This is a genomic window from Citrobacter sp. Cpo147 (genome assembly GCF_030332405.1).
Taxonomy (GTDB): Bacteria; Pseudomonadota; Gammaproteobacteria; order Enterobacterales; family Enterobacteriaceae; genus Citrobacter; species Citrobacter portucalensis.
This window is the reverse complement of the sequence record NZ_JAOWHX010000029.1, coordinates 229,946-284,303: the sequence shown is the minus strand read 5'-3', so window position 1 is coordinate 284,303 and position 54,358 is coordinate 229,946. Positions and strand designations below refer to the sequence as shown.

Here is a 54,358-nt window from a genome sequence, read left to right as displayed (position 1 = left end):
CGCGCTGTACATTGCCGGCTGAAAATCGTGATTGCCCGGTAGCCAAACGCAAGGCGCACGAAAACTTGCGATGCCCTCAGCAAAATGCTGATAAGCCGCAGCGGATTGATCCTGCGCCAAATCACCCGTCGCGACGATCAGATCGTACTCAGGCGACTCTGCATGTATTGCATCCAGTACGGATTGATAGCTGTCCCAGGTGTTCACACCCAGCAGCGTTTCATGCTTTTCGGCAAACAGGTGAGTGTCTGTAATTTGTAAGATCCTGACTCTGGCCTCACCAGCCAAAGGAAGGGTTAACAGGCTTTCCAAATGGTGTCCTTAGGTTTCACGACGCTAATAAACCGGAATCGCCATCGCTCCATGTGCTAAACAGTACCGTAACCAGTCGGCCAGAAACTGATTAATTTGATGCTTTTCGTCGCGTTGATGCAACTTTTTATTTGGATAATCATACCGCGCTTTGAAGCGAAAGATCTGCTGACTTGAACACACTTCAGCCACCCTGGCGTCATGATACAGGCGCACAGTCAATGACGGCAGGCTCCAGTATGTGACGGCCGGTGCCGTTTGTTCGATCGCGACAAGCGTAGTGTATCGGGTCGATTCAACGATCGTTAACCGATATTGTGCGTTTGCTACCTGATAGCTCACTGTTTCACCGGCTGCATCATTACGTGGCAGCAGGCGGCGCAATTGCGAATAGTTGGTTTCGCACAGACGCATCATTTCAGGGAAGTCAGGTGTGTAACGCTTCATTTTTTCCACTCAGTTTTTAACTCTTGATAGTGCAGCTGTAACCATTGCAAGGCGATGACAGACGCTGCGTTGTCGATTTTCCCCTCTTCTACCCATTGGTAAGCCTGTTCCCGGCTTACCACATGAACACGAATATCTTCGTTTTCATCAGCCAGACCGTGTATTCCGCTCGCGGTCGTGGCGTCCACTTCGCCGACTAAAATAGACAGACGCTCACTGGTGCCACCCGGGCTTGCCAGATAGCTCAGAACGGGTTTCGTCCTTTTAACTTCCAGCCCGGCCTCTTCCATTGCTTCACGACGGGCTACATCTTCAACGGTTTCGCCCTCTTCGATCATTCCGGCTACCATTTCCAGTAGCCACGGGCTTTCGCTGGTATCAAATGCCGCAATACGAATCTGCTCGACCAGCACAACTTCATCCCGCTCAGGGTCAAAGGGTAGCAAGACAGCCGCGTGTCCGCGCTCAAAAATTTCGCGCGTTACCTCACCGCTCATCCCCCCGTTAAACAGGCGGTGGCGAAACCGATAAAGATCCAGTGAAAAAAAACCGCGGTATAGCGTTTCTCGTGCAATAATTTCTACATCATTTTTAGTGAAAGTCATTGGCAAGTTGTCTGGTTTACGCATTGTGCTGTCCTGAAACCAATAGTGATTAAAATGTGAATTTCAAGGTCGTTTGACTGATGTTTGAACGCCCTTGTGTTAAATTGATGCAAATTAACGCCGTATGGCACGTAACGCCAACTTTTTGAAGTGGCGGATTCTGCTAGAATCAGCAAATATTTTTACAATTTGATCAGCGCTAAATACTGCTTCACAACAAGGAATGCAAATGAAGAAATTGCTCCCCATCCTTATCGGCCTGAGCCTGTCGGGGTTCAGTACTTTGAGCCAGGCAGAAAACCTGATGCAGGTTTATCAGCAAGCACGCCTGAGCAACCCGGAATTGCGTAAATCCGCCGCCGATCGCGATGCTGCATTCGAAAAAATTAACGAAGCGCGTAGTCCATTGCTGCCGCAACTGGGTTTAGGTGCCGATTACACCTACAGCAATGGCTACCGTGATGCAAATGGCGTCAACTCCAATGCAACCAGCGCATCTTTGCAGTTAACTCAGTCTATTTTTGACATGTCTAAATGGCGTGCCCTGACGCTGCAAGAAAAATCAGCGGGCATCCAGGACGTGACCTATCAGACCGATCAGCAAACGCTGATCCTGAATACCGCCACAGCCTATTTTAACGTATTGAACGCAATTGACGTGCTTTCTTATACCCAGGCACAGAAAGATGCGGTCTATCGTCAGTTAGATCAGACCACTCAGCGTTTTAACGTTGGCCTGGTTGCCATCACTGACGTACAGAACGCCCGTTCACAATACGATACTGTACTGGCGAACGAAGTTACCGCGCGTAACAATCTGGATAACGCGGTAGAACAGCTGCGCCAGGTAACCGGTAACTACTACCCGGAACTGGCTTCACTGAACGTTGATGGTTTTAAAACCAACAAACCGCAGGCGGTGAACGCGCTGCTGAAAGAAGCAGAAAACCGCAACCTGTCATTATTGCAGGCCCGTTTGAGCCAGGATCTGGCACGTGAGCAGATTCGTCTGGCGCAGGATGGTCATTTACCGACTCTGGACCTGACCGCCTCTACCGGGGTATCTGACACCTCCTACAGCGGGTCAAAAACCCACGGTGGCGCGACGGGTAATCAGTACGACGACAGCAACATGGGCCAGAACAAAATTGGTCTGAGCTTCTCGCTGCCGCTGTATCAGGGCGGAATGGTTAACTCGCAGGTGAAACAAGCGCAGTACAACTTTGTTGGCGCGAGCGAACAGCTGGAAAGCGCGCACCGCAGCGTGGTGCAGACCGTGCGTTCTTCGTTCAACAACATTAATGCTTCCATCAGTAGCATTAACGCGTACAAACAAGCGGTTGTCTCGGCCCAAAGCTCTTTGGATGCGATGGAAGCCGGCTATTCCGTAGGTACACGTACCATCGTGGATGTGTTGGATGCCACCACCACGCTGTACAACGCCAAGCAGCAACTGGCGAATGCGCGTTATACCTATCTTATTAACCAGTTAAACGTCAAATCTGCGCTCGGTACGCTGAACGAGCAGGATCTGGTAGCACTGAACAATACGCTGGGTAAACCCGTATCCACGACTCCGGATACGATCGCGCCGGAAAACGCGCAGCAAGATGCCGCGGCGGACGGTTATACGTCCAACAGCGCGACGCCTGCAGCTCAGCCAACGGCCGCGCGTTCAACCAGCAGCAACGGCAACAACCCGTTCCGTAACTGATGCTGATGACGGGGCTTCGGCCCCGTCTGAACGTAAGACAACGTAAAGATCCGCCTCTTCTTCCGCATTCTCGCCTCTTCCCGCTTCAATTTCGACCAGTCATCCTCTATTCTGAGCAGAGTTACCACTGGGTACTGGAAGACATAAATGAAACGGACAAAATCTATACATCACGCCTCGTTCCGCAAAAGCTGGAGCGCGCGCCATCTGACTCCTGTCGCCCTGGCAGTTACCGCTGTGTTTATGCTCGCGGGCTGTGAAAAGAGCGACGAAACGGTTTCGCTTTATCAGAACGCTGACGACTGCTCTGCAGCTAACCCGGGTAAAAGCGCCGAATGTACTACTGCGTTTAACAATGCGCTGAAAGAAGCTGAACGTACCGCGCCAAAATACGCCACTCGTGAAGACTGTATCGCTGAATTCGGCGAAGGCCAGTGCCAGCAGGCTCCTGCGCAAGCAGGTATGGCGCCGACCGGTGAAGGCCAGGCTCAGGCGCAGAATCAAAGCAGCGGCAGCTTCTGGATGCCGCTGATGGCGGGCTACATGATGGGCCGACTGATGGGCGGCGGAATGGGCGCTCAGCAACCGCTGTTCAGCTCGAAAAACCCAGCCAGCCCGGCTTACGGCAAATACACGGATGCCAGCGGTAAAAACTACGGTGCAGCAACGCCGGGTCGCACCATGACCGTACCGAAAACCGCTATGGCACCGAAACCTGCCACCACCTCTACCGTAACCCGCGGCGGATTTGGTGAGTCTGTGGCCAAACAGAGCACCATGCAGCGTAGCGCAAGCGGCACCACCGCACGTTCAATGGGTGGCTGATCGTCATGGAAAGAGTCAGTATTGTTGAGCGCCCGGACTGGCGCGACAAAGCCACCGAATACGGTTTCAATTTTCACACGATGTACGGCGAGCCGTACTGGTGTGAAGACGCGTACTATAAGCTCACCCTTGCTCAGGTCGAAAAGCTGGAAGAGGTCACCGCAGAGCTGCATCAAATGTGCCTCAAGGTGGTGGAAAAGGTCATCGCCAGCGATGAGTTGATGACCAAGTTTCGCATTCCGAAGCATACCTGGGGCTTTGTCCGCCAGTCCTGGCAGACGCAGCAACCGTCGCTCTATTCACGTCTCGATCTGGCATGGGACGGCACGGGTGAACCCAAGCTTTTAGAAAACAACGCCGATACGCCAACCTCGCTGTACGAAGCCGCGTTTTTCCAGTGGATCTGGCTGGAAGATCAGCTCAATGCGGGCAACCTGCCGGAAGGCAGCGATCAGTTCAACAGTCTGCAGGAAAAACTGATCGAGCGTTTCACCGAGCTGCGTGAGCAGTATGGTTTTCAACTGCTTCATCTGACCTGCTGTCGTGATACGGTGGAAGATCGCGGTACGATCCAGTATCTACAGGATTGCGCGGCCGAAGCTGAGATCGCTACAGAATTCCTCTATGTAGAAGATATTGGTCTTGGTGAAAAAGGTCAGTTCACCGACATGCAGGATCAGGTAATCGCTAACCTGTTCAAGCTCTATCCATGGGAATTCATGCTGCGTGAAATGTTCTCCACCAAGCTGGAAGATGCTGGCGTTCGCTGGCTGGAACCGGCCTGGAAGAGCATTATCTCCAATAAAGCACTGTTGCCGCTGTTATGGGAAATGTTCCCGGACCATCCGAACCTGCTGCCAGCGTACTTCGCCGAAGACGATCATCCGCAGATGGATAAATTCGTCGTCAAACCGATCTTCTCACGCGAGGGGGCTAACGTCTCCATTGTTGAGAACGGTAAAACGATCGAAGCAGTGGAAGGGCCGTACGGTGAAGAAGGTATGATCGTGCAGCAGTTCCATCAGCTACCGAAGTTTGGCGACAGCTATATGCTGATTGGCAGCTGGCTGATCAACGATCAACCAGCCGGGATCGGCATTCGTGAAGACCGCGCGTTGATCACACAGGATCTGTCACGTTTCTATCCGCATATTTTTGTCGAATAATTGAGAGTGCCGGGTGGCGGCTCCGCCTTACCCGGCCTTCAGCATGAACTTATTGCCCGATAAGCGCAGTGCCATCGGGCATTCATCATCCAACCTGCACCGACAACATACTTAAACTTCCCATCTCAATACCATCTACCGGGATCGTGACAGACTCTTTACCGTCCCATGCCCCGAGTACATACAGCAGCGGCAGATAGTGATCCGGCGTCGGGTTTGATAACGATCCACCTTCATGATCGAGATAGTTCACCAATGGGTGCTGCTCAACCGGTCCCTGCCATGTCAGGTTTGCCTTAACATAATCATTGAATGAAGTCGCCCACGGATAAGGCGTGTTCTCACCGTGCCAGCGCGCAGTGCGCAGGTTATGCACCACGTTACCACTGGCCACCAGCATAATGCCCTCATCACGCAGCGCCGCCAGCTTACGGCCCATCTCAAAATGCCATGCCGCGGGTTTGGTGCTATCAATGCTCAGTTGCACCATCGGAATATCCGCATTCGGGTACATCTTGATCAGCACGCCCCAGGAACCGTGGTCAAAACCCCACGCTTCTTTGTCCAGGGTAACAGGCACTGGAGCAAGCAAGTTAACCAGATGCTGTGCCAGTTCAGGCGAACCAGGAGCCGGGTAATGGGTGTCATATAATGCTTGCGGAAAACCGCCAAAATCGTGGATCGTTTTGGGGGCTTCCATCGCAGTCACACCCGTTCCACGGGTGAACCAGTGCGCCGAGACCACCACAATGGCTTTCGGACGCGGCAACGTTTCCCCCAGTTGCTGCCAGGCACGGGTATAAACGTTATCTTCCAGAACATTCATCGGGCTACCGTGGCCCAAAAACAATGCTGGCATACGAGTTGAAGACATGATGATATCCTTACTGAGGGAGTCATTTTGATACCACCACAATACGCTTATTCGGTTGATGAAGAACTCAGATAACCATGATGAAGATCATCAGTTATTTTGACGATCCAACCCGGACAGCAGATTGATAAGGAGTTTTATTTGTCGATGTCAGTACCTTTACTTCTGACTTTACTGGCAGGTGCCGCCACGTTTATCGGCGCATTTCTCGGCGTGTTAGGGCAAAAACCGTCTAACCGCGTTCTCGCCTTTTCTTTAGGCTTCGCCGCCGGGATTATGCTACTGATCTCCCTTATGGAGATGCTACCTGCTGCGCTGGCCGCTGAAGGTATGTCGCCAGTGCTGGGCTACGGAATGTTTATCGTCGGCTTACTGGGCTACTTTGGTCTGGACCGTCTATTGCCGCACGCGCACCCTCAGGATCTGGTACAAAAAACAACGCAGCCTCTACCCGGCTCTATTAAACGCACCGCGATTTTATTAACGCTCGGCATCAGCCTGCACAACTTTCCTGAAGGGATTGCGACGTTTGTTACCGCCAGTAGCAACCTTGAGCTGGGCTTTGGTATTGCCCTCGCCGTTGCATTACACAATATTCCTGAAGGATTAGCGGTGGCGGGTCCCGTCTATGCCGCCACAGGCTCCAAACGTACGGCGATATTCTGGGCAGGGATTTCAGGTATGGCAGAAATACTGGGCGGCGTACTGGCGTGGTTAATTCTCGGTAGCCTTATATCACCGGTGGTAATGGCGGCAATAATGGCGGCTGTCGCAGGTATTATGGTGGCGCTGTCCGTCGATGAATTGATGCCGTTGGCAAAAGAGATCGATCCCAATAATAATCCCAGCTATGGGGTGTTATGTGGAATGTCGGTGATGGGGTTAAGCCTCGTCATCCTCCAGTCGATGGGAATCGGATAATCCAGAGGGCGGATGCCACTCTGCAAATTTACAGCATCCGCTCATCCATAGCAGAATATGAAGGACTAATCCTGTTCCTTAATCGCGCTGTTATCTTCACCAGAACGGCGAAAGAGTTTGTTTCGCGCTTCAAGTAAGGCATCTCTGTCCTGGCGGAATGCCCGACAATAACGTTTCATATGACAATAATAACCCACCGCAACGAGTGCGATTAATACAATCCAATACCAGGCAATAAACATTCTTCTACCCTTAAAATTTAACATCATTAAACATTTAACATTAAAATTTTACACAACCTTATTCTGACATACTCATATAGTGGCATATTTCAGAAACAAATATATGATTTCGATCATATAAATCAGCGGCTAAGCTATTAGCCAAACTCGTTATAAACAATTAAAACAATGTCGACAAGATCACACTACGCAATAATAAATATTGTTCTTAAAATATCGCACTCATACTATCCAGAAAATAATAAAAATTAGCTCCTGCAGAATAATACATTTCATCAACATTAATTAATACATTGTGAAATGTAGCATTAGTAATACCATTTTATTTTATCAAAATAGTAAAAACATAATATATTCAGCAAAATTATATTTATAGGTAATATAAGGAGATATATCCATGTTTACACAATACCGAAAAACACTTCTGGCTGGGACTCTGGCACTGACATTTGGATTGGCAGCAGGAAACTCTCTTGCCGCTGGTTTTCAACCGGCCCAGCCTGCAGGAAAATTGGGCGCAATAGTAGTTGACCCTTATGGAAATGCCCCGCTTACTGCGCTGGTTGAATTAGATAGCCACGTTATTTCAGATGTTAAAGTTACCGTCCATGGTAAAGGTGAAAAAGGCGTTCCGGTGACTTATACCGTCGGCAAAGAGTCGCTCGCCACGTACGATGGCATTCCTATTTTTGGCCTTTATCAAAAGTTCGCAAATAAGGTAACCGTTGAATACAAAGAAAATGGCAAAACCATGAAAGATGATTACGTGGTGCAAACATCCGCCATCGTTAATCACTATATGGATAACCGCTCTATATCTGATTTACAGCAAACAAAAGTGATTAAAGTAGCACCGGGTTTTGAAGATCGCCTTTATCTGGTGAATACCCATACCTTTACCCCGCAGGGTGCAGAATTCCACTGGCATGGTGAAAAAGATAAAAATGCCGGCATCCTGGATGCGGGTCCGGCTGGCGGCGCACTCCCTTTTGATATCGCACCCTTTACCTTTGTCGTCGATACGGAAGGCGAATATCGGTGGTGGCTGGATCAGGACACCTTCTATGACGGCCACGACATGGATATCAACAAGCGCGGCTACCTGATGGGTATTCGTGAGACACCGCGCGGCACATTCACCGCCGTACAAGGCCAGCACTGGTATGAATTCGATATGCTGGGCCAGATTCTGGCCGACCATAAACTACCGCGCGGATTCATGGATGCATCACATGAATCGATCGAAACGGTCAATAACACTGTATTGCTGCGCGTAGGTAAACGCGACTATCGCAAAGAGGATGGTCTTCATGTGCATACCATCCGCGACCAGATTATTGAAGTCGATAAATCTGGACGTGTTGTTGACGTGTGGGATCTAACCAAAATTCTCGACCCGATGCGTGACGCGCTGCTGGGTTCGCTGGACGCAGGCGCGGTATGCGTCAACGTGGATCTCGCTCACGCAGGCCAACAGGCGAAACTGGAGCCAGATACCCCCTATGGTGACGCCCTCGGCGTTGGTGCGGGCCGTAACTGGGCTCACGTCAACTCCATTGCCTATGACGCTAAAGATGACTCCATCATTCTTTCTTCCCGCCATCAGGGTGTCGTCAAAATCGGTCGAGATAAACAGGTGAAATGGATTCTGGCACCGTCTAAAGGCTGGAATAAGTCGCTGGCAAGCAAATTGTTAAAACCGGTTGATGATAAGGGCAATGCGCTGAAGTGTGATGAAAACGGTAAGTGCGAGAATACTGATTTCGATTTTACCTACACCCAACACACCGCCTGGCTCTCCAGCAAAGGAACGCTAACCATCTTTGACAATGGCGATGGGCGTGGACTCGAACAACCGGCGCTACCAACAATGAAATATTCCCGGTTCGTCGAATATAAAATTGACGAGAAAAAAGGAACCGTTCAGCAAATTTGGGAGTACGGGAAAGAGCGCGGTTATGATTTCTACAGTCCTATCACGTCGGTAATTGAATATCAAAAAGACCGCGACACCATGTTTGGATTTGGTGGTTCTATTAATTTATTTGACGTTGGACAGCCAACCACCGGCAAAATCAACGAAATTGACTACAAAACAAAAGAAGTCAAAGTCGAAATTGATGTCCTTTCCGATAAACCAAACCAAACGCACTACCGCGCATTACTGGTTCGCCCACAACAAATGTTTAAATAGTATCGTTAGATTAAGGATTAATTATGTCATCTAAATGGATTACTTCATTATTTAAAAGCGTGGTATTAACGGCGGCGCTGGTAACACCATTTGCAGCATCGGCTTTTACTGAAGGTACTGACTATATGGTGCTGGAGAAACCGATTCCCAATGCTGATAAAACGTTGATCAAAGTATTCAGCTATGCCTGCCCATTCTGCTACAAATATGATAAAGCCGTGACCGGCCCGGTGTCAGAAAAAGTTGCCGATCTTGTCGCCTTCACACCTTTTCATCTCGAGACCAAAGGAGAATACGGTAAACAGGCCAGTGAAGTATTTGCAGTAATGATTGCGAAGGATCAGGCCGCAGGGGTCTCATTGTTTGACGCCAAATCACAGTTCAAAAAAGCCAAGTTTGCTTACTACACTGCCTACCACGACAAGAAGGAACGCTGGTCTGACGGTAAAGATCCCGCTTCATTCATCAAAACAGGGCTGGATGCTGCGGGTATGAGTCAAGCAGACTTCGAGAACGCCTTAAAAGAACCCGTAGTTCAGGAGACCTTGGAAAAATGGAAAGCGGCCTATGATGTTGCCAAAATCCAGGGGGTTCCGGCTTACGTCGTCAATGGTAAGTACCTGATCTACACCAAAAGCATCAAATCGATTGATTCCATGGCTGAGCTTGTCAGAGAGCTGGCGACAAAATAAACAGGGAACCGGCTATGGATTTTATCAAAGGATTGTGGCGAGACTTATGTACCGCACCGGTTGATACCCTGGTGAGATGGCAGGAGCGACGCTTTTTGTGGTTGCTAATGGCTTGTGCCATGGGTGGGTTAATTATTCTGGCGCACTCGTTCTTCCAAATCTATCTCTACATGGCCCCTTGCGAGCAATGTGTATACATCCGCTTTGCCATGTTTGTGATGGTTTTCGGTGGGCTGATCGCGGCAATAAACCCTAAAAACCTCATCCTAAAACTGGTCGGCTGCATTGCGGCATTTTATGGCAGCATTATGGGAATTAAGTTTTCAATCAAACTTAATGGCATCCATTATGCAGTACATAACCCGGACCCGGATTCACTCTTTGGTGTACAGGGATGTTCCACCGATCCGACATTCCCTTTCAATTTGCCGCTGGCAAACTGGGCTCCAGAATGGTTTAAGCCCACTGGAGATTGCGGCTATGACGCACCTGTCGTTCCCGATGGCGTAGCGCTCAGCAGTACGCAAAAGTGGTTTGTCGATCTGTACCAGCAGTCCGAAGGCTGGTATCTGCTCCCGCCATGGCATTTTATGAATATGGCGCAGGCCTGCCTGCTCGCCTTTGGTTTGTGTTTAGTGCTGTTGCTGGTAATGAGCGGAGCCTGGGCACTTAAACTGGCCAGAAAAAAATAGCCAGGCCGCAATAACAAAAAACCGAAGCCAGAAAACTGACTTCGGTTTTTTTATCCCTACCACGGTTGTCGCGGTAGTCAGCAATTAGCTGGCTTTGCGCTCATGCGCCTGACGGTAAGCCACCAGGTCTTCGATAGTAACCACAGCCATATTATGCTTACCGGCAAATTCGATGCATTCTGGCGCACGCGCCATGGTGCCATCGTCATTGGTCAGTTCGCACAGCACACCCGCCGGTTTAAACCCTGCCAGCGTCATCAGGTCGATGGTTGCTTCAGTATGACCACCGCGGGTCAACACGCCACCTGCCTGAGCACGCAGCGGGAAAACGTGCCCCGGACGGTTAAGATCGGAAGGTTTAGCGCCATCCTTAATTGCCGCACGTACCGTAGTAACACGGTCTGCAGCGGAAACGCCGGTGGTCACGCCTTCTGCGGCTTCAATGGTCACGGTAAAACCGGTACCGTAAGCGCTGGTGTTGTTTTCCACCATCATTGGCAGATCGAGCTGTTTGCGTCGGTCTTCAGTGATGCACAGGCATACAATACCGCTACCGTGACGGATGGTCAGCGCCATCTGTTCAACAGTCATGGTTTCTGCCGGGAAAATCATATCGCCTTCGTTTTCACGGTCTTCGTCGTCAAGCACCATTACACCGCGTCCTTCACGCAGCGCAGACAGCGCATGTTCAACACGTTCGAAAGGCGTACCAAAAGAGGAAAGTAGCGTCTGATTCATGGTAAAAAAACCTCACTAAAATTATGGTTACCAGAATCAGGGCAGTCTTAGGAGTACCGTCTAAGCGGCAAAAAAATAACGTGAGCGGGTCCATGCCCGACTGGATCGTTACTCTCTCCCATCCGGACTCTAACCGTCGGCCCCGGAATTACACCGGATCTGCTGACCTTTTTGCCGTAACAAAAAGCGCTCGCGGGCTTTCAACATCAGTTGATTTACCGCCGGTGGGGAATTTCGCCCCGCCCTGAGAATAAGCGGGTTAACTATAACGCTATTGATTACCTTCATCAACGCCTTTACTCGTCTTAGCTTCACACAATTCTGGTTTATGCCTGTGCCAGTTCGCACTACAATAGGCAGCAACACGTACCAGTTCAGGGAAACCACAATGATTGACCCGAAAAAAATTGAGCAGATTGCTCGTCAGGTTCACGAGTCGATGCCGAAAGGGATCCGCGAGTTTGGCGAAGACGTCGAGAAGAAAATTCGTCAAACGCTGCAGTCACAGCTGACCCGTCTGGATCTGGTAAGCCGCGAAGAATTCGATGTACAGACTCAGGTTTTATTGCGCACGCGCGAAAAGCTGGCGATGCTTGAGCAACGTCTGACTGAGCTTGAATCACGTGATAAAACGGCAGAAATTAAACCTGCCCCCGCGATCCCGTCAGTCGATCCGCAAGAGTAAAAACGACAACGGGCCGCAAGGCCCGTTTTTCTGTTAGTGTTCCAGTTCTAGCTTCCTGGCTTCCGTCGCCTGCTGGCAGTACAGCGCATAGCGTTTGCAAAACCAGCTACGATGTTCTTCATCCATATTCCCGGTTATCGCCTGGATATCAATGGGATGGCCCTCAGCCTGCATCCTGGCAAAACTACGGGCCAGGAAATCGAAATTGTTTAGTGAATACATATTGCTGTTCATGAGCATACCCTCCAGTTATTGAATATCTGCTAAGGCCATATGCTTTTTCTAATTTCAGTATTTCCCTGGATACGAAGTTATTCTGTACATATTGTGCGCAAAACTACTGCGCGGGTTCACAGTTTCCTATGAAATCTAAGAAGGCTTGAAGTATGGCGGGTATATCAGGGAAAGAGGCGCAGCGGCTGAAGAATAAAGCGAAAAAAAGCCGGATTGTGACGCGCAAACGTCTTATCCGGCCTGTAATCGGTACATCCTGTAAGCCTGAAGAAACTTCGCTTATCCGGCTATCAGGTCAGGGTTCACTTATCGCTGTCTTTCTGGATCTTCTTGATGATATTAGTCGTGGAGCAGCCATCTTCGAAGTTCAGCACCAGCACTTCACCGCCGTTCGCCCACACCTCTTCACTGCCCGCAATCTGCTCCGGCTTATAGTCGCCGCCTTTGACCAGCAGATCCGGCAGAATGCCAGCAATCAGACGCTGCGGCGTATCTTCTTCAAAAGAGACCACCCAGTCGACAGATTCCAGCGCGCCCAGTACGATCATACGCTGTTCCAGCGGGTTGACCGGACGCGTTTCACCTTTCAGACGTTTGGTCGAAGCATCGCTGTTGACCGCCACGATCAGGCGATCGCCCAGCTTGCGCGCATTCGCCAGATAGGAAACATGGCCCGCATGCAGGATGTCGAACACACCGTTGGTCATTACCACTTTCTCGCCGCGCTTGCGGGCGCTGGCAACGGCCTGTTTCAGCTCAGATTCGCTCATCACGCCAAAGCCAGTATCAGCCCGACCGCGCACGGCGTTTTCCAGCTCGATCGGTGAAACGGTAGAGGTCCCCAGCTTACCAACGACAACACCGGCTGCGGCGTTAGCAAAATAGCACGCCTCTTCCAGTGAGTTACCCGCCGCCAGCGTCGCCGCCAGCACGCCAATAACCGTATCGCCTGCACCGGTCACGTCATACACTTCCTGCGCCTGCGTCGGCATATGCAGCGGCGATTTGCCCGGTTGCAATAACGTCATCCCCTGCTCGGATCGCGTGATCAGCAGTGCGGAAAGGTCGAAATCAGCAATCACTTTCATGCCGCGTTCAACCAGTTCATCTTCGCTTTTGCACTTGCCCGCCACCGCTTCAAACTCAGACAGGTTCGGCGTCAGCAGCGTTGCGCCACGGTAGCGTTCAAAATCGGTTCCTTTCGGATCGATAAGCACCGGCACCCCAGCCTTACGCGCCAGAGCAATCATCTGCTGCACGCTTGCCAACGCGCCTTTGGCGTAGTCGGAGAGCACCAGAGCACCGATAGAACCCAGCGCCTGGTTAATACGCTCGTGCAGCGGCTGCGGATCCACACCTTCAAAACCTTCTTCGAAATCCAGGCGAATCAGCTGCTGATTGCGGGAAAGCACGCGCAGTTTGGTGATCGTCGGATGGGTCGGCACGGATACGAAATCGCATTTTACGTTTACATCCGTCAGCGTTTTGCTCAGCGCACGCGCCGCGTCGTCAATACCGGTCAGGCCCACCAGGCGCGAATTCGCTCCCAGAGAGGCAATGTTCATCGCCACGTTTGCTGCGCCACCGGGACGTTCTTCGATGGTATCCACTTTTACCACCGGAACAGGCGCTTCAGGTGAAATACGGCTGGTAGGACCGTACCAGTAGCGATCCAGCATCACATCACCGACAACCATGACTCCTGCACGTTCAAACTCTGGCAGAGTTACTTTCATTCCTGTCTCCTGAGAGATTCTCTGAGTGTCTTAAAATTTGCGCGCGATAATAGCACACTTCACTCGGCACCCAGCCACTTCTGCCAGCTGTCACGCACCAGTGTACGTTCAGCGTCGAAGTGCTCCGGCGCCACATGGCCCGGAAGTTCCTGCAATGCAAGATGGTGAAGTTCATCACGCAACGTCGTATAAGCACGGGTAAGCGCCAGCGCTTCCTGCTCGTCCATAATGTCGTTTTGCGCCAGTAATTCCAGAATGCGCACGTTATCCGACCAGCGCGTCAGCTTCGGTTTTTCATGCGCATAGCGCAGCACCAGATACTGCGTAATAAACTCAATATCTGTGATGCCGCCTTCATCCGCTTTGATATCAAAACGATCGCGATGCTTATTACCCAAATGGGCACGCATTTTCTCACGCATTTCGCGCACCTCGGTCTGCAAGGTTTTCCCATCACGGACGAGGGTCATGATATCGCGACGAATCGCATCAAACTGAGAGGTCAACTGCGGGTCGCCGTACACTACGCGAGCACGCACCAGCGCCTGATGCTCCCATGTCCAGGCTTCGTTACGCTGATAATCGGCGAAAGCGTCAGCTGATGTCACCAGCATCCCCGCCGCCCCTGACGGACGCAAACGCGCATCCACTTCGTATAAAATACCGGACGAAGTACGGGTACTAAAGAGGTGCATAATGCGCTGCGCCAGACGCAGATAGAACTGTCGCCCGTCAATCTCACGCTCACCGTCCGTCATCACGTCCATCGGACAGTCATGCAGGAAGATCAAATCGAGATCCGAGCTGTACCCCAGTTCCCAGCCGCCCAGCTTGCCATAACCGACGACGGCAAAACCACGCCCCTCGCGTTCGCTAAGATGAGTGGGTTGACCGTAGCGCGCGACCATCTGCGTCCACGCCTGCTGGACTACCGCATCAATAATAGCTTCCGCCAGCCAGGTTAAATGGTCGCTCACCTTCATCACCGGCAGTGTACCGGCGATATCAGCCGCGGCAATACGCAGTAGCTGCGTTTGCTTAAACTGGCGCAGAGCCTCCAGTTGCTGCTCTTCATCATCTTCAGGCACGCGCAGCAAATACTGGCGCAGCTCATCACGGTAGGCGTCCGTCGCGGTGGGTTGATACAGGGTGTTCGGATCCAGCAGTTCATCGAGCAACAGCGGATACCGCGCCAGCTGGCTGGCCACCATCGGCGAGGCCGCACAGAGCGAAATCAGATGCTTCAGCGCCCCGGGGAATTCGCTTAGTAGTTCCAGATAGGTCGTACGGGTAACAATCCCCACCAGCAGAGGGGTAATGCGCGACAGCGGGACTGAGGCGTCGTCACGCGTACAGACATCGCTCAGCAGATGCGGCATTAAATGGTCCAGCACCTGGCGTCCGCGTGGGCCAATAGTGCGTTTATCCAGCTCTTTGCGGAAATCGGCTATCAGAGACAGCACGCGCCGACGATCGTCATCCGCCAGATGCGTCAGCACCGGCGTGGTGTCATCTTCCTGTAATGCATCCTGCCACAGTTCGCGCCACTGTTCTGAGAGCGACTCTTCCTGAGTTTCGGCCTCGTCATCGCCAATCAGCTCGTTAAATACCCGGCGTACGTTGTCCATATGATTGGCCAGCACATCAGTTAATTGCTGCCAGTCATCAACGTTCATCCCCCACGCCAGCCGCGCGCGATTCAGCTCATCGCCTGGCAGCGTTTGGGTCTGTTCATCATTGATGCTTTGCAGCAGGTTTTCCAGGCGGCGTAAATAGAGATAGGCTGCTCGCAGTTGTTCCGTATCGGTATCAGACAGCAGGTGCAGCGCATTGATGGCGCTAAGCGTCGGTAACAGCGAGCGGGATTGCAGCGACGGCTCGCGCCCACCGCGAATAAGCTGGAATACCTGCACGATAAATTCAATTTCGCGAATACCGCCCGCCCCCAGCTTGATGTTGTCTTTCAGACCACGGCGGCGCACTTCACGCGCAATCATCCCTTTCATGTTACGCAACGACTGGATCACGCTGAAATCAATATAGCGACGGAAAACAAAAGGCCGCAGCATGGCACGAAGCTCGCTGACGTAAGTGCCGTCGGCATCGCCCATAATGCGGGCTTTGACCATCGCATAGCGTTCCCAGTCGCGCCCTTGCTCCTGGTAATAATCCTCCAGCGCAGAGAAGCTCAGTACCAACGGACCGCTGTCGCCAAACGGGCGTAAACGCATATCCACCCGATAGACAAACCCATCCATTGTGGGCTGATCTAATACCTTGATGAGCCGCTGGCCCATACGGGTAAAGAACTGGGCGTTATCCAGCTCGCGGCGCCCGCCCTGTGTGCTGCCATGTTCTGGCCAGGCAAAAATCAGATCGATATCGGAGGAAAAATTCAGCTCGCCGCCACCCAGTTTCCCCATGCCTAAAATCAGCAGCGGCTGCGCCACACCTTCAGGATTACAGGGCGTACCCCATTCGCGACAGCAGGCGGCGTATAACCAGTCACGCGCGGCGACGATCAACGTTTCAGCCAGATGGCTTAGCTGCTGCAAAATACTCTCTTCGGTCACCAGCGACAGCGTCTGTGCCCAGGCGATACGCACCATAATGCGACGGCGAAACAGGCGTAACTCACGCATCAGCGTGTTTTCGTCACTAACGTCAGCCAATGCTTGCTGTAACCAGTCGGCATAGTGTTGCCATTCATCCGCCAGGGGTGGGGTGCTTTCCAGCTCAGCCAGCCATTCGGGATGGGCAATAATGCTGTCACGGACAAAATCACTGAATGTAAGTACTGACTTCGCCTGAACGCTAAGCGAGGACTCAGATATTGCTGCTGGCAGCCGCTCAACAACGGTCGGCCAGTACTGCTGTAACGGTGAAGAGAGCTGCTTCATTTACGGGTTATCCTTTGAATGGTGCCGGATGCGTCTTTTCGCCTTATCCGGCCTACATGACAGTTACACACATCGCGTAGGCCTGATAAGCGCAGCGCCATCAGGCATCCCGGCCTCGGCCCTGATTATCGTTTTCCGCTGTGCAGCCAGAACGGTTCCAGTGCAATTGCCTCGTTACGGAAGTGTTCAATTTCAATATATTGGTTGGCCGCAATGGCGTGGCGCAAACCCTGCCAGTTGGCGATCCATTCTGATGCGATATTTTCATCGTAGTATCCCGCCAGCATCAGCATGCTATCAATGTTGCGCGTCAAACGAGGAAGCTGATCGGCGTACTGATCGCCCAGCGGCTGCGCAAAAGCGGTCTTCAGCTCAGCGGCATGGCGTGAAAGATGGGTATCCGAGAAACGCTTAAAGGAGTCGGCAATTTTTCCCTGCGCCTTCGCATCAAGGAACGGCTGCCATCCTTTGGTCACCAGCCATTCGGTCAGCGCCAGCTTGGCCATTGCCGTTTGCGTGCTGTAAACCGCCGAAACAGCAGAAACGTCCGACGAAATGATCGCTTCCGACTGGGTCAACAAATCACGTAAGTGAGCGCTCGCTTTTCGCGGCACATTACCGCCAAAAAGCATCAGAATGTGACGCACCAGGCCCATAGCCGCCAGCACCTCGGCTTTCGCCCCTTTAACGCCGCGCACCCACAGCTCTTCATGGTACTGCCACTGTGATAGTGCCAGCTCCAGCGCCGCTTCCAGCCCCTGCTCAATACTCGCTTTCGCCGGAACTTTCAAAATGCGTGTCGGTTTGAGTTCGCGCGGCGCATTCCCCTGAGCCAGGTGATAACCGCGCGCTGCTTTGCTCAAGCTACCCTGGCGTAAACCGGTTTGCGAAACCAGCTGGTTTGCCAGCTTCAGTACCGCACGGGTATCGCCGCTTAGCAGTTCAAGTTCAAGCTCACAGATAGGTTCTGCAAACTCGCCCGCTTTCACCTCCCCCAGATCGAGGGCCATTTCAATCCGGCTGCCATCAACATCAACCAACCATTTCTCACGGTAAAAATCGGTGCTGAACAACGGCTGCACTTGAGAAGCAAGTTCAGCAGGCAGCTCGCCATCAGGCCAGACTTCCGTTGGGAACAAGGTGAGGTCCAGCTCAGGCGCGTTTAGCGCAACGTTATATTCTGGCCGCTGGTGCAGTCCGCCCGTCACGCGTCCGGCAATTTTCATGGTCATTTCGTAATGACCATTTTCACCGCGAATACGCAGCCCCATATCGTGACCACGCAACCACGCATCCGGTGTTTCGTAGTAGATATTCAGCAACTGACTGGGCGCATGATGCTCTCCCCCCAGCGTATTCAGACGTTCACGTAGCGCATCTACAGCGTCACTATTGACGATAAATTTTAATTCGATTTCCTGGGCCATGGTCTTGTACTTATGGGTTATGTCACAGTTGAGAAAACTGACTGCGAACTAAGTTCGTTCTTTATGGTCAGTAGATAGTATTTTGCGCCAAATTGCCATGCAACGAGCAATTTGACGGGCGTAAAAGTTTCGAGTGGTGGCAAAAAGGACACAGATGATTCCGATTGATGTCGAATGCTTTGCGTAGAGACACTGATGCCACTACTATCGTTCCACTTTCTATGACAATAACGACAGCCTGATGCCAAAATTACGCCTGATTGGATTAACTTTACTCGCACTTAGCGCCACTGCAGTCTCTCATGCCGAAGAAAAGCGCTATGTCTCTGATGAACTGAACACCTGGGTCCGCAGCGGTCCGGGAGATAATTATCGCCTCGTGGGTACGGTTAACGCCGGCGAGGAAGTCACGCTATTACAGACTGATGCCAACACTAACTACGGTCAGGTGAAAGACAGCACCGGACGTACCGCCTGGATCCCGCTGAAAGAGCTGAACAGTACGCCGAGCCTGCGTACCCGCGTTCCCGACCTGGAAAACCAGGTTAAGACCTTGACCGATAAGCTCAATAATATCGATACCACGTGGAACCAGCGCACCGCCGATATGCAGCAAAAGGTAGCGCAAAGCGACAGCGTGATCGACGGGCTGAAACAAGAAAACCAGAAGCTGAAAAACGAGCTTATCGTGGCGCAAAAGAAGGTCAGCGCAGCCAACCTTCAGCTTGATGACAAACAGCGCACCATCATCATGCAGTGGTTTATGTACGGTGGCGGCGTGTTGGGTCTTGGTCTGCTGCTCGGCCTGGTTCTGCCACACATGATCCCAAGCCGTAAACGCAAAGATCGCTGGATGAACTGAATCGCCTTCTCCGCCACACTGACATATGATTAAGGGATCATAGTTTTCAAAAGGAAAGTGGCGTGAAGATTTATCTGGTCGGTGGTGCTGTTCGGGATGCGTTATTAGGGCTACCGATTAAAGATAAAGATTGGGTTGTTGTTGGCGCCACGCCGCAAGAAATGCTCGACGCGGGCTACCAGCAGGTAGGCCGCGATTTTCCCGTGTTTCTGCATCCGCAAACCCGCGAAGAGTATGCGCTGGCGCGTACCGAACGTAAGTCAGGCTCGGGGTACACCGGATTCACCTGCTATGCCGCCGCAGATGTCACGCTGGAGGCCGATCTTCAGCGTCGTGACCTGACCATCAACGCAATGGCCCGCGATGACAACGGGGAGATTATCGACCCGTATAACGGACGCGACGATCTGGAAAACCGTCTGCTGCGCCATGTTTCATCTGCCTTTAGCGAAGATCCGCTGCGCGTGCTGCGCGTGGCGCGTTTTGCTGCCCGCTATGCGCACCTCGGTTTTCGTATCGCTGAAGAAACCATGACGCTGATGCGTGACATGACCATCGCTGGTGAACTGGAGCATCTGACACCAGAGCGGGTGTGGAAAGAAACCGAAGGCGCATTAACCACCCGTAACCCACAGATATTTTTTCAGGTCCTGCGCGACTGCGACGCACTGCGCGTCCTGTTTCCGGAAGTGGATGCTTTGTTTGGCGTTCCTGCCCCCGCGCAGTGGCATCCGGAAATCGACACCGGTATTCATACGCTGATGACGCTGTCGATGGCAGCCATGTTAAGTCCGGAAGTCGACGTGCGTTTTGCTACGCTGTGCCACGATCTTGGCAAAGCATTGACGCCTAAAGCGCTGTGGCCGCGCCATCACGGCCACGGTCCGGCGGGTGTTAAGCTTGTCGAACAACTGTGCCAGCGCCTGCGCGTACCGAATGACATCCGTGATTTAGCCAAACTGGTTTCCGAGTTCCACGACCTCATTCATACCTTCCCGATCCTGCAGCCAAAAACCATCGTTAAGCTGTTTGATTCCATCGATGCCTGGCGCAAACCGCAGCGCGTGGAGCAAATCGCCCTCACCAGCGAGGCTGATGTGCGTGGGCGAACCGGTTTTGAAGCGGCAGATTATCCGCAAGGCAGGCTGTTGCGCGAAGCCTGGCAGGTTGCGCAGGCGGTGCCAACGAAAGACGTGGTTGAAGCTGGATTCAAAGGTCAGGCAATTCGTGAAGAACTGACCCGGCGTCGCATCGCGGCGGTAGCCAGTTGGAAGGAGCAGCGTTGCCCGAAAGCGTAGACACTGCGTTGCCGAATGCGCTGTGCTTATCCGGCCTACAGGTTCGACACGGATATAACCCGTAGGCCGGATAAGGCAGAACGCCGCCATCCGGCACCACGGTAAGTCATCAGAAGAACACGACGTAAACGGCAGCCGCCACAATAAAGCGGTAAATCGCAAACGGAATGAACGAGATGCGTTTAATCAGTTGCAGGAAGGTTTTGATCGCCACCAGCGCCACGATAAACGCCGTCACAAATCCGACTGCAAACATCGGGATATCTGATGCGCTGAGGAAAGACCAGCTCTTGTAGAGATCCAGCGCCGTCGCGCCCATCATCATCGGCACAGCCAGTAGGAAGGAGAATTCCGAGGCCGCGTAACGACTCACGCCCATCAGCATGCCGCCAGAAATCGTCGCCCCGGAGCGAGAAAAACCCGGCCACAGCGCCAGACACTGGAAACAGCCAATCATAAACGCCTGGCGATAGGTCATATCATCCAGCCCCGGCGCACGCGGCTCCTTCGGCTTCAGGCATTCTGCGGCAATCAGCAGTACACCACCCACCACCAGCGCATACATCACGTTGATCGGGTTAAACAGCGATTTGATAGTGTCGTGGAAGATTAGCCCCAGTACCACGGCTGGAATCATCCCCAACAGGATATGTCCCAGCGTCAGTCGACCTTTGCCAGTGCCTTCATGCGGAGCCTTGCCGAAGTGAATACCGATCAGGCCAAACAGACGTCGCCAGAACATGACCACTACGGCCAGGATAGAACCTAACTGGATAACCACTTCGAATGTTTTTGCAGTGTCACCCTCAAAACCCAACAGGTGGCCAACAATAATCATATGGCCGGTACTGGAAACGGGTAAAAATTCCGTCAATCCTTCGACCACACCCAAAATTGCCGCTACCAGCAGCGAGTGCATATCACTCATTAATAAACCCCTAGATAGAGAAACCACGGCAAAAAAGAGCCGACGAAAGGACCCTTTTATACCCGTTTGTTTTAGAAATTATTAAATTAATTATTTTCTTTCAGATTATTGCCACGCTCAATGATAACCCCGACGTTCGCCGCACGGGCTACCGCGCCAGGTTTACTGAGTTTGATCCGTACCCAGGGAGAATTAAAGCGGCTAAGCAGCAGATCCGCCACCTCTTCCGCAACCCGTTCTACCAGCGCAAAGCGCCCACCTTCCACATGATTAACAACCGTTTGAGCAATATCAGCATAGCTCAGGCAATCAGCCACATCATCGCTTTTAGCCGATTTGCGGTTATCCCATGCCATTTCGATATCGAACACCAACCGTTGTTCGATCGTTTGTTCCCAGTCGTAAACACCAATAGTGGTGATTACAGAAAGTTGCTCTATAAATACAATATCCATCACGACCTGCCTGCTTTTTGGCTAACCCGGATACCACTTCCGGCGAAATATGCGTATTATCCACAGAAGTAGCGTTTTACACGACATTTTCAAAACGGAACAGCTTATGAGTGCAATCGCGCCTGGAATGATTATCTTCGCGTACCTCTGTGGCTCAATTTCCAGTGCTATTCTGGTATGCCGCCTTGCTGGATTGCCGGACCCGCGTGACAGCGGCTCTGGGAATCCGGGCGCGACAAACGTGCTGCGCATCGGTGGCAAGGGAGCCGCCGTCGCGGTGCTGATTTTCGACGTCCTGAAAGGTATGTTACCCGTCTGGGGGGCCTATGCGCTAGGCGTCAGCCCCTTCTGGCTGGGATTGATCGCAATCGCCGCCTGTCTGGGCCACATTTGGCCGGTATTCTTCGGCTTTAAAGGTGGGAAAGGCGTTGCCACCGCTTTTGGCGCGATTGCGCCGATTGGTTGGGACTTAACCGGCGTGATGGCCGGGACCTGGCTGCTGACCGTCTTATTAAGCGGCTACTCGTCGTTAGGCGCTATCGTCAGCGCGCTAATCGCCCCTTTTTACGTCTGGTGGTTCAATCCCCAGTTCACTTTTCCGGTGTCCATGCTGTCGTGCTTAATACTGCTTCGTCACCATGACAACATTCAGCGTCTGTGGCGTCGTCAGGAGCCGAAGATCTGGACCAAGCTGAAGAAAAAACGCGAACGAGACCCCGAGTGATTTTATTGTCGGATAGCGACGCAACGGCGTCTTATCCGGCGTGGGGGATGTGATACCCCTCCACTGGCTTGCCTAATCGGTTCTGACACCACATCGCCAGAAATTCCACGCACACGCGCAGCTTCACGCTGCGATACAGCGGCTCCTGATAAACCGCCCAGATATTAGCGCTCTGCGCATAGTCCGGCAGCACACGCACCAGTTCACCGCTGGCCAGAAAAGGCTGCACATCCCATTCGGAACGCAACATAATCCCTTTTCCCTGTAGCGCCCACTGCAACACAATCTCACCGCTGTTAGAGGAAAGATGTCCCGCCACCTTGACCGACTTTTTCTCCTGACCATTGTCCAGTTCCCACACCCCGTGAGTCATATCTCGTTCTTTAGTGACCAGACAATCATGACGACTTAATTCCTGTAACGTCGTCGGCTCACCGTATTTTTGTAAATACGGTGGGGCCGCACACAATATTCTTTTGTTTTTCGTTAACAAATGCGCAATATAATAATCCGGAATCTCATCATTAATACGAATATCCAAATCTATATTATCCTGTGCCAAATCAATTTGCCGATCGTAAAGCTCAAAATGCACCTGTAATTCAGGGTAGCTATGCATCAATTCGGTAATTGCCGGTGCAATATAACTGCGCCCAAAGCCAAAACTACAGCCAATACGAATCATCCCTGCCGGGCGCGTTTTGAGTTGCGTGACGTCATCGACCAGATGCTGATAACTCGCGAGGATCGCCTGCGCATGTTCATAGCAACGTTGACCACTCTCCGTGAGCGCTACGCCACGCGCTGAGCGGCTTAGCAGCGTCGTCCCCAGCGTGGACTCTAGGATCTGAATGCGTTTTGTCACAAACGCCGGCGTTTGTCCCAGCGTCGCGGCTGCGGCGCTGAAGCTGCCGCTATGCACAATTTCAACCAACACCTGCAGGTCTTTCGCCAGGGGATACGTGTTCAGCATGATCGGTCTATCCGTAATGTTGTTCACCGCAGTGTAATTCTCTCATGCGTCTTAAACCCTGCCTTTGCGCAATTTTTATTGCCTTATCCGGACATCATTCACGAACTGTTAATTGGATATTCACAGTGGCAAATAATATTAATCCACATTTTTAGTGGTAGTTTGTGGCGGAGAATTTATTTCCAGATAAATAAAAGAACTGGAGTTAACAAGATGAGCAATCAAAATAACCAAAATGCGATAAATACGCTGACGAACATTGTCGCTGATTTTACCGCCATGATTTCTACCCGCATGCCCGATGACGTCGTGGATAAATTAAAACAGCTGCGTGAAGGCGAAACCTCGCCGATGGGTAAAATCATCTACCACACCATGTTTGACAACATGCAGAAAGCTATCGACCTGAACCGCCCAGCCTGTCAGGACACCGGGGAGATTATGTTCTTCGTGAAGGTCGGTTCCCGTTTTCCACTCCTCGGCGAACTGCAAAGCATCCTGAAGCAGGCCGTTGAAGACGCCACGGTAAAAGCGCCGCTGCGCCATAACGCGGTCGAGATTTTTGACGAAGTGAATACCGGCAAAAATACCGGTACCGGTGTGCCGTGGGTCACCTGGGACATCATCCCTGATAACGATGACGCGGAAATCGAAGTCTACATGGCAGGCGGCGGCTGTACGCTGCCGGGACGCTCAAAAGTGTTAATGCCTTCTGAGGGCTACGAAGGCGTCGTGAAATTTGTTTTTGAAAATATCTCCACGCTGGCAGTCAACGCCTGTCCGCCAGTGCTGGTGGGCGTAGGTATTGCCACCTCCGTAGAAACCGCCGCCGTTCTTTCTCGTAAAGCGGTGCTGCGCCCTATCGGCTCACGTCATCCGAATCCGAAAGCGGCCGAACTGGAACTGCGTCTGGAAGAAGGACTTAACCGTCTGGGCATTGGTCCGCAAGGATTGACCGGTAATAGCTCGGTGATGGGCGTGCATATCGAATCCGCCGCGCGCCACCCGTCGACTATCGGCGTTGCCGTCTCTACCGGCTGCTGGGCCCACCGTCGCGGTACGCTGTTGGTTCATGCTGACCTCTCCTTCGAAAACCTGTCTCACACCCGGAGCGCGTTATGAAAAAGATCCTCACAACCCCGATCAAAGCCGAAGATCTGGCAGACATTCGCGTTGGCGATGTCATTTACCTGACCGGTACGCTGGTGACCTGCCGTGACGTTTGCCACCGCCGCCTGATCGAACTGAAGCGCCCGATTCCTTATGACCTGAACGGCAAAGCCATTTTCCACGCGGGCCCGATCGTACGTAAGAACGGTGAAAAATGGGAAATGGTTTCCGTCGGCCCAACCACCAGCATGCGTATGGAAGCGTTTGAGAAAGACTTTATCGAACAGACTGGCGTCAAACTGGTGGTCGGCAAGGGCGGCATGGGACCGCTGACGGAAGAAGGCTGCAAGCAGTTTAAAGCACTGCACGTCATCTTCCCGGCAGGCTGCGCAGTCGTGGCGGCAACCCAGGTTGAGGAGATCGAAGAGGTGCACTGGACGGAACTCGGCATGCCGGAGTCCCTGTGGGTGTGTCGGGTAAAAGAGTTCGGCCCGCTGATCGTTTCCATCGATACCCACGGCAATAACCTGATCGCTGAAAACAAAAAGCTGTTCGCTGAACGTCGCGACCCTATCGTCGATGAAATCTGCGAGCACGTGCATTACATCAAATAACCCTCCCGGAGAGGCGCTACGCCTCTCCCCTTTCGCAGGGATACAACAATGGCACCTTTAGCTGGTTGGTGGCGATACCTGGCTCCGCTGGTGGTCATCGCCATTATTGCTGTTCTGCCCGTTCCCACCGGTCTTGAGAGCCACACCTGGCTCTATTTTGCCGTCTTTACCGGTGTGATTGTCGGACTTATTCTGGAACCTGTACCGGGCGCGGTGGTGGCGATGATTGGTATTTCGATCATCGCCGTCCTTTCACCGTGGCTGCTGTTCAGCCCAGAGCAACTCGCGCAGGACGGTTTTAAATTTACCGCCAAATCGCTGTCGTGGGCGGTATCTGGCTTTTCAAACTCGGTCATCTGGCTGATCTTCGCGGCCTTTATGTTTGGTACTGGCTATGAGAAAACCGGACTCGGTCGGCGAATCGCGCTGATGCTGGTGAAAAAGATGGGGCACCGGACGCTGTTTCTCGGCTATGCGGTGATGTTCTCCGAACTTATCCTCGCTCCCGTCACGCCTTCCAACTCCGCCCGTGGGGCCGGAATAATCTACCCGATTATCCGCAACCTGCCGCCGCTGTATAACTCACAGCCCAATAGCGCCAGTTCACGCTCTATTGGCTCGTACATCATGTGGATGGGGATTGTCGCTGACTGCGTTACCAGCGCCATTTTCTTAACGGCAATGGCACCGAACCTGCTGTTGATCGGTCTGATGAAAGGCGCGTCCCACACCGCGCTGAGCTGGGGGGACTGGTTCTTAGGTATGCTGCCGCTGAGCATTTTACTGGTGCTGATCGTGCCGTGGCTGGCGTACGTGTTATATCCACCGGTGCTGAAATCCGGCGATCAGGTGCCACGCTGGGCGGATGCGGAGCTAAAAGCGATGGGACCGCTCTGCGCTCGCGAGAAAAAGATGCTGGTGCTGATGGTCGGCGCACTGGTGCTGTGGATCTTCGGCGGTGACTATATTGACGCCGCGATGGTCGGATACAGCGTGGTAGCGTTGATGCTGGTATTGCGCATCATTAGCTGGGATGACATCGTCAACAATAAAGCCGCGTGGAACGTCTTTTTCTGGCTGGCCTCACTGATCACGCTGGCCACCGGGCTCAATAACACCGGTTTTATTACCTGGTTCGGTAAGCTGCTGGCAAACGGGCTGAGCGGTTATTCGCCGATGATGGTGATGGTAGCACTCATCGTAGTGTTCTATCTGTTGCGTTACTTCTTTGCCAGCGCCACGGCCTATACCTCCGCCCTCGCGCCGATGATGATTGCCGCCGCGCTGGCGATGCCGGAAATCCCGCTACCGGTCTTCTGCCTGATGGTCGGCGCCGCCATTGGTCTGGGCAGCATTCTGACCCCGTACGCCACCGGCCCTAGCCCTATCTACTACGGCAGCGGCTATTTACCAACGGCGGATTACTGGCGACTCGGTGCTATTTTTGGCCTGATTTTCCTCGTGCTGCTGGTGACTACCGGTCTGGTCTGGATGCCCCTCGTTTTACTGTAAAACCCTGGTGGGGCGACGTATTGTCGCCCCTTTATCCATAAGCTTCTCGTATGATCGATTTCCCGATGCGCTGAGGCATACTTTTTTGTATGCAAACACCCTCATGCTGATAAGGGAAACGCTCTGGACACGGTTGCGCACGAGACACTCACACGGGGCTGGCAGGCCGAACTGGATCTGCATTTTACCTGCACCGGGCACAAAACGGTGCTCGCCTCGGCGCGTCATCATGGTCCACTGACGGTTCAGCGCCCATTTTACCCCGAAGAAAACGTCTGCCATCTTTATCTGCTTCATCCACCGGCGGGGATCGTCGGCGGAGATGAGCTCCATATCGCCGTAACGCTCGACGAAAACAGCCACGCGTTAATCACCCAACCTGGTGCGGGAAAGTTTTACCGCAGCCGCGGACCGCAGGCATTGCTGCGCCAGCATTTTACCCTCGCGCCTCGTGCGACGCTGGAGTGGCTGCCGCAGGATACGATCCTCTTTCCCGGTGCCAACGCCGCTATTCAGACCGTCTTTCATCTGACATCCGAAAGCCGCCTGCTGGCCTGGGATCTGCTGTGTCTTGGCCGACCGGTTATGCAGGAGACCTTCAGTTACGGCACGCTGCAAAACCGCCTGGAAGTGTGGCGAGATGGGCAGCCACTGCTGATAGAACGCTTGCAGTTGCAGGAGTGGAATCTGAGCAGCGTCGCACATCATCCCTGGGTCGGTACGTTACTGTGTTATCCGGCCAGCGAGCACATGCTCGAGGGCACGCGGGAGCGGCTTACGGCGCTTGGCGATTACGCCGGGGCAACGCTTAACGATTCGCTGCTGACAATCCGTTTTCTTGCTAACGACAACCTGGTTGTCCAGCGCGTTATGCGCGACATCTGGCAATTTCTGCGCCCGCTGCTGACACACAAAGCGCCCGTACTCCCGCGAATCTGGCAAACCTAAGAGAACCCTAATGGAACTGACTCCCAGAGAAAAAGACAAGCTGTTGCTGTTTACCGCCGCGCTGGTGGCGGAACGTCGCCTGGCCCGCGGGCTGAAGCTGAACTACCCGGAATCGGTGGCGCTGATTAGCACTTTCATCATGGAAGGGGCACGGGACGGGCAAACCGTGGCCGCGCTGATGGAAGACGGGCGTCACGTCCTGCGCCGCGATCAGGTGATGGAAGGCGTACCGGAGATGATCCCGGATATTCAGGTTGAAGCCACATTTCCGGACGGATCGAAGCTGGTCACTGTCCACAACCCGATCGTCTAAGGAGCAGCAATGATCCCAGGTGAATATCAGATCGCAAAAGGCAATATTGCGCTTAATCAAGGGCGAGAGATCTGCACGATCGTGGTGGAAAATCATGGCGACAGACCCATACAGGTGGGATCGCACTATCACTTTTACGAAGTGAACCCGGCGCTGCGCTTTGACAGGCTGGCCGCACGCGGCTTTCGTCTGAACATTGCTGCGGGCACGGCAGTACGTTTTGAGCCGGGACAAAAACGCGAAGTCGAACTGGTGCGCGTTGCTGGTGCACAAAGGATCGTGGGTTTTCGCAGCGAAGTGATGGGCGCACTGGAGGCAGATAATGAGTGACATTTCCCGGCAGGCGTACGCCGACATGTTTGGCCCAACCACCGGCGATAAAGTGCGCCTGGCGGATACCGACCTGTGGATCGAGGTGGAACAAGACTTCACCACCTACGGGGAAGAGGTCAAATTCGGCGGCGGAAAAGTGATCCGCGACGGCATGGGCCAGGGACAAATGCGCGCCGATACATGCGTGGATCTGGTGATCACCAACGCGCTGATCGTCGATCACTGGGGGATCGTGAAAGCGGATATCGGCATCAAAAACGGCAGGATCTTCGCCATCGGCAAAGCAGGTAATCCCGATATTCAACCCAACGTGACGATCCCGATAGGCGTAGGAACTGAAGTCATTGCCGGGGAAGGCAAGATCGTCACCGCGGGCGGCGTGGATACGCATATTCACTGGATCTGCCCACAGCAGGCGCAGGAGGCGCTGGTTTCTGGCGTGACGACGATGATCGGCGGCGGTACCGGTCCGGCGGCAGGCACTCACGCCACCACCTGTACGCCGGGTCCGTGGTACATCGCGCGTATGCTGCAGGCGGCAGACACGTTGCCGGTTAACATTGGTTTGCTGGGTAAAGGCAATGGCTCAAATCCAGACGCCCTGCGCGAGCAAATCAGCGCGGGCGCAATTGGCCTGAAAATCCATGAAGACTGGGGCGCCACGCCTGCCGCTATCGACTGCGCGCTGACCGTGGCCGACGAGATGGACATCCAGGTCGCGTTGCACAGCGATACGCTCAATGAGTCCGGTTTCGTTGAAGATACGCTGGCGGCAATTGGCGATCGCACCATTCATACCTTTCACACCGAAGGCGCGGGCGGCGGCCATGCGCCGGATATCATCACCGCCTGCGCGCATCCGAATATTCTGCCCTCCTCCACGAATCCGACGCTGCCCTATACCGTCAACACTATCGACGAGCATCTCGACATGCTGATGGTTTGCCACCACCTCGATCCGGATATCGCCGAAGACGTGGCCTTTGCCGAATCCCGTATTCGCCGGGAAACAATCGCTGCCGAAGATGTGCTGCATGACATTGGCGCGTTTTCCCTGACCTCGTCCGATTCACAGGCGATGGGGCGCGTTGGCGAAGTGATCCTGCGTACCTGGCAGGTGGCGCACCGCATGAAGGTTCAGCGTGGCCCGTTGGCAGAAGAAACCGGTGACAACGACAACCTGCGCGTTAAACGCTACGTCGCCAAATACACCATCAACCCGGCATTAACCCACGGTATCGCCCATGAAGTCGGCTCCGTTGAGCCTGGCAAACTGGCCGATCTGGTGCTGTGGTCGCCCGCCTTTTTTGGCGTAAAACCGGCGACGATCGTCAAGGGCGGGATGATTGCCTGCGCGCCAATGGGCGATATCAACGCCTCGATCCCCACCCCGCAGCCGGTGCATTACCGCATGATGTTCGGCGCGCTTGGCGCGGCGCGGCACCACACCCGGCTGACCTTTATTTCGCAGGCCGCTGACGCGCAAAACATCCCGCAGCAGCTCAATCTGCAAAGCGCTATCGCCGTCGTCAAAGGCTGTCGGACGGTGAAAAAGGTCGACATGATCCACAACGGCCTGCAACCCAATATCACCGTCGATGCTCAGACTTACGAGGTGCGTATTGATGGCGAACTGATCACCAGCGAACCGGCAGACGTTTTGCCGATGGCGCAACGCTATTTTCTGTTTTGAGGAGTGACGATGATCTACCTGACCCAACGCCTTGACCACGCTCACCGCGTTACTGCAAGCGTCACGCTGCCCATTGATGTTCGGGTAAAAAGTCGTGCCAGAGTGGCGCTGAATGACGGTCGCGAAGCCGGGCTGATGCTACCGCGTGGCTTGCTGTTACGCGGTGGCGATCTGCTGAGCACCGAAGATGGCAGCGAAGTGATCGAAGTGATCGCCGCACCGGAGTCGGTTTCCGTGGTGCGCTGCGCCGATCCTTTCCTGCTCGCCAAAGCCTGTTATCACCTCGGCAATCGTCACGTTCCGCTGCAAATTCTACCGGACGAACTGCGTTACCACCACGATCATGTGCTGGACGACATGCTGCGCCAGTTCAACCTTGAGGTGACCTTCGCCCAGTTGCCGTTTGAACCTGAAGCAGGCGCTTATGCCAGTGAATCACACGGGCATCACCACGGCCATGCGCACTGATGCATAACAGCCAACAGCTACGTCTGATGCAGCTCGCCAGCAGCGCGCTCCCGGTGGGGTCGTTTACCTGGTCCCAGGGTCTGGAGTGGGCGGTGGAAATCGGCTGGGTGAAAAGCGTCGATGACTTCTCTGCCTGGCAAATCCAGCAGATGGAGCAAAACTTTTTTACCGTTGACCTACCGCTGCTGGCGAGACTGTATCGCGCCTGCGAGCTGGACGATCTCGACGCAGCACGCCGCTGGAGCGCTTACCTGCTGGCCTGTCGAGAAACCCGCGAACTGCGGGATGAAGAACGCAGTCGGGGTGCGGCGTTTACGCGGCTGGTCACCGACTGGGAGTCGGATTGCTCGCGAGAATGGCGCACCCTCTTTGTCGACAGCCAACTCTGCGGCATGGCCTGGCTGGGCGTACGCTGGAAAATTCCGCTGACGGAGCTGGCGTTAAGCCTCGGCTACAGCTGGATTGAGAGCGCTGTCATGGCTGGCGTCAAGCTGGTTCCTTTTGGACAACAGGCGGCCCAGCGTTTGATTATTGCGCTCTGCGATCGCTATGCGCAGGGTTTGGCACAGGCGCTGACGTGTCCTGACACCAGCCTCGGCTCCGCAACGCCGTTGGCCGCTATCGCCTCTGCCCGGCATGAAACCCAATATTCCCGATTATTCCGCTCCTGAGGAGAAAAAATGAGTAACTACAAGCATCCCCTGCGTGTGGGCGTTGGCGGCCCGGTTGGCTCGGGCAAAACGGCGCTGCTGGAAGCGTTATGTAAAGCCATGCGCAGCAGCTATCAATTGGCGGTGGTGACCAACGATATCTACACCAAAGAAGATCAGCGCATTCTCACCGAGGCGGGCGCGCTGGAGCCAGAGAGGATCGTCGGCGTGGAAACCGGTGGCTGCCCGCATACCGCCATCCGCGAAGATGCGTCGATGAATCTGGCCGCCGTAGAAGCGCTGAGCGAGAAATTCGGTAATCTGGATCTGATTTTTGTGGAAAGCGGCGGCGATAACCTGAGCGCCACCTTCAGCCCGGAACTCGCGGATCTGACGATCTATGTGATCGATGTTGCTGAAGGCGAGAAGATCCCGCGTAAAGGTGGTCCGGGGATCACCAAATCCGATTTTCTGGTGATCAATAAAACCGATCTGGCCCCTTACGTCGGCGCATCGCTGGAGGTGATGGAGCGCGATACCTTGCGCATGCGCGGCGAGCGTCCATGGACGTTTAGTAATTTAAAATCTGGAGAAGGCCTGGAAAAAATTATCGCGTTTCTGGAAGAGAAAGGAATGTTGCGGATGTAGTGAGAGCTATCGCCGGGCGGCGGATTCGCCTGACCCGGCCTACGGTTTTGTAAGCCCGGTAAACGCAGCGCCACCGGGCAAAAAAACTTATGCTGCCGGTAATTCCGCCAGCGGCCAGCGTGGACGCACGGTCACGCCAAGATCCGCCGTTGCACCCGCTTTAAAGCGCACCATGCCCGCGTAGGCGATCATCGCCCCGTTATCGGTACAAAATTCCGGACGCGCGTAAAACACTTCGCCACGACGTTTTTGCATCATCTCGGCCAGTTTTGCGCGCAGCGTACGGTTCGCACTCACGCCCCCCGCCATCACCAGACGTTTAAAACCGGTTTGATCCAGCGCGCGTTTGCACTTGATCATCAGCGTATCAACTACCGCGTCTTCAAACGCACGGGCGATATCAGCGCGGGTCTGATCGTCATTTTCGTTATTACGAATGGTATTCGCAGCGAAGGTTTTCAGACCGGAGAAGCTGAAATCCAACCCCGGACGGTCAGTCATTGGACGCGGGAAAACAAAACGTTTTTCAACGCCTTGCGAAGCCAGCTTTGACAGCATTGGGCCGCCAGGATAATCCAGCCCCAACAGCTTGGCTGTTTTGTCGAACGCTTCGCCTGCGGCATCATCAATCGATTCGCCCAGCAATTCATACTGACCGATACCGGTGACGCTGATCAACTGAGTGTGACCGCCGGAAACCAGCAGCGCGACGAACGGGAACGCAGGGGGATTATCTTCCAGCATTGGCGCCAGCAGATGCCCTTCCATGTGGTGCACAGGAATTGCCGGTACGCCCCAGGCGAACGCCAGCGAACGTCCTACGGTAGCGCCAACCAGCAGCGCACCAACCAGACCAGGACCTGCGGTATACGCCACCGCATCGATCTCTTTTGCCGTCAGTCCCGCTTCTTTCAGCGCGGCCTGGATCAACGGTACGGTTTTACGTACGTGATCGCGCGAGGCCAGTTCTGGCACTACGCCGCCGTAGTCAGCATGTAATTTCACCTGACTATACAATTGGTTGGCTAAAAGACCTTTTTCATCGTCGTAAATGGCGATGCCGGTTTCATCGCAGGATGTTTCAATACCCAGTACACGCATGACTTGTTTTACCTCGCTTTATTACCGCGCAGTGTAGGACCAATGCGGGTTGATGTAAAACTTTGTTCGCCCCAGGAGTTTCGCTCGTGTATACTCCTTGTCCTTATAAAAGTCCCTTTCAAAATCGCGTCGGTGCTTTACAAAGCAGCAGCAATTGCAGTAAAATTCCGCACCATTTTGAAATAAGCTGGCGTTGATGCCAGCGGCAAACCGAATTTATTAAAGGTGAGAGTTACATGCCGGTAATTAAAGTACGTGAAAACGAGCCGTTCGACGTAGCACTGCGTCGCTTCAAGCGTTCATGCGAAAAAGCAGGTGTTCTGGCGGAAGTTCGTCGTCGTGAGTTCTATGAAAAACCGACTACCGAACGTAAGCGCGCTAAAGCTTCTGCTGTGAAACGTCACGCGAAGAAACTGGCTCGCGAAAACGCACGCCGTACTCGTCTGTACTAATCCATTGAGAGCCAAAGCTCTCAATTCAGACTGAGTTGTAGTTGTAAGGCCGTGCTTCCGGAAGGAATGCGCGGCTTATTTTCGTTTATACACGTCATCATTCAAGCTGCCTCAGTGTTGGCTGCAGTCGCTCACCCCAGTCACGTACTGCTGTACGCTCCTGAGGATTCGCTTCCTTGCCGCCTTGATGCATCCTGAATGATTTTGTGTATATGAGTCATCAAAAAACAGGGGCTTATGGCTGGACGAATTCCTCGCGTTTTTATCAATGACCTGCTGGCAAGAACCGACATCGTCGATCTCATCGACGCGCGGGTAAAGCTGAAAAAGCAGGGCAAAAATTATCACGCGTGCTGTCCGTTCCATAACGAAAAAACCCCCTCTTTCACCGTAAACGGTGAAAAACAGTTTTATCACTGCTTTGGGTGTGGCGCGCATGGCAACGCCGTCGACTTTCTGATGAACTACGACAAGCTCGAGTTTGTGGAAACCGTCGAAGAACTGGCCGCAATGCACAACCTTGAAGTGCCCTATGAAGCAGGCAGTGGCCCCAATCAGATAGAGCGCCATCAACGGCAAAGCCTTTATCAATTGATGGACGGCCTGAACACTTTTTATCAACAGTCTTTGATGCAGCCCGCCGCTACCCCTGCGCGCCAGTACCTGGAAAAGCGAGGATTAAGTAGCGACGTTATCACCCGTTTTGCTATTGGTTTTGCGCCCCCCGGCTGGGACAACGTCCTGAAACGGTTTGGCGGCAATGCTGAGAATCGCAAATCGCTGGTCGATGCGGGGATGTTGGTCACCAACGATCAGGGACGCAGTTACGATCGCTTCCGCGAACGGGTAATGTTCCCCATTCGCGACAAACGTGGTCGGGTCATTGGTTTTGGTGGACGCGTGCTGGGCGATGCCCTGCCGAAATATCTGAACTCCCCGGAAACCGATATTTTCCATAAAGGTCGCCAGCTGTATGGCCTTTATGAAGCCCAGCAGGATAACGCCGATCCACAGCGCCTGTTAGTGGTAGAAGGCTATATGGATGTGGTGGCGCTGGCGCAATACGGCATTAACTACGCCGTGGCATCCCTTGGGACGTCAACTACCGCCGATCACATCCAACTGTTGTTCCGCGCGACGAACAACGTAATTTGCTGTTACGACGGCGACCGTGCCGGACGTGACGCAGCATGGCGCGCGCTGGAAACCGCACTGCCCTATATGACAGACGGACGCCAGCTACGCTTTATGTTTTTACCTGACGGCGAAGACCCCGATACGCTGGTGCGTAAAGAAGGGAAAGAGGCCTTTGAAGCCCGGATGGAGCAGGCGCTGCCGCTCTCCGCGTTTTTATTTAACAGCCTGCTGCCGCAGGTTGATTTGAGTACCCCGGACGGACGCGCACAGCTCAGTACGCTGGCATTACCGTTGATTACTCAGGTACCAGGCGAAACGTTGCGCATTTACCTGCGACAGGAGTTGGGGAACAAGCTCGGCATTCTGGATGACAGCCAGCTTGAACGTTTAATGCCTAAACTGGCAGAAAATGGGGCTTCCCGCCCTGTTCCACAGCTAAAACGTACGACCATGCGTATACTTATAGGGTTGCTGGTACAGAACCCGGGCCTCGCCCCGCTGGTTCCACCGTTAGGCGCACTGGATAGTAATAAGCTGCCTGGACTTGGCTTATTCAGAGAACTGGTCAACACTTGTCTGGCTCAGCCAGGTCTGACCACCGGGCAACTTTTAGAACACTACCGTGGCACAAATGATGCTGCGACCCTTGAAAAACTGTCGATGTGGGACGATATAGCAGATAAAGATATCGCGGAAAAAACCTTCACCGACTCACTCAACCATATGTTTGATTCGATGCTTGAACTGCGCCAGGAAGAGTTGATAGCTCGTGAGCGCACACACGGTTTAAGCAGCGAAGAACGCCGGGAACTCTGGACACTGAACCAGGAACTGGCCAAGAAATAAAAGAAAGACAAAACAAAGACAAAATCATTCGCGTTGTATCAAGGCAGCAAGTGAACGAACGCCTGGGAGTGTACATAAGTACATGACCAGGATGACAAATCCGCCGGGAGCGGATTTGAACGCTGCTTGCGGCGGCCCCGTAAGGGGCGAGGCTCAGGATGAGCCGAGTAACGAACGCAGCTAACGCAGAGACAACGTGAAAGATGAAGTATTTAACGGCTTAACTGCCGAATATCGATCGGGAAGCCCCCGACAGCCGCACGGAGAGGCAGCGGCAAAATATAAGTATGCCCTCGTTTTGCCGTTGGCGGTTTTACCGCCCAACACCAATCAAACGAATTAAGTGTGGATACCGTCTTATGGAGCAAAACCCGCAGTCACAGCTGAAGCTTCTTGTCCAACGTGGTAAGGAGCAAGGCTATCTGACCTATGCCGAGGTCAATGACCATCTGCCGGAAGATATCGTCGATTCAGATCAAATCGAAGACATCATCCAAATGATCAATGACATGGGTATTCAGGTGATGGAAGAAGCACCTGATGCCGATGATCTGCTGCTTGCTGAAACCTCCAACAGCACCGATGAAGACGCGGAAGAAGCGGCTGCCCAGGTTCTGTCCAGCGTTGAGTCCGAAATCGGTCGTACGACTGACCCGGTCCGCATGTACATGCGTGAAATGGGTACCGTTGAACTGTTAACCCGCGAAGGCGAAATCGACATCGCTAAACGCATCGAAGACGGGATTAACCAGGTTCAATGCTCCGTTGCCGAATACCCGGAAGCTATCACCTACCTGCTTGAGCAGTACGATCGCGTAGAAGCTGAAGAAGCACGTCTTTCCGATCTGATCACTGGCTTTGTCGATCCAAACGCGGAAGAAGACATGGCGCCAACGGCGACCCACGTCGGTTCTGAACTCTCTCAGGAAGAGATGGATGACGATGAAGACGAAGATGAAGAAGATGGCGACGACGACAGCAGCGATGATGACAACAGCATCGACCCTGAGTTAGCGCGTGAAAAATTCGGTGAACTGCGTACTCAGTACGAAATCACTCGCGACACCATCAAAGCGAAAGGCCGCAGCCATGCTGCCGCGCAGGAAGAAATTCAGAAGCTGTCCGAAGTGTTCAAACAGTTCCGCCTGGTGCCGAAGCAGTTCGACTACCTGGTAAACAGCATGCGCGTCATGATGGACCGCGTGCGTACTCAGGAACGTCTGATCATGAAGCTCTGCGTTGAGCAGTGCAAAATGCCGAAGAAAAACTTCATCACCCTGTTCACTGGCAACGAAACCAGCGAAACCTGGTTCAACGCGGCAATCGCGATGAACAAACCGTGGTCTGAAAAACTGCACGACGTTGCAGATGACGTTCACCGCGGCCTGCAGAAACTGCAGCAGATTGAAGAAGAAACCGGCCTGACCATCGAGCAGGTTAAAGATATCAACCGTCGCATGTCCATCGGTGAAGCGAAAGCCCGCCGTGCGAAAAAAGAGATGGTTGAAGCGAACTTACGTCTGGTTATCTCTATCGCTAAAAAATACACCAACCGTGGCTTGCAGTTCCTGGATCTGATTCAGGAAGGTAACATTGGTCTGATGAAAGCGGTTGATAAGTTTGAATACCGTCGTGGTTACAAGTTCTCCACCTATGCAACCTGGTGGATCCGTCAGGCGATCACCCGTTCGATCGCGGATCAGGCGCGCACCATCCGTATTCCGGTGCATATGATTGAGACTATCAACAAGCTCAACCGTATCTCCCGTCAGATGCTGCAAGAGATGGGCCGCGAGCCGACGCCAGAAGAACTGGCTGAGCGCATGCTGATGCCGGAAGACAAGATCCGTAAAGTGCTGAAAATCGCTAAAGAACCTATCTCCATGGAAACGCCGATCGGCGACGATGAAGATTCGCATCTGGGTGATTTCATCGAGGATACCACCCTCGAGCTGCCGCTGGACTCTGCGACCACCGAGAGCCTGCGTGCCGCAACGCACGACGTTCTGGCTGGCCTGACCGCCCGTGAAGCGAAAGTTCTGCGTATGCGTTTCGGTATCGATATGAACACCGACCACACGCTGGAAGAAGTGGGTAAACAGTTCGACGTTACCCGCGAACGTATCCGTCAGATCGAAGCGAAGGCGCTGCGTAAACTGCGCCACCCGAGCCGCTCTGAAGTACTGCGTAGCTTCCTGGACGATTAATCTCGCCGCATAAGCATAAACGCCACCGCAAGGTGGCGTTTTTCTTTATAGTCCCCGCCTGACCAGGGCGTCATTCACTTCCCGATACGCCTCTACCAGTTTATCCAGCGTGATCCGGCTTAACCCGCTGGGATTCGGCAATACCCATATTTGCGTCGCGCCAATGGTCAGCGTCTGTTTTCCCCACTGCGCCCCACGCTGGCTAAGCCCCTGCTCAAATGCCTGCTTCCCAAGGATAGCGAGCGCGGCTGGCTGATACTCTTCTATTTTCTCAATGAGCAGACGACCACCGTTACGCATCTCCTGTAGCTTCACTTCATTAGCCTGCACCGTCGGCCTGTCGACAAACTTGGTCACGCCACAGCGGAAATCCAGCAGGTGTTGCGCCTCTTCTGGTTTCAGTTGGCGATCGGTAAATCCCGCCTGATGGATGACCTTCCAGAAGCGATTGGCGGGATGTGCAAAGGGGAACCCTGTACCTGCGGAAGATAGTCCCGGATTGATGCCGCAAAACACCACCCGCAGCCCTGGTGCCAGTATGTCCTTAACCATAATTACTCCGAACAATACATCAGAGTAACAGTATAACGGACTGAAAATACATTGTTTATAAAATCAGCATCCGTTCGCATATGTCTGGATTGCGACGCAGAGTTACTTTATAATCCACCGCCACGGCCCCTTAGCTCAGTGGTTAGAGCAGGCGACTCATAATCGCTTGGTCGCTGGTTCAAGTCCAGCAGGGGCCACCAAATTTTAGCTTTATAATCATATAATTAAGCCACTCTAGCGAGTGGCTTTTTTGTTATCTTGTTTTCGAGTGGCGATGAAATGGCGGTGGATTTTTTACCACCACTTTCATGAGCACATAAAAAAACCCGCGCGTGGCGGGTCTTTAGAGAAAATTTATCAGAGCCACAATGGCCGCTGACCACTCACCGACGGGTGAGGTGGCGCCGGAATTATTGTTCCCGGTGTAACGATAAAACGTTCTACAGACTCCATCGTTACGAATGTGCAACTGCAATTAATATTCGTACATTGATGGTAACGCTCTTTAGTATTCTCGCTAAGATAGCGACTGGTACGAGCATGCGCTGCATGCTGGCATTTTGGACAATGGAACATGCCACCCCCACGAATTCACAAAAAGTGAATTAATAATACTCAGTTATTCACCATTTGAGAACCATTTTCTTCCGACTCATATTCTATGCCAGAAAGCATAACCTCGAGCTCTACAGCCGTCGTGAAGCCATTCCCGCCTAGATTATGGGTCACCTTACTGATTATCCACGACTGGTCATCGATGACGCTCTTAAAGCCCGAGACCCTTACCGGCATTTCGGGATAAATATCTTCCCGACCGGTTGCCAGCATGATTGAGAACTCCGCAACGCCACGCTGCAATTTATCCCACTTCGCCTGAGCCGCTCGCATCGCTTGCGCCTTTGTCGCGTAAATGGTAGTCAGTGCGAAAACGTTGTCAGCCTCACCGGCCATATATTCACCCTCGCGGGCTTCCTGCTCTTTCTTCTTTTTCGTTGCGGTTTTACTGCTCACGACTTTTGCTTTCGGGTGCTGTAGAGCCCGGAGGTGTTGCTCTTTGGGCTTGCGCTTCAGCTTCACCGCTTGCTTTTGCTTCGCCGGTTTTGGGTCTTTGGTGTGCAGCCATTTAGCCGTTACGCCGGTGTAAGCACCACGGTCAGCAATAGCAAACTGATGCCGGTCGCCGTCACTGCGCTGGATAGTAATCTGAGGGATAGCTTTTCCGCTGGCCGTCGTACCACTTCCCGCTTTGAGCATCAGCAATTTACCCGCTTTGACCGATACCGTGCCGCCGTTACGTTCCGCGAGGCGAGTCAGAAATACTGCATCGGATTCCTGCGACTGGTCGATATGCGGAATTTTTATCCCGTTAAGAGAATCCGCGACGCTGGCCGTTAATTTATTCCGGGCGGCTATCGCGCTGACGATAGCGCCGAGTGTGGTGTCGTGCCATGATTCCTCGCGGCGTGAATTGAGTGTTCCGCGAAAATCAGCACTACGGGCGCGAATGGTCACCGTATCCGGTGCCCCCCGGTGCTCCACCTCATCGACGGTAAATCGCCCCTTACCAACGAGCGCGAAACCTTTCCAGCCGAGATACAGTGATAGCACCGCGCCGCAAATCGGCAGCGCGACAAGCCCGTCAGAATCATCGAGTTCAATGTCGAGCTGGTCAGCTTCAAAGCCCCGGTTATCCGTCATCGAGAGATTAATCAGCCGGTCGCTGATATTGCCGGTGATATCTTTGCTTTCCAGTGTCAGCATAAAATCGGGCGTCAGTGTGGCACCTGCGCCGGTGATAATATCCAGCATGATTAAGCCCCTACCTTAGACAGCAGATCGCCAGCTTTACCGACCAGACTCTCGGCCTGTTTTCCGATATCGCCATAGACCGCCGCGAGCGATTCATCGACACGGGTCAGTGACAGAGTGAAGCTGATTTTTCGTGGCGACCCGTCCTCAAAAAATACCGTGCCGGTCTCCGAGACATTGCTGACAATAAACATCCCGTAAATCCAGCCTGAGCCAGAAATAAGCGGCCATGCTCGCCCCTGCTCAGCCATCGTATAAAGCGTCAGCATCGAAAACTTGCCGCCGGTCAGCTCTGGATATAGGTCACCGCTCAGGGTGATTTTGTCCTCCCCTTCACCGAGATACTGAAAGGCGTCACGCTTCCCGATGCGGGAGTTTGACGCCCAGCTATAATCCGCGCTGCGCTGCATGCTCTGATAGGGCAACGTCTGACGCATAAAAACAAACATACCTAGTGCCAGCATCATAATCGGTCTCCTTAGTCATGCATCATGCTTGCGCGGGCTTTGGCGCGTTTCTCACGCTCATATTTTTCTAAGGCATCCTGTAAATCATTACCTAACCGACCGCCCGGCATACCGTTGCCCGGCACGTTAATTTGATAGGTTGGCCGACTCTGGTCGATGTAGGTTTTACCGGCGGGTGCCGTGACCGGCTGATAGCTGTTGTAAGAGCTGATAGCCGGGCTGTAACCGTTCTGCGTCGCCGCACTGGCTTTCGCCGCGGTCTGGTCAAGCGAGCTGGATTCTTTGTTGATAACCCCGAGCTTTTCGAGCACCCAGTCAATCCCGCTTCGCAGCTTGTTAAAGGCGTTAAGCGGCATCAACAAAGCATCAGCCAGCGCCTGACCGAACATGACACCAACATTACGGCAACTGTTTAATGTGTCCTGAGTCGCTTTTACCGGCGCTATCAGGTCTTTAAACCACTGCCAGACACCGCGAAGTTTCTCCCCAAGGCCGTCAAAGACGGGTGCCAGCGGCGCGAACATTTCCCCGACCGGCGCAAAGGCGCTCATCAGCCCCTCGATAACACCACCGAAAAAGGCGCTGATCGGCTCCCAGTATTTGCGAATAAGCAGCGCGCCAGCGACAACCGCCGCCGCAACGGCCACGACCGGCCATGTAATCGCACCGATAGCGGCGATAACCCCGCCACTGATTGTCGTAAAGACAGCACCAAGTGCGCCAGCAGCAGCGATGATGGCGTTAATACCGATAATAACCGGCCACGCAACAAGGCCGATTGCCCCTATAACCCCCACAACACCGATAGCCGCCGCTGAAATAACCCCAAGCGTCGTCGCCAGTGATTTATTTTTTTGTATCCAGCCATCAAGTTTTAAAACATACCCAGTCGCCGTTTGTACCAGCTTACGCAAGGATGACTCTTGCTGGTCAAACAGGTCTGTTCCGACCGCCTCATAAGCTGACTGGAACTCTTTAAAGTCGCCGCCAAGGTTGTCTTGCATGACCTTGACGAGCTCAGCCGTTTTACCGTCAGATGCTTTAAGCGTGGCGGTAAGCTGGTCCAGCTTTCCGCTTGAGGCGGCAGTCATTAATACAGCAGCAGTTGAGCTTGCCTCTTCACCGAATATGGTTTTCATGTATTCAGCGCGCTGACCGGTACCGAGATTGTTTTTCTCAAAGCTCCGCTGCATTTCTTTCAGGATTGTAAATATTGGGCGCGTGTTCCCCTTACCATCAGCCGTTTTTACGCCGAGCTCTTTAATAGCGTCATACGCTTTTCCCGTAGGAGCCTGTAGGCGACTTAACACGGCGCGGCTCCCCGTACCCGCCATCGAGCCTGTAATTTTGGCGTCATGCAGTGCGCCGACCATTGCGGCTGTTTCTTCGATACTGACCCCGGCATTTTTCGCCACCGGCGCGGCGTAGGTCAGCGCATCACTCAGGCCGTCAAAGTCGGCGGCGGTTTTGTTCATCGTCATCGACAGAACATCACCGATATGAGCGACCTTATCGTTTGAGAACTGGAATGCAGAGCGCATCCCCATCAATAACCCGGCGTTCTCTTCCATCGTTCGACGGTTTGCGAGCGCCATATCAAGCGTCACTGGCGTAGCCGCCTGAATAGCAGCGGTATCACCACCGGCTTTTGCAATAATAATCTGAGCACCGGCAGCATCATCAGCCGACGCGGCGGTGTTATCACCGAGCTGACGCGCCTGTTTGCGAAGAGCCACCATATCAGCTGAATCTTTTTCGACGCCGAGAACAGCCTGAAGCTCAGAGTTTTTCTGAGCAAAATCATAACCGGGTTTCATTAGTGCAACACCGGCGAGAGTACCTGTTGTTGCCATACCTACCCCGGCAGCGCCCATCGAGGCGGCATTCCCTGCCAGAGCCTTCCCTGCCTGATAGCGTTTTTGTACTGCACTCAGTTTCGCCTGTTGAGCGCTGACGCGCGCCAGTGCTTCACGCTGGCGGTTAAGCTGTGCGGTTGTTTCGCTGATATTATTTTTCAGGCGGTTTTCATCATTCGTCAGGTTGCGGGTATTTATCCCCGCTTTACCGAGCTCGGCCTGTTGCCGCTTAACTGACTGCGTGAGACTGTTATATTTCGTCTGTAACCCATCAGCCGCGCGTTTCGCTGACTCCAGCACTCTGGCCTGTGCCGCTGTTGGCCGTTCCGTATTTTTAAACTGCACCGCCAGCGCTTCAGCTTCCTGTTTTGCTTTTTCCAGCGACTTACCGGTTACCGCCAGTTGCGCACTGGTTTTACGAAAACCGTCGATTTTCGATGCCTGACCATTCAAATCACGCAGGGATTGCTGAGTCGTGCGGATATCACCAGACAGCGATTTACTCGCCGTCTGGATCGCTTTAAAGGGTCGGGTCGCCTGGTCGACAGCTTTCAGCAGCACTTCGAGTTTGAGGTTATTACTCATTCGTGTTTCCGCTTCGCTGTAGCGCTTTTTCGCGCCAGTTGACGAGCTCGGTCAGGCTCATGGGATAAAGGTCTGATGGCGACCAGTGGAAAATTACCGCTATGTCAGCCATCAGGTCATCGACCGAGAGTTTTTTCGGGAAGGTTACGCCGCCGAACTCGGTGACAAAAAACCGACCACCTTACCGGCAAACGACAACAGGTCGGGCAGCTCCAGCGCGGCGGCTTCCTGCTCGGTCAGCGACGGCATAGTCATGCGCGGCAGCACTTTAATCAGCGCATCGACGTCAGAGTTTGCGACAGATGCCAGGCTTACGCCGCGGAGGGTTCCGGCACACGGTTTTAACAGGGTGACGTCGGAAATAACCTGCTCACCGCGCTTGATGGGTTTAATCAGAGTGACGATATTTTCGTTAGTTTTTTCCATGATATATCTCGTTAAATTCAGGTTTCAGGATGCCCGGCCAGCCATGCTGACCGGGACAATAATTACAGGCCGATATTCTGTCGGTGCGCCTCGAGCATGTCGGTACCGTTCACCATTTCGACGAGGTTCACGGTGTCAATTTCGACCATATCTTTACCGTTGAGGGTCAGCTTGTAGTACGAGCACTCGAGCGAGATTTTCGACTCAGTGTCCTCGCCCTGCTTGGCTTCGCCGAGGTCGATTTCTTTCTGACGGCCACGGAGAACAACCTCAACCGGCACGGTCTCGCCGGTGTCATCACGCTGGTAAGACCCGGCAAAACGTAGCGGCACGGAGGCCGTACCGGTGGCGGCATATAACGACCAGACAGCATCATCAGGAAAACCGCCGAGCGAGATTTCAGCCGACAGCGCATCGTCATCGAGGCCAAGGTCAACCGAGGCTGAGCCATTCATCCCGCCGCCGCGATACTTCTCGAGCTTGCGGGTTAATTTCGGCAGCGTGACGGACTGCACGACGCCGAGATAACTCACCCCGTCGATAAACAGGTTCATGAGTTTGAGCTTGCGCGGTAATGCCATTTGTCAGGCTCCTTATTTGCTGTTGACGGACGAGATAAGATTCGCCAGATATTTATCGGTGATGCGCTGGCGTAAGGTCAGGTGCTCGAGTGGTGGCACCGGCGTATAGTCATAATCGATAAACAGTTTCCCGGCTTTCAGGGATTCTTTACTGTTGGCCTCTTCGTCAAACCAGCACGTCGCATCGATGATGTAACCGCCGCTTTTCAGCTCGCGGAATTTCGCGTTGATGCCGTCGATAATGTCGCGAATCAGCGTCGCGGTGATGGGCTTATCGTTCGCCCACATATGCCCCTCGGCCATTGTGTCGGCGATGACCTGTGCCGTGCGGGTGTAATTCTCAAACTGAAACAGCGAGTCATCAGAGCAATTACGGTTACCCCAGAAGCGGAAGCCATCAGCACGAATCAGCGTGGTAACACCGGCCTCATTCAGCAGGTCGGCATCGGTGCCTTTTTCCTGCAAATCCCAGAAGACGGACGCGCTGATACCGGTGACCTCATTGACGCCGACGTTTGACAGGGTTTTGTGCCAGCCGGTGTCATTGTCAATTTTGGCGCGCAAACCCAGCGCGATGGCGGTCGCGTAGCTGGTCGTTGTGGCGCTGGCCGTGGTATCCCATCCGAGGAATTCAGGCCAGATAATCATGAGTTCACGCGCGCTGAAATTCTCACGATAGGCAATGACGTCAGAAATGGTTTTACAGCCCCATGCACTGACATAGGCGAAAGCGCGCAGTTTCTGAGCCACGGAGACAAGCGCGGTCGCCACCTCCTGAGTATCGAGACCCGGCACACCGAGAATGCGGGGCTTCACGCCAGTGACCGCTTTCGCCGTCAACAGCGCTTTCAACCCGGTGTATTTGCCGTTCTCATCCGTGGTGCCGATGATGTTCGAAATGGTTTGCTTCTGAGCCTCTTCGTCATCGCCGGTACCCTCTGCGACACGCACGACAACAACAACCGGTTTTGACTGGTTAGCGATGAGCTGTAAGGATTTTGCCAGAGTACCTTTAGTACCGGCTTTTGCGATGGCGCTTTGTGGGTTGGTAATCAGCACCGGTTCATTGAGCGGAAATGCCCCGGCGTCAGCATCGCTGGCCGTGCAGACCATACCAACGACCGCTGTTGATACCGTCGAGATTGTGCGGGTGCCGTCGTTAATTTCGACGAGCTCGACACCGTGATGAAAATCACTCATCCGTTTAACTCCGTTAGTTGGGGTGAGTGATATTGTCGGGTGTACGTTTACAGGGGGCTATTTGTCAGGGTTCGCCGGTGGCTGACACAACGGGATTTGTCGCCGGAAATTTTTTATACAGCGTCGATATACCCACATCAAAAATCAGTGCGACACGCTGTCGTGACTCCCCGGCCGCAATCAACCGGCCAGCCTGAGCCCATTCATCAGGCGTCAGCTTCGGCCTACGACCTCCGATTCTGCCTTGTGCTCTGGCAGCATCCAGACCGGCGCGGGTTCGTTCGACAATGAGCTCGCGCTCCATTTCCGCAAGAGCCCCATGATATGGAAGAAAAAACGCCCCATTGGCGTTGAAGTGTCAATACTGTCGGTCAGGCTTCGGAAATTAACCCCGCGCTGGCGAAGCTCTTCAGTCATCGAGACAAGATGACGCATACTACGCCCGAGCCGGTCGAGCTTCCAGACAACGAGAGTATCACCGGCATTTAGTTGCCTGAGAGCGCGATTTAATCCTGGTCTGTTTGTCGATTTACCGCTGATTTTATCCTCGAATATTAGCTCACATCCCGACCGCTCCAGCGCGTCACGCTGTAGCGCGGTGTTTTGTTCATTTGTTGATACGCGCACATAACCAACCTGCATCCTTTTTCCCTCATGCAAAAGCCGGAATGATGCCAGTTGAGGCTTAAACCTGCATTTTCTTAAACGTTCCTATGTTGGTATTGCAGGCCATTGAAAACCATCTCTGATGGCGTCTTCTGCTATCACGGCCTTTACTGCTCTTTTATACGCCATCCACGCTGACAATTTAGCCCTGTCATCATCGCTGATATCACCTAATGCCAGTTCAGTTCGCCAGTCAGCAGTAACTGTATCTGCGTGCAACAAAAATGCGGTGCGCTGCCGTTCAACCTCCGCCAATACCTGATCATGAGTAGGAGGTGTAACATCGCCCCATACAGGCCCACTTTTTCCCGGACGCATAACCTGATTACCTCGTCCCTTAATAAACTCGATATAGGTTTCCTCTGTGACTTCGACCAGGTCATTTCCGGAATAGCTCTCTGCTGTCTGTTCCAGTAAAAATCCGTTCAATGATGGACTGTAAAAAGTTTTCATTAATAGCCTCGTACAAAATACATCAGTTGAATTGAATCATTGATGAGCGGCGCACCTGTTGTTGTTGCCCTTACCGCAAAAGATATAGACGATGTAGGTCCAGATGCAGGCTGATAGGAAGAAAATACAAACGGGGAATTATCACCAACGTAGCTGGAACCACACTGGTGCGCTTCGCAATATACAACTCCACCAAGAAAAGTATCAGGTAGAGTAATAAAAATATTACCGTTTGAATCAGTTGGTACTGTTATGTATCCACACATGAACCGCAACCCACCGGGTTGATTCCCTACGACAGACGTACTGGTTTTTGACGATGTAAAGTCTGACAAAGAAGCTTTTTGCCCCAGGGCGCTGTTTACAGTGGAGTAAAAATTAGCGTCATTATTAATTGCTGAAGCCAGTTTTTTTAGCGTGTTCAATATGGCCGGTGCTCCCCCATTAAGGTCAGCAATGGCCTGCGCAACAAATGCAGTATTCGCAATGCGAAAATCTATTTCTGCCTGGTCCGCTGTCGGTACAGAGGGCGTACCAGAAAACGACGGGCTTGCGAGTGGGGCTTTAAGTGCAAGCGCCTGCGTGATACCAAGGTTTTGAAGAAACTTCGCCACATCTGGAATATCCGCGCCGTTTTGGCTTTTCTGCATCGCGCCGGTGATACGTGCATCATCACCCGCCGCAACAGTATTGGCCGTTGTGCCGGTGTTTTTCGTCGAGCTGTCACCAAGTTGCAGATTCTGGCGAGCCAGTGCCGGATTAGGTAAATCGGCGAGATTGCGTTCTTTAGCTAGCCGTGCATTCGCGTTATCCATCGCAATTTTTACGGCTTTCGGGGTTGCCGATTGTGTCTCGCGGTCATCCGTCACACTGCTGTTAAGCTGCGTAAAACCTTTAGCGGTAGTGGTTGCATCGGGATGATTGCGCGACTGTTCGTGGTTGCGCATTAGTCCATCAGCGTAGCTCTTCACCTCGATGACAGCATCGTCAACATACTTGCGGGTTGCCAGCACGACCGACGGGTCGATTTTTAAGGTGATCGCCGACGTGCTCGAGACAACAAGAATCATGCGAATGGTCTGCGTTCGACCGCTCCCCTCGGCCAGTAACGGCTTGTAGGTTTCCGGGCAGTTGGCGACAGCAATCAAAATGCCATCGTCATCATAAAGACCGATTTCACGGATGAAAAAACCACCCTCATTTTCCGGGATAATTTGTTCGGCAATAATCTGACCGGCGTCGTTAGCATCCACTCTCAGTGAATTAATCGGCGCGATGCGGGTCTGGTTAATGAGTTTTGTCTGAGCCGGGTCAGGCGTCGGCAACGTGCCGTTACCATCACCGACAGCCATTTGTGTGATATTCAGTTTTGTACCGAGCATGGTCGCGTTTGCCAGTCGCGCCGCGCCCTGATTGGTCAGGATGGCAAAATATTTAGTCGTCATGCGCTTACTCGCAGGTTATCGATCAGATGAATGGCCGAAGCCGGATAAAACTCACCACCGACGACAATTTCCCCGGCGGCATAGGGATAAACGGTTAACAGGTCGCCGTCATAGCAGCTTGCGCCCACATAAGCGCGCCCGGTGGTGCTCAGGCTGATAGCGAGCCCGGTCAGGTGTCGGCTGGCCGGTTTTGCCCCTTCTATCAGGCGCTCGAGTTCGAGATACATCTCATCGGTGATGCCGGTCTCGAGTACGCCCACAACAAGCCGGAAAGTTCCGGGCTCTTCGTTGAGTTCCCACCACTCCTTAACCTCAATCAGATAGCCCAGCGGCTCCACCACGCGCCGTAAGGCGGCAATAGTGCCTTTGTGGGCATGGATGAAAAACGCCGAGGCGATGACGCTGCGTTTTGTCGACTCCGGCCAGTTCTCATCCCACCGGTCAACCGAAAACGCCCACGCCAGATAGGGCAGCAGCCGCACCGGGCAGGTGCGCCAGTTCCACAACGTGCGAAGCGGTACCGGCACACGCTCAATATCTGCGGCAGCGCGGGCGGCGGCGACCTCGAGCACCGATGAGCCAACAGGCAACAGCCGGTTATTACTCATCAGCCCCCCCGTCAGCGATGCGGTATTCGGTGCAACAGGATGCCTGGTATTTACTGAGCACAATGTCAGCCAGTGGCGCGGCCAGCTCGACACGCTGCACACCCTCGACATGCAGGGCGGCATAAATCGCCGACTGACGAATGTCGCGACCCAGTCGCTGTTGTGCGGTGATATACGCCTTGAGTTTTTCCTCTGCGGCCTGACGGATGGGCGCGGCCTCCGGCCCCGGATAAAAATACAGAGTTGCATCAATCTGATACGGCACGATTTCAGCACTCTGCACCGTCACCCTGTCGCCAACCGGACGCACCTCCTCAGCATTTAGTGCTTTTTCAACGATGGTCAGAAGTTCATCGGATGCGGTGCCGTCATCCTCGCGTGACAGCACGGTGATGGTCACACAGGCCGGTGACGGGCTGACAACAGAGATATCCGCGACCCGACCGTCTGCGCTGCGACCGTGGTATTCATATGCACCTACCGGGCCAGCCACGCTGAGCCCTTCATAAGCCTGTTGTGCGCGTAACCGTAAATCGGTATCAGATTCCATGACGGCGGGTGTCGGCGGGATAGTGCTGTTATCGGCGGGCGTCACAATCTGTCGCCCGGTGTTGTTGTTTCCGGCCATCACATCGAGGTCGTTATTACTCGCGTAAGCCAGTGTGCAGCCTTTCGCCGCATCGTTCACACGCTGACGCCAGATAACCTCCCGATAGGCGCTTTCCTCCAGATACTTCACCAGTGGCTCAGACTCAAGGGCGAGAGTACGCGCAACAGCGTCCTGTTGTTCTTCAGGGTAAAGCGAGACCAGCGTCGCTTTGCGTTCCGCGAGAATGGTTTCAAAATCCAGCGTTTCTACCACGTCAGGCGCGGGGAGCTGGCTCAGGTCGATGGTTGGCATAAATTCAACTCACAGGAATAGTCAGTGACAGGGTTTTGCCGGTGTCCCGGGTCTCGCCGGTCAGCTCAACAATCATCTGACCGTTAAACTGACGTTCGACCGTCAGCGAGCTGATGCTGATGCGCGGCTCCCACTTCAGCAGCGCCATATAACAGGCGCACATAATTTGCAGTCTCAGCGCGTCGGTCTGCGGCATATCAATCAGGGAGAACAGCAGCGAGCCGTAATCGCGACGCATCACGCGAGAGCCGACCGGCGTTCGCAAAATATCGCCACAGCTCTGACGGATATGATCGGCGTCAGTGATGGCGCGCCCGGTCTCCCTGTTCATACCGATATAACGGGTCGTCATTTCGTGCCCTCCGTCCAGGCTCCAGCTCTTTGCACACCACCGTGACCGTGGTCATCCACCACCACGCCATTTGATGAGAGCTTGCCGCCGGTGTGCTCGATATCGCCGCTCATCTTCCCGCCTTGCTGTACCTCAAGCGTCGCCGTCGTCAGTTTGTTGGTGCAGACCACTTCCGGGGTGTCGAGGGTGATGCGGGTCTCGGCTTTCACCGTCACCAGCGGTACCGTCGCGGTGATGGAATCCGACGCCGTAACATCTGCGGTTTTAATGCCGCTCACCATCAGTGCGCCGGTCTCCGGCTCGTACTCGATAACAGCCCCATCAGGAAAGGTGATGTGAAATGCATCAGCCGATGCCGACGGCGCGGGGTGGTCATCGGAGAAAATACCGGGGAGCACAAAAGCGGTGTCGAGCTCACCACCAACGGCCAGCAGTAAAACCTGCTCACCCACAGACGGAGCCCACCAGACACGTGAACTACCGGCGCGCGTGGTCAGCCACTGAAGCCAGTCGGTAACAATGCCGCCAGTCTGGACGCGACAGCGCCCGTCATCGAGGTCGACTTCGACGACGACGCCGGTGCGTATCAGGTTACGAAGGAGGCGTAAAGCGTCCTGAAGAGTTGCGCGAGTATTCATACAAGGAAGGATGCCGCCCGGTGCTCTGAGCGGCAATTGATGCGGGTTTTACTGTCGATGACACAACGCTAAACGGACAATTTAGCGATAATTATTTCCTCCACGGCCTGACGGTCTTCGTCATTAAACCCGATGAGCGGTCGGGCATCGTACTGCACCGGCGAGCTGTTTCGCCCAGGCTTATCTTTGAGACCGTACTGATGCACATTCGCCATCCGTTGCACCTTGCCGGTAAATTCCACGACCGCCGCATCATTCCCCGCCGTAGCTTTCATAAAGCGACTGGTGCGGAGCTTCGCGAACATTTCCCGCTTAACCCGGCCTTTTTTGGCTTTTACCGGCTGGCGTTTTCGGGCGGCGTATGGGGTGCCATCCGGTGCTTTCTGCGTTTTAATACGGCGCTGTTGACGGGCTCGCAGGGTCTTCGCGATATCTGCGGCCATTCTGCGACGGGCAGCAGGTGACAGCGCCGTTATCAGCCCCGCGAGCTTATCGTCAAAGGGTTTAAAGTCATTCATGCAATCGACTCACGAGCTCACCGTTAACATACAGCTCAACCGGTCGGGTAACGGGCTCCGGCGGCTGCGGCTCTTCAGCCTGTTCGACGTGAAGCTTATCCCCCTGCTCTTTAACGATGGTGCGCTCGGTTAGCATCAGGCTGATACTGACATCAACGCTGTCGTTGTCGTTGATATCGGCAAAATAGGTGAATCCCTTTTTACGCCCTTCATCGGTCGTCATAATGTCAACCTGATGGATGCGCAGCCACGCCTGAATCGGGACGAGTAACAGCTCGATATCATCCGTGAAATCGGTCACCACCACATTAAGCGTGTACCGGTTCTCAAACGACAGCGACGTCGCCAGCGTCGAGGCAAGATTCCCGTTGTCGATAAAGACACGCATCATATCAGGGTTTCGTGCCAGCACCGGCACGGCGTCAGTTAAGGCTTTTCGCAGACTCTTCGGCTTGTACATCGATTTTATCCTGACAGTTTTTCACGGTTCTGACCTGAAGCGCACAGCGCTCGAGGGCGCTTTCGAGCTGACGTATATCCGCGCTCAGGTCACCATTGGTGGACGGGTCACTTCCCGGCATCGGGCAAAGACTGACCCTCGGGCATGCGTTGTAGACAATCACCGGCGTCGGCACAGGCGGCGCGCTGGTGCAACCGGCGCACAGCATCAGGTAAATCAGCCCTATACCAGCGGCGAAGCTGTTCATTTTCATTGAGTAACCTCGTAATGATCTGTTCCCGGCGTTGCGCCCGCGCTCCGGCATCGATGAGCTCACCGCGCAGTAAGACCTGAGCGGTCTCATTTTCCCCACGGATACGGGAGGCCGTTTTAAGCTGGCTTTTCAGCATGGTAATCACCGTTTTTTGTTCACCGGCGACTTTATTCGCCCGCTCAAAGGAGCGGGTCAGACTGGTGTTTTCATGACGCATCCAGAGCAGCCCGGCCACGGCCAGCACCAACAACACGACTATCGTTTTCATTTCGCACCCTTCAGGCAGTAAGTGCGCTCGCGAAAGCGGCGATTTTCGAGCCCGGTATTACGCTCACCATTCACAAACACCCAGCGGGTGAGCTGGTCACAGGCTTGCCACCATTGCCGGTGTTTCAGGTGATACACCAGCGTCGAGCGACAGGCCGCGCCAGTGCCAACATTAAAAGCGAAGCTGACCAGCGCGTCATAGACTGCGGGGGGCATGTCCACCGGTACACAGACCGCGAGTCGTTTTTCGACGTTCAGTACGTCGGCGACCAGATTCGCGGCGGCTTCTTTCTCGGTGATATCCCGTTTCGGTACCACCCCGGCAGTGTGGCCGATGCCTGACGTCCACACGCCCGCGCTGCACTGGTAAGGGCGCAACCTGCACCCCTCGAGGTCGGCAATCAGCGCGAGCCCCTCCGGCGAGGTGTGAAGCAAACGAAAATCAGGCACCAGCGCCGCCAGCGCCAGCACGACGGCCACACTGCAACGTTTAACGAATGAGCCCACGAATAACCCCCTTATCAATCCCCATCGAGACGAGATAGCGGTATTTCTTTCGCTGGTACCAGAAGTTAACCAGCGCGGTAAAAATGGCGCAGCTTCCCCCGACATAAAGCGCGAGCCGTTCCGGTGTCTGCGTACCGAAATACGCCAGCACCACTGACAACCAGTAGGTCAGAAAGGTTGTGATTTTATCCACAGTCAGTCCCATAAATTCACGGTCTCCGATACCGGTGCGGCGTCGACTTCAGGCAGACTGACCGCCGTGCCATGTGGCAGGACGACGCCCAGCTCGGCGAGCCCCGGATTAGCCAGCAATACCGCCTCGACCACACCTTCAGTGCGCCCGTAATGGCGCTGACATAACGTGTCGAGCGTGTCGCCTTGATGCGCGATGACGTTCATCAGATTTGCCCCACGATGCAGCGCGCTTTGTCCTGGATACGGGCAACCGACCAGCGCATGTCACGCCACATTTCATCGATGGTGTCATCGATGCTGTCGGCCTTTTTGTCACCTTTGGCGCTGGCATCAACGCCCCGGTAACGCTCGTACAGCGTCGCGGTCGTCATCGAGCAAACAGCGTTGAAGTAGTGAAAAACCCGCACACTTTCGCCGTCGAGCTCATCCGTCGGCACATCCTCGAGGCGCTGATAACCGGCGGCGAGCTGAAGGTCGCGCCAGTCGGTTAACTCGGCGTTGGTCTCGGCCATCGCGGTTTTAATCGCCCGGCGCAGACGCACCGGCGTCACGGTCTGCTCGAGTCGCATTTCTTCGCGCATGCGCTTCGGATCAACATCCGGGAAAAAGGCCGTGTTTTTAATCACCGGCTCGTCGACCGGCACCGGCGGGATGACCATCGGGTCGCGCTGTTGCGCCGGGTTATTCATCACAATCATGGTCATGAGTACCTCAGTAAATAGGTGGGCGGTGGACGCCGGTCGCAGTTACGGTGAATCACCGACATTGACCAGCGTGCCGCCCGGCGCGGGGCGCGTTCTGTTAACCGGCGACTTTCTTCGGGCGTCCGCGCCCTCGTTTCACCGGTGAATCTTGTTTTTTCGCGGGTGCCTTTTTCGCGGCTTTCGGCGCTGTTTTTTTGACGGCGACCGGTTTCGGGTTCAGCTCACGAGTGAGGGTCTCAATGTCTTTTCTTACCCCGGCGTTGGTGTCGAGCTGTAAGGCGCGTTGCAGGTGAGAAAGCGCATTCTCAGGCTGACCGGCATCACGCAGGGTCAGACCGGTGACCTTATGCAGCCGGGCGCGTACTTCGTCAGGCATATCGGCCTCAGCAGTCAGCCCGATGACGTAAAGGAGTTGTGCGGCATCGACCGGCTCACCGGCAATACGGGCGCGGGTTGCCGCGAGTGCGACCTCTTCGGCCAGCATGTAAGGTGTGGTGCGGGAATGATTTTCCGGCATCGACAGACCAAAACGCAGCGCATAGCGCGCAATCTCAATCGCGCCGGAGATATCCCCCGCATCAAGACGCCAGAGCATCACCGTCATCAGAATGTCATCCTGTGCGCCGGTGCCGCTTTCCAGTACGCCAGCGACCCACGGCAGGTACAGCGGGAGTAATTCGCGTTTTTTATCCGCTTTGCGTTCTTTAGAACGAATTGCTGATAGCGTCCGGCGGTCTGCGGCCAGCTTGACGAGCATCTGCTCGTAAGGTGAGGCATGACGCAGCGGGGCGTTATCCCGCTGCGATGCCCTGATAGCCGAGACCCGCATCGCGTGACGCTGTGCGGGGGTTGCCATCGGTTATGCCTCCTTGCCGTCAGTGGTGTCGGTTTCAGCCGGGGAAGTTTCGCCGTCAGAGACAGGGGCGCTGGCCGGAGCAGTGCCGGTCAGAGACTGCATCGCCTTGACCATTGCCGCCGCAAAGACTTCCGCGCTTACTGGTTCAGAGGTGGCGGGTTCTTCCGGCTCGAGGATCTCGATATTTTCAATCAGGCACCCGGCCTCGTAGTCCTCGATAACGAAATCGACTTTGACCTGTTCGTAGTTTTCCACCTGATCGAGTTTCGGGTTTTCGACGATGTGGCGGCGGTGACCGTCCTCGTACAGATAAATCGAAATGTTATCCAGCGTGGTAATGAAAACGCTGTTTGCCGGGAAGAACGGCGCGCGCACCGCCTGAA

The 54,358-nt window shown here is 53.8% G+C and carries 64 protein-coding genes, 1 tRNA gene, 1 pseudogene and 1 riboswitch (2 of these 67 cut by a window edge); of the genes and pseudogenes, 25 read left to right on the top strand and 41 right to left on the bottom strand.

The genetic code is table 11. From position 1 onward, the window contains the following. The 3 genes in view from cpdA to nudF are tightly spaced (at most 24 nt apart) and all read right to left on the bottom strand, a layout consistent with a single transcriptional unit that may run on beyond the window. On the bottom strand, positions 1-312 hold the 5' end (the start) of the coding sequence (gene cpdA, locus OGY06_RS02420) for a 3',5'-cyclic-AMP phosphodiesterase (RefSeq protein ID WP_008785825.1). Its footprint begins 516 nt before the window's first position; 312 of the gene's 828 nt are visible here — the first part of the coding sequence; it begins with the start codon at positions 310-312; its stop codon lies beyond the left edge, outside the window. Between the two features lie 24 nt (positions 313-336). Continuing rightward, complete coding sequence (locus tag OGY06_RS02415; protein WP_003024582.1) at positions 337-759, bottom strand: DUF1249 family protein; 423 nt, start codon at positions 757-759, stop codon at positions 337-339. After that, on the bottom strand, positions 756-1,388 hold the full coding sequence (nudF, locus tag OGY06_RS02410; RefSeq protein WP_048225550.1) for an ADP-ribose diphosphatase: 633 nt from the start codon (positions 1,386-1,388) through the stop codon (positions 756-758). The genes OGY06_RS02415 and nudF overlap by 4 nt, the downstream gene beginning before the upstream one ends. Before the next feature lie 205 nt (positions 1,389-1,593). Here nudF and tolC point away from each other — a divergent pair, with 205 nt between their 5' ends. From tolC to OGY06_RS02395, 3 genes are all read left to right on the top strand, one after another. Further along, on the top strand, positions 1,594-3,078 hold the full coding sequence (tolC, locus tag OGY06_RS02405; protein WP_003828407.1) for an outer membrane channel protein TolC: 1,485 nt from the start codon (positions 1,594-1,596) through the stop codon (positions 3,076-3,078). Positions 3,079-3,225: 147 nt separating this feature from the next. Continuing rightward, positions 3,226-3,903 carry a DUF1190 family protein gene (locus OGY06_RS02400; protein WP_286604603.1) on the top strand — a complete coding sequence of 226 codons (678 nt, stop codon included), beginning with the start codon at positions 3,226-3,228 and terminating at the stop codon, positions 3,901-3,903. Between the two features lie 5 nt (positions 3,904-3,908). Then, on the top strand, positions 3,909-5,069 hold the full coding sequence (locus tag OGY06_RS02395) for a glutathionylspermidine synthase family protein (RefSeq protein ID WP_003828411.1): 1,161 nt from the start codon (positions 3,909-3,911) through the stop codon (positions 5,067-5,069). Positions 5,070-5,154: 85 nt separating this feature from the next. Here the strand turns inward: OGY06_RS02395 and ygiD are convergent, their stop codons facing one another. After that, positions 5,155-5,943: a 4,5-DOPA-extradiol-dioxygenase gene (ygiD, locus tag OGY06_RS02390; RefSeq protein WP_126317407.1), complete on the bottom strand. Its 789-nt coding sequence runs from the start codon at positions 5,941-5,943 to the stop codon at positions 5,155-5,157. A 147-nt stretch (positions 5,944-6,090) separates the two neighbouring features. Between ygiD and zupT the strand changes: the two genes are divergently transcribed. Beyond that, complete coding sequence (gene zupT / locus OGY06_RS02385; protein WP_003024600.1) at positions 6,091-6,864, top strand: zinc transporter ZupT; 774 nt, start codon at positions 6,091-6,093, stop codon at positions 6,862-6,864. 65 nt (positions 6,865-6,929) lie between these two features. On the opposite strand, the gene OGY06_RS02380 is transcribed toward zupT, so the two are convergent. Then, entirely contained in the window at positions 6,930-7,106 is a 177-nt protein-coding gene (locus tag OGY06_RS02380) for a hypothetical protein (RefSeq protein WP_003828416.1), read from the bottom strand. Positions 7,107-7,503: 397 nt separating this feature from the next. Here OGY06_RS02380 and assT point away from each other — a divergent pair, with 397 nt between their 5' ends. Genes assT through dsbI form a run of 3 tightly spaced genes read left to right on the top strand, consistent with a single transcriptional unit; the run spans position 7,504 to position 10,684 of the window. Then, entirely contained in the window at positions 7,504-9,300 is a 1,797-nt protein-coding gene (gene assT, locus OGY06_RS02375; protein ID WP_286604601.1) for an arylsulfate sulfotransferase AssT, read from the top strand. Positions 9,301-9,323: 23 nt separating this feature from the next. Beyond that, the gene (locus OGY06_RS02370) at positions 9,324-9,992 is read left to right on the top strand and encodes a thiol:disulfide interchange protein DsbA/DsbL (protein WP_063941833.1); all 669 of its coding nucleotides are present in this window, start codon (positions 9,324-9,326) and stop codon (positions 9,990-9,992) included. A 14-nt stretch (positions 9,993-10,006) separates the two neighbouring features. Continuing rightward, positions 10,007-10,684, top strand: coding sequence for a protein-disulfide oxidoreductase DsbI (dsbI, locus tag OGY06_RS02365; RefSeq protein WP_003828423.1), 678 nt, complete (start codon positions 10,007-10,009; stop codon positions 10,682-10,684). A gap of 84 nt (positions 10,685-10,768) precedes the next feature. Here dsbI and ribB read toward each other — a convergent pair whose 3' ends face one another. Continuing rightward, entirely contained in the window at positions 10,769-11,422 is a 654-nt protein-coding gene (ribB, locus tag OGY06_RS02360) for a 3,4-dihydroxy-2-butanone-4-phosphate synthase (RefSeq protein WP_003828424.1), read from the bottom strand. A gap of 106 nt (positions 11,423-11,528) precedes the next feature. Beyond that, positions 11,529-11,678, bottom strand: a riboswitch (FMN riboswitch). A gap of 132 nt (positions 11,679-11,810) precedes the next feature. On the opposite strand from ribB, the gene ubiK reads away from it, so the two are divergent. Then, the gene (ubiK, locus tag OGY06_RS02355) at positions 11,811-12,107 is read left to right on the top strand and encodes a ubiquinone biosynthesis accessory factor UbiK (RefSeq protein ID WP_003828426.1); all 297 of its coding nucleotides are present in this window, start codon (positions 11,811-11,813) and stop codon (positions 12,105-12,107) included. A 33-nt stretch (positions 12,108-12,140) separates the two neighbouring features. On the opposite strand, the gene glgS is transcribed toward ubiK, so the two are convergent. From glgS to OGY06_RS02335, 4 genes are all read right to left on the bottom strand, one after another. Then, on the bottom strand, positions 12,141-12,347 hold the full coding sequence (gene glgS / locus OGY06_RS02350) for a cell surface composition regulator GlgS (protein WP_008785836.1): 207 nt from the start codon (positions 12,345-12,347) through the stop codon (positions 12,141-12,143). A 296-nt stretch (positions 12,348-12,643) separates the two neighbouring features. Next, on the bottom strand, positions 12,644-14,077 hold the full coding sequence (gene hldE, locus OGY06_RS02345; RefSeq protein WP_003828429.1) for a bifunctional D-glycero-beta-D-manno-heptose-7-phosphate kinase/D-glycero-beta-D-manno-heptose 1-phosphate adenylyltransferase HldE: 1,434 nt from the start codon (positions 14,075-14,077) through the stop codon (positions 12,644-12,646). Positions 14,078-14,136: 59 nt separating this feature from the next. Continuing rightward, positions 14,137-16,977 (bottom strand): bifunctional [glutamate--ammonia ligase]-adenylyl-L-tyrosine phosphorylase/[glutamate--ammonia-ligase] adenylyltransferase, encoded by a 2,841-nt coding sequence (glnE, locus tag OGY06_RS02340; protein WP_149281957.1) that lies wholly within the window; start codon positions 16,975-16,977, stop codon positions 14,137-14,139. Between the two features lie 125 nt (positions 16,978-17,102). Then, the gene (locus tag OGY06_RS02335; RefSeq protein ID WP_003828433.1) at positions 17,103-18,404 is read right to left on the bottom strand and encodes a CYTH domain-containing protein; all 1,302 of its coding nucleotides are present in this window, start codon (positions 18,402-18,404) and stop codon (positions 17,103-17,105) included. Between the two features lie 241 nt (positions 18,405-18,645). On the opposite strand from OGY06_RS02335, the gene OGY06_RS02330 reads away from it, so the two are divergent. Beyond that, positions 18,646-19,266, top strand: coding sequence for a TIGR04211 family SH3 domain-containing protein (locus tag OGY06_RS02330; protein WP_003828434.1), 621 nt, complete (start codon positions 18,646-18,648; stop codon positions 19,264-19,266). A gap of 62 nt (positions 19,267-19,328) precedes the next feature. Further along, positions 19,329-20,564, top strand: coding sequence for a multifunctional CCA addition/repair protein (locus tag OGY06_RS02325; RefSeq protein ID WP_126317403.1), 1,236 nt, complete (start codon positions 19,329-19,331; stop codon positions 20,562-20,564). A 109-nt stretch (positions 20,565-20,673) separates the two neighbouring features. Here the strand turns inward: OGY06_RS02325 and bacA are convergent, their stop codons facing one another. Further along, positions 20,674-21,492 (bottom strand): undecaprenyl-diphosphate phosphatase, encoded by an 819-nt coding sequence (gene bacA / locus OGY06_RS02320; protein ID WP_003828439.1) that lies wholly within the window; start codon positions 21,490-21,492, stop codon positions 20,674-20,676. An 86-nt stretch (positions 21,493-21,578) separates the two neighbouring features. Beyond that, complete coding sequence (gene folB / locus OGY06_RS02315; protein ID WP_003024659.1) at positions 21,579-21,947, bottom strand: bifunctional dihydroneopterin aldolase/7,8-dihydroneopterin epimerase; 369 nt, start codon at positions 21,945-21,947, stop codon at positions 21,579-21,581. A gap of 106 nt (positions 21,948-22,053) precedes the next feature. Here folB and plsY point away from each other — a divergent pair, with 106 nt between their 5' ends. After that, entirely contained in the window at positions 22,054-22,671 is a 618-nt protein-coding gene (gene plsY, locus OGY06_RS02310) for a glycerol-3-phosphate 1-O-acyltransferase PlsY (protein WP_003828443.1), read from the top strand. A gap of 31 nt (positions 22,672-22,702) precedes the next feature. Here the strand turns inward: plsY and ttdR are convergent, their stop codons facing one another. Next, the gene (gene ttdR, locus OGY06_RS02305; RefSeq protein ID WP_063941836.1) at positions 22,703-23,644 is read right to left on the bottom strand and encodes an L-tartrate utilization transcriptional activator TtdR; all 942 of its coding nucleotides are present in this window, start codon (positions 23,642-23,644) and stop codon (positions 22,703-22,705) included. Between the two features lie 213 nt (positions 23,645-23,857). Between ttdR and ttdA the strand changes: the two genes are divergently transcribed. The 10 genes from ttdA to ureG all read left to right on the top strand — a co-directional run bounded on the left by ttdA (position 23,858) and on the right by ureG (position 31,933). Continuing rightward, complete coding sequence (gene ttdA, locus OGY06_RS02300; protein ID WP_003828445.1) at positions 23,858-24,766, top strand: L(+)-tartrate dehydratase subunit alpha; 909 nt, start codon at positions 23,858-23,860, stop codon at positions 24,764-24,766. Beyond that, the gene (gene ttdB / locus OGY06_RS02295) at positions 24,763-25,368 is read left to right on the top strand and encodes a L(+)-tartrate dehydratase subunit beta (RefSeq protein WP_003828447.1); all 606 of its coding nucleotides are present in this window, start codon (positions 24,763-24,765) and stop codon (positions 25,366-25,368) included. The genes ttdA and ttdB overlap by 4 nt, the downstream gene beginning before the upstream one ends. A 48-nt stretch (positions 25,369-25,416) precedes the next feature. Then, positions 25,417-26,880 carry an anion permease gene (locus OGY06_RS02290; RefSeq protein WP_286604598.1) on the top strand — a complete coding sequence of 488 codons (1,464 nt, stop codon included), beginning with the start codon at positions 25,417-25,419 and terminating at the stop codon, positions 26,878-26,880. Positions 26,881-27,003: 123 nt separating this feature from the next. After that, positions 27,004-27,828 (top strand): urease accessory protein UreD, encoded by an 825-nt coding sequence (locus tag OGY06_RS02285; RefSeq protein ID WP_286604613.1) that lies wholly within the window; start codon positions 27,004-27,006, stop codon positions 27,826-27,828. A gap of 10 nt (positions 27,829-27,838) precedes the next feature. Then, on the top strand, positions 27,839-28,141 hold the full coding sequence (locus OGY06_RS02280) for an urease subunit gamma (protein WP_286604596.1): 303 nt from the start codon (positions 27,839-27,841) through the stop codon (positions 28,139-28,141). Positions 28,142-28,150: 9 nt separating this feature from the next. Next, positions 28,151-28,471: an urease subunit beta gene (locus OGY06_RS02275; protein WP_003828455.1), complete on the top strand. Its 321-nt coding sequence runs from the start codon at positions 28,151-28,153 to the stop codon at positions 28,469-28,471. Next, positions 28,464-30,167 carry an urease subunit alpha gene (gene ureC / locus OGY06_RS02270; RefSeq protein ID WP_257662117.1) on the top strand — a complete coding sequence of 568 codons (1,704 nt, stop codon included), beginning with the start codon at positions 28,464-28,466 and terminating at the stop codon, positions 30,165-30,167. Before OGY06_RS02275 ends, ureC begins: the two co-directional genes overlap by 8 nt. A 9-nt stretch (positions 30,168-30,176) precedes the next feature. Further along, positions 30,177-30,635 (top strand): urease accessory protein UreE, encoded by a 459-nt coding sequence (gene ureE / locus OGY06_RS02265; protein WP_020996339.1) that lies wholly within the window; start codon positions 30,177-30,179, stop codon positions 30,633-30,635. Then, complete coding sequence (locus OGY06_RS02260) at positions 30,635-31,306, top strand: urease accessory protein UreF (protein WP_003828461.1); 672 nt, start codon at positions 30,635-30,637, stop codon at positions 31,304-31,306. Before ureE ends, OGY06_RS02260 begins: the two co-directional genes overlap by 1 nt. 9 nt (positions 31,307-31,315) lie before the next feature. Beyond that, positions 31,316-31,933 (top strand): urease accessory protein UreG, encoded by a 618-nt coding sequence (ureG, locus tag OGY06_RS02255; RefSeq protein ID WP_003828463.1) that lies wholly within the window; start codon positions 31,316-31,318, stop codon positions 31,931-31,933. An 87-nt stretch (positions 31,934-32,020) separates the two neighbouring features. On the opposite strand, the gene tsaD is transcribed toward ureG, so the two are convergent. Next, positions 32,021-33,034: a tRNA (adenosine(37)-N6)-threonylcarbamoyltransferase complex transferase subunit TsaD gene (gene tsaD, locus OGY06_RS02250; protein ID WP_003024694.1), complete on the bottom strand. Its 1,014-nt coding sequence runs from the start codon at positions 33,032-33,034 to the stop codon at positions 32,021-32,023. 236 nt (positions 33,035-33,270) lie between these two features. Between tsaD and rpsU the strand changes: the two genes are divergently transcribed. From rpsU to rpoD, 3 genes are all read left to right on the top strand, one after another. After that, entirely contained in the window at positions 33,271-33,486 is a 216-nt protein-coding gene (gene rpsU, locus OGY06_RS02245) for a 30S ribosomal protein S21 (RefSeq protein WP_001144069.1), read from the top strand. 237 nt (positions 33,487-33,723) lie between these two features. Further along, positions 33,724-35,469 carry a DNA primase gene (gene dnaG / locus OGY06_RS02240; RefSeq protein ID WP_063941841.1) on the top strand — a complete coding sequence of 582 codons (1,746 nt, stop codon included), beginning with the start codon at positions 33,724-33,726 and terminating at the stop codon, positions 35,467-35,469. A 359-nt stretch (positions 35,470-35,828) separates the two neighbouring features. Further along, a complete protein-coding gene (gene rpoD, locus OGY06_RS02235; protein ID WP_003024699.1) occupies positions 35,829-37,676 on the top strand; it encodes an RNA polymerase sigma factor RpoD in 1,848 nt (615 codons plus the stop codon). Positions 37,677-37,721: 45 nt separating this feature from the next. On the opposite strand, the gene mug is transcribed toward rpoD, so the two are convergent. Beyond that, positions 37,722-38,228 (bottom strand): G/U mismatch-specific DNA glycosylase, encoded by a 507-nt coding sequence (gene mug, locus OGY06_RS02230; RefSeq protein ID WP_079939802.1) that lies wholly within the window; start codon positions 38,226-38,228, stop codon positions 37,722-37,724. Between the two features lie 124 nt (positions 38,229-38,352). Between mug and OGY06_RS02225 the strand changes: the two genes are divergently transcribed. Next, positions 38,353-38,428 (top strand) — tRNA-Ile (locus tag OGY06_RS02225). Between the two features lie 157 nt (positions 38,429-38,585). Here OGY06_RS02225 and OGY06_RS02220 read toward each other — a convergent pair. From OGY06_RS02220 to OGY06_RS02100, 26 genes and pseudogenes are all read right to left on the bottom strand, one after another. Next, positions 38,586-38,804, bottom strand: coding sequence for a DNA-binding transcriptional regulator (locus OGY06_RS02220; RefSeq protein ID WP_023223216.1), 219 nt, complete (start codon positions 38,802-38,804; stop codon positions 38,586-38,588). 39 nt (positions 38,805-38,843) lie between these two features. Continuing rightward, entirely contained in the window at positions 38,844-40,037 is a 1,194-nt protein-coding gene (locus tag OGY06_RS02215) for a phage late control D family protein (RefSeq protein WP_286604594.1), read from the bottom strand. 2 nt (positions 40,038-40,039) lie between these two features. Beyond that, positions 40,040-40,504: a phage tail protein gene (locus OGY06_RS02210; RefSeq protein ID WP_126317390.1), complete on the bottom strand. Its 465-nt coding sequence runs from the start codon at positions 40,502-40,504 to the stop codon at positions 40,040-40,042. Between the two features lie 11 nt (positions 40,505-40,515). Continuing rightward, entirely contained in the window at positions 40,516-42,945 is a 2,430-nt protein-coding gene (locus OGY06_RS02205; RefSeq protein ID WP_286604592.1) for a phage tail tape measure protein, read from the bottom strand. Further along, positions 42,938-43,057: a GpE family phage tail protein gene (locus tag OGY06_RS02200; RefSeq protein ID WP_000763326.1), complete on the bottom strand. Its 120-nt coding sequence runs from the start codon at positions 43,055-43,057 to the stop codon at positions 42,938-42,940. The genes OGY06_RS02205 and OGY06_RS02200 overlap by 8 nt, the downstream gene beginning before the upstream one ends. 32 nt (positions 43,058-43,089) lie before the next feature. Next, positions 43,090-43,371, bottom strand: a complete 282-nt coding sequence (locus OGY06_RS02195; protein WP_023223220.1) for a phage tail assembly protein — start codon at positions 43,369-43,371, stop codon at positions 43,090-43,092. 62 nt (positions 43,372-43,433) lie between these two features. Further along, complete coding sequence (locus OGY06_RS02190; RefSeq protein ID WP_023223221.1) at positions 43,434-43,952, bottom strand: phage major tail tube protein; 519 nt, start codon at positions 43,950-43,952, stop codon at positions 43,434-43,436. Between the two features lie 12 nt (positions 43,953-43,964). Continuing rightward, on the bottom strand, positions 43,965-45,152 hold the full coding sequence (locus tag OGY06_RS02185) for a phage tail sheath protein (RefSeq protein ID WP_286604589.1): 1,188 nt from the start codon (positions 45,150-45,152) through the stop codon (positions 43,965-43,967). Positions 45,153-45,216: 64 nt separating this feature from the next. After that, positions 45,217-45,456: a helix-turn-helix domain-containing protein gene (locus tag OGY06_RS23195; RefSeq protein ID WP_353622737.1), complete on the bottom strand. Its 240-nt coding sequence runs from the start codon at positions 45,454-45,456 to the stop codon at positions 45,217-45,219. Beyond that, positions 45,451-45,794, bottom strand: a pseudogene (locus OGY06_RS23190) (recombinase family protein); the annotation flags it as partial. The gene OGY06_RS23195 and the pseudogene OGY06_RS23190, both read right to left, overlap by 6 nt. 69 nt (positions 45,795-45,863) lie before the next feature. Beyond that, positions 45,864-46,271: a tail fiber assembly protein gene (locus OGY06_RS02175; protein ID WP_232397653.1), complete on the bottom strand. Its 408-nt coding sequence runs from the start codon at positions 46,269-46,271 to the stop codon at positions 45,864-45,866. Next, positions 46,271-47,716 (bottom strand): phage tail protein, encoded by a 1,446-nt coding sequence (locus tag OGY06_RS02170; RefSeq protein ID WP_286604586.1) that lies wholly within the window; start codon positions 47,714-47,716, stop codon positions 46,271-46,273. Before OGY06_RS02170 ends, OGY06_RS02175 begins: the two co-directional genes overlap by 1 nt. Then, positions 47,713-48,324: a phage tail protein I gene (locus tag OGY06_RS02165; protein WP_286604583.1), complete on the bottom strand. Its 612-nt coding sequence runs from the start codon at positions 48,322-48,324 to the stop codon at positions 47,713-47,715. The genes OGY06_RS02170 and OGY06_RS02165 overlap by 4 nt, the downstream gene beginning before the upstream one ends. Next, positions 48,317-49,225, bottom strand: a complete 909-nt coding sequence (locus OGY06_RS02160) for a baseplate assembly protein (RefSeq protein WP_126317383.1) — start codon at positions 49,223-49,225, stop codon at positions 48,317-48,319. The genes OGY06_RS02165 and OGY06_RS02160 overlap by 8 nt, the downstream gene beginning before the upstream one ends. Before the next feature lie 4 nt (positions 49,226-49,229). Continuing rightward, entirely contained in the window at positions 49,230-49,577 is a 348-nt protein-coding gene (locus OGY06_RS02155; protein WP_000213440.1) for a GPW/gp25 family protein, read from the bottom strand. Then, positions 49,574-50,215 carry a phage baseplate assembly protein V gene (locus OGY06_RS02150; RefSeq protein WP_286604581.1) on the bottom strand — a complete coding sequence of 214 codons (642 nt, stop codon included), beginning with the start codon at positions 50,213-50,215 and terminating at the stop codon, positions 49,574-49,576. Before OGY06_RS02150 ends, OGY06_RS02155 begins: the two co-directional genes overlap by 4 nt. Positions 50,216-50,283: 68 nt before the next feature. After that, a complete protein-coding gene (locus tag OGY06_RS02145) occupies positions 50,284-50,733 on the bottom strand; it encodes a phage virion morphogenesis protein (protein WP_286604579.1) in 450 nt (149 codons plus the stop codon). Beyond that, the gene (locus tag OGY06_RS02140; RefSeq protein WP_286604577.1) at positions 50,726-51,193 is read right to left on the bottom strand and encodes a phage tail protein; all 468 of its coding nucleotides are present in this window, start codon (positions 51,191-51,193) and stop codon (positions 50,726-50,728) included. The genes OGY06_RS02145 and OGY06_RS02140 overlap by 8 nt, the downstream gene beginning before the upstream one ends. After that, entirely contained in the window at positions 51,156-51,401 is a 246-nt protein-coding gene (gene lysC, locus OGY06_RS02135; protein WP_072209008.1) for an Rz1-like lysis system protein LysC, read from the bottom strand. The genes OGY06_RS02140 and lysC overlap by 38 nt, the downstream gene beginning before the upstream one ends. Beyond that, the gene (gene lysB / locus OGY06_RS02130) at positions 51,301-51,714 is read right to left on the bottom strand and encodes an Rz-like lysis system protein LysB (RefSeq protein WP_286604573.1); all 414 of its coding nucleotides are present in this window, start codon (positions 51,712-51,714) and stop codon (positions 51,301-51,303) included. The genes lysC and lysB overlap by 101 nt, the downstream gene beginning before the upstream one ends. Then, positions 51,711-52,220, bottom strand: a complete 510-nt coding sequence (locus OGY06_RS02125) for a lysozyme (RefSeq protein ID WP_000534554.1) — start codon at positions 52,218-52,220, stop codon at positions 51,711-51,713. The genes lysB and OGY06_RS02125 overlap by 4 nt, the downstream gene beginning before the upstream one ends. Next, positions 52,204-52,425 (bottom strand): phage holin family protein, encoded by a 222-nt coding sequence (locus OGY06_RS02120; protein WP_000524754.1) that lies wholly within the window; start codon positions 52,423-52,425, stop codon positions 52,204-52,206. Before OGY06_RS02120 ends, OGY06_RS02125 begins: the two co-directional genes overlap by 17 nt. After that, positions 52,416-52,619, bottom strand: coding sequence for a tail protein X (locus OGY06_RS02115; RefSeq protein WP_001100637.1), 204 nt, complete (start codon positions 52,617-52,619; stop codon positions 52,416-52,418). The genes OGY06_RS02120 and OGY06_RS02115 overlap by 10 nt, the downstream gene beginning before the upstream one ends. Continuing rightward, on the bottom strand, positions 52,619-53,119 hold the full coding sequence (locus OGY06_RS02110; protein WP_000177982.1) for a head completion/stabilization protein: 501 nt from the start codon (positions 53,117-53,119) through the stop codon (positions 52,619-52,621). Before OGY06_RS02110 ends, OGY06_RS02115 begins: the two co-directional genes overlap by 1 nt. Before the next feature lie 97 nt (positions 53,120-53,216). Next, positions 53,217-53,975: a phage terminase small subunit gene (locus OGY06_RS02105; RefSeq protein WP_213854411.1), complete on the bottom strand. Its 759-nt coding sequence runs from the start codon at positions 53,973-53,975 to the stop codon at positions 53,217-53,219. A gap of 3 nt (positions 53,976-53,978) precedes the next feature. Next, positions 53,979-54,358: the final stretch of a phage major capsid protein, P2 family gene (locus OGY06_RS02100; protein WP_213854410.1), read on the bottom strand. It continues 817 nt past the right edge of the window; only the last 380 of its 1,197 coding nucleotides appear in the window; its start codon lies off the right edge, out of view; it ends in the stop codon at positions 53,979-53,981.

What these genes read in the sequence shown, in the direction of transcription:
- OGY06_RS02415 (WP_003024582.1), bottom strand. Translation starts at nt 759, where the DNA reads ATGAAGCGTTACACACCTGACTTCCCTGAAATGATGCGTCTGTGCGAA.
- nudF (WP_048225550.1), bottom strand. Translation starts at nt 1,388, where the DNA reads ATGCGTAAACCAGACAACTTGCCAATGACTTTCACTAAAAATGATGTA.
- tolC (WP_003828407.1), top strand. Translation starts at nt 1,594, where the DNA reads ATGAAGAAATTGCTCCCCATCCTTATCGGCCTGAGCCTGTCGGGGTTC.
- OGY06_RS02400 (WP_286604603.1), top strand. Translation starts at nt 3,226, where the DNA reads ATGAAACGGACAAAATCTATACATCACGCCTCGTTCCGCAAAAGCTGG.
- OGY06_RS02395 (WP_003828411.1), top strand. Translation starts at nt 3,909, where the DNA reads ATGGAAAGAGTCAGTATTGTTGAGCGCCCGGACTGGCGCGACAAAGCC.
- ygiD (WP_126317407.1), bottom strand. Translation starts at nt 5,943, where the DNA reads ATGTCTTCAACTCGTATGCCAGCATTGTTTTTGGGCCACGGTAGCCCG.
- zupT (WP_003024600.1), top strand. Translation starts at nt 6,091, where the DNA reads ATGTCAGTACCTTTACTTCTGACTTTACTGGCAGGTGCCGCCACGTTT.
- OGY06_RS02380 (WP_003828416.1), bottom strand. Translation starts at nt 7,106, where the DNA reads ATGTTTATTGCCTGGTATTGGATTGTATTAATCGCACTCGTTGCGGTG.
- assT (WP_286604601.1), top strand. Translation starts at nt 7,504, where the DNA reads ATGTTTACACAATACCGAAAAACACTTCTGGCTGGGACTCTGGCACTG.
- OGY06_RS02370 (WP_063941833.1), top strand. Translation starts at nt 9,324, where the DNA reads ATGTCATCTAAATGGATTACTTCATTATTTAAAAGCGTGGTATTAACG.
- dsbI (WP_003828423.1), top strand. Translation starts at nt 10,007, where the DNA reads ATGGATTTTATCAAAGGATTGTGGCGAGACTTATGTACCGCACCGGTT.
- ribB (WP_003828424.1), bottom strand. Translation starts at nt 11,422, where the DNA reads ATGAATCAGACGCTACTTTCCTCTTTTGGTACGCCTTTCGAACGTGTT.
- ubiK (WP_003828426.1), top strand. Translation starts at nt 11,811, where the DNA reads ATGATTGACCCGAAAAAAATTGAGCAGATTGCTCGTCAGGTTCACGAG.
- glgS (WP_008785836.1), bottom strand. Translation starts at nt 12,347, where the DNA reads ATGCTCATGAACAGCAATATGTATTCACTAAACAATTTCGATTTCCTG.
- hldE (WP_003828429.1), bottom strand. Translation starts at nt 14,077, where the DNA reads ATGAAAGTAACTCTGCCAGAGTTTGAACGTGCAGGAGTCATGGTTGTC.
- glnE (WP_149281957.1), bottom strand. Translation starts at nt 16,977, where the DNA reads ATGAAGCAGCTCTCTTCACCGTTACAGCAGTACTGGCCGACCGTTGTT.
- OGY06_RS02335 (WP_003828433.1), bottom strand. Translation starts at nt 18,404, where the DNA reads ATGGCCCAGGAAATCGAATTAAAATTTATCGTCAATAGTGACGCTGTA.
- OGY06_RS02330 (WP_003828434.1), top strand. Translation starts at nt 18,646, where the DNA reads ATGCCAAAATTACGCCTGATTGGATTAACTTTACTCGCACTTAGCGCC.
- bacA (WP_003828439.1), bottom strand. Translation starts at nt 21,492, where the DNA reads ATGAGTGATATGCACTCGCTGCTGGTAGCGGCAATTTTGGGTGTGGTC.
- folB (WP_003024659.1), bottom strand. Translation starts at nt 21,947, where the DNA reads ATGGATATTGTATTTATAGAGCAACTTTCTGTAATCACCACTATTGGT.
- plsY (WP_003828443.1), top strand. Translation starts at nt 22,054, where the DNA reads ATGAGTGCAATCGCGCCTGGAATGATTATCTTCGCGTACCTCTGTGGC.
- ttdR (WP_063941836.1), bottom strand. Translation starts at nt 23,644, where the DNA reads ATGCTGAACACGTATCCCCTGGCGAAAGACCTGCAGGTGTTGGTTGAA.
- ttdA (WP_003828445.1), top strand. Translation starts at nt 23,858, where the DNA reads ATGAGCAATCAAAATAACCAAAATGCGATAAATACGCTGACGAACATT.
- ttdB (WP_003828447.1), top strand. Translation starts at nt 24,763, where the DNA reads ATGAAAAAGATCCTCACAACCCCGATCAAAGCCGAAGATCTGGCAGAC.
- OGY06_RS02290 (WP_286604598.1), top strand. Translation starts at nt 25,417, where the DNA reads ATGGCACCTTTAGCTGGTTGGTGGCGATACCTGGCTCCGCTGGTGGTC.
- OGY06_RS02280 (WP_286604596.1), top strand. Translation starts at nt 27,839, where the DNA reads ATGGAACTGACTCCCAGAGAAAAAGACAAGCTGTTGCTGTTTACCGCC.
- OGY06_RS02275 (WP_003828455.1), top strand. Translation starts at nt 28,151, where the DNA reads ATGATCCCAGGTGAATATCAGATCGCAAAAGGCAATATTGCGCTTAAT.
- ureC (WP_257662117.1), top strand. Translation starts at nt 28,464, where the DNA reads ATGAGTGACATTTCCCGGCAGGCGTACGCCGACATGTTTGGCCCAACC.
- ureE (WP_020996339.1), top strand. Translation starts at nt 30,177, where the DNA reads ATGATCTACCTGACCCAACGCCTTGACCACGCTCACCGCGTTACTGCA.
- OGY06_RS02260 (WP_003828461.1), top strand. Translation starts at nt 30,635, where the DNA reads ATGCATAACAGCCAACAGCTACGTCTGATGCAGCTCGCCAGCAGCGCG.
- ureG (WP_003828463.1), top strand. Translation starts at nt 31,316, where the DNA reads ATGAGTAACTACAAGCATCCCCTGCGTGTGGGCGTTGGCGGCCCGGTT.
- tsaD (WP_003024694.1), bottom strand. Translation starts at nt 33,034, where the DNA reads ATGCGTGTACTGGGTATTGAAACATCCTGCGATGAAACCGGCATCGCC.
- rpsU (WP_001144069.1), top strand. Translation starts at nt 33,271, where the DNA reads ATGCCGGTAATTAAAGTACGTGAAAACGAGCCGTTCGACGTAGCACTG.
- dnaG (WP_063941841.1), top strand. Translation starts at nt 33,724, where the DNA reads ATGGCTGGACGAATTCCTCGCGTTTTTATCAATGACCTGCTGGCAAGA.
- rpoD (WP_003024699.1), top strand. Translation starts at nt 35,829, where the DNA reads ATGGAGCAAAACCCGCAGTCACAGCTGAAGCTTCTTGTCCAACGTGGT.
- mug (WP_079939802.1), bottom strand. Translation starts at nt 38,228, where the DNA reads ATGGTTAAGGACATACTGGCACCAGGGCTGCGGGTGGTGTTTTGCGGC.
- OGY06_RS02220 (WP_023223216.1), bottom strand. Translation starts at nt 38,804, where the DNA reads ATGTTCCATTGTCCAAAATGCCAGCATGCAGCGCATGCTCGTACCAGT.
- OGY06_RS02215 (WP_286604594.1), bottom strand. Translation starts at nt 40,037, where the DNA reads ATGCTGGATATTATCACCGGCGCAGGTGCCACACTGACGCCCGATTTT.
- OGY06_RS02210 (WP_126317390.1), bottom strand. Translation starts at nt 40,504, where the DNA reads ATGATGCTGGCACTAGGTATGTTTGTTTTTATGCGTCAGACGTTGCCC.
- OGY06_RS02205 (WP_286604592.1), bottom strand. Translation starts at nt 42,945, where the DNA reads ATGAGTAATAACCTCAAACTCGAAGTGCTGCTGAAAGCTGTCGACCAG.
- OGY06_RS02200 (WP_000763326.1), bottom strand. Translation starts at nt 43,057, where the DNA reads ATGGCTGACATAGCGGTAATTTTCCACTGGTCGCCATCAGACCTTTAT.
- OGY06_RS02195 (WP_023223220.1), bottom strand. Translation starts at nt 43,371, where the DNA reads ATGGAAAAAACTAACGAAAATATCGTCACTCTGATTAAACCCATCAAG.
- OGY06_RS02190 (WP_023223221.1), bottom strand. Translation starts at nt 43,952, where the DNA reads ATGGCATTACCGCGCAAGCTCAAACTCATGAACCTGTTTATCGACGGG.
- OGY06_RS02185 (WP_286604589.1), bottom strand. Translation starts at nt 45,152, where the DNA reads ATGAGTGATTTTCATCACGGTGTCGAGCTCGTCGAAATTAACGACGGC.
- OGY06_RS23195 (WP_353622737.1), bottom strand. Translation starts at nt 45,456, where the DNA reads ATGGAGCGCGAGCTCATTGTCGAACGAACCCGCGCCGGTCTGGATGCT.
- OGY06_RS02175 (WP_232397653.1), bottom strand. Translation starts at nt 46,271, where the DNA reads ATGAAAACTTTTTACAGTCCATCATTGAACGGATTTTTACTGGAACAG.
- OGY06_RS02170 (WP_286604586.1), bottom strand. Translation starts at nt 47,716, where the DNA reads ATGACGACTAAATATTTTGCCATCCTGACCAATCAGGGCGCGGCGCGA.
- OGY06_RS02165 (WP_286604583.1), bottom strand. Translation starts at nt 48,324, where the DNA reads ATGAGTAATAACCGGCTGTTGCCTGTTGGCTCATCGGTGCTCGAGGTC.
- OGY06_RS02160 (WP_126317383.1), bottom strand. Translation starts at nt 49,225, where the DNA reads ATGCCAACCATCGACCTGAGCCAGCTCCCCGCGCCTGACGTGGTAGAA.
- OGY06_RS02155 (WP_000213440.1), bottom strand. Translation starts at nt 49,577, where the DNA reads ATGACGACCCGTTATATCGGTATGAACAGGGAGACCGGGCGCGCCATC.
- OGY06_RS02150 (WP_286604581.1), bottom strand. Translation starts at nt 50,215, where the DNA reads ATGAATACTCGCGCAACTCTTCAGGACGCTTTACGCCTCCTTCGTAAC.
- OGY06_RS02145 (WP_286604579.1), bottom strand. Translation starts at nt 50,733, where the DNA reads ATGAATGACTTTAAACCCTTTGACGATAAGCTCGCGGGGCTGATAACG.
- OGY06_RS02140 (WP_286604577.1), bottom strand. Translation starts at nt 51,193, where the DNA reads ATGTACAAGCCGAAGAGTCTGCGAAAAGCCTTAACTGACGCCGTGCCG.
- lysC (WP_072209008.1), bottom strand. Translation starts at nt 51,401, where the DNA reads ATGCTGTGCGCCGGTTGCACCAGCGCGCCGCCTGTGCCGACGCCGGTG.
- lysB (WP_286604573.1), bottom strand. Translation starts at nt 51,714, where the DNA reads ATGAAAACGATAGTCGTGTTGTTGGTGCTGGCCGTGGCCGGGCTGCTC.
- OGY06_RS02120 (WP_000524754.1), bottom strand. Translation starts at nt 52,425, where the DNA reads ATGGGACTGACTGTGGATAAAATCACAACCTTTCTGACCTACTGGTTG.
- OGY06_RS02115 (WP_001100637.1), bottom strand. Translation starts at nt 52,619, where the DNA reads ATGAACGTCATCGCGCATCAAGGCGACACGCTCGACACGTTATGTCAG.
- OGY06_RS02110 (WP_000177982.1), bottom strand. Translation starts at nt 53,119, where the DNA reads ATGACCATGATTGTGATGAATAACCCGGCGCAACAGCGCGACCCGATG.
- OGY06_RS02105 (WP_213854411.1), bottom strand. Translation starts at nt 53,975, where the DNA reads ATGGCAACCCCCGCACAGCGTCACGCGATGCGGGTCTCGGCTATCAGG.